Source organism: Streptomyces orinoci, assembly GCF_003121295.1.
GTDB lineage: Bacteria > Actinomycetota > Actinomycetes > Streptomycetales > Streptomycetaceae > Streptomyces > Streptomyces orinoci.
In genome coordinates, this window is sequence record NZ_PHNC01000015.1 from 57672 (window position 1) to 101588 (window position 43917).

Annotated in this window: 34 protein-coding genes and 9 pseudogenes (1 of these 43 cut by a window edge); 22 read left to right on the forward strand and 21 right to left on the reverse strand. The window is 68.6% G+C overall.

Going from position 1 to position 43917, the window contains the following annotated elements; all coding sequences use genetic code 11:
- The 3 genes and pseudogenes from CV755_RS12265 to CV755_RS36040 form a co-directional block, all read left to right on the forward strand.
- Window positions 1–285, forward strand: the 3' portion of a protein-coding gene (locus tag CV755_RS12265; RefSeq protein ID WP_241561153.1) for a DUF6882 domain-containing protein. 258 nt of this gene lie to the left of the window's left edge; the window shows 285 of its 543 coding nt (coding positions 259–543); the start codon falls outside the window, past its left edge; the stop codon is at window positions 283–285.
- 454 nt (window positions 286–739) lie between these two features.
- The gene (locus CV755_RS12270) at window positions 740–1525 is read left to right on the forward strand and encodes a hypothetical protein (RefSeq protein ID WP_109280255.1); all 786 of its coding nucleotides are present in this window, start codon (window positions 740–742) and stop codon (window positions 1523–1525) included.
- 42 nt (window positions 1526–1567) lie between these two features.
- Window positions 1568–1746 (forward strand): annotated as a pseudogene (locus tag CV755_RS36040) (IS5/IS1182 family transposase); the annotation flags it as partial.
- A gap of 33 nt (window positions 1747–1779) precedes the next feature.
- Here the strand turns inward: CV755_RS36040 and CV755_RS12275 are convergent.
- From CV755_RS12275 to CV755_RS12285, 3 genes and pseudogenes are all read right to left on the reverse strand, one after another.
- A complete protein-coding gene (locus CV755_RS12275) occupies window positions 1780–2628 on the reverse strand; it encodes a hypothetical protein (RefSeq protein WP_241561154.1) in 849 nt (282 codons plus the stop codon).
- Window positions 2629–3139: 511 nt separating this feature from the next.
- The gene (locus CV755_RS12280; protein WP_153068651.1) at window positions 3140–5815 is read right to left on the reverse strand and encodes an SGNH/GDSL hydrolase family protein; all 2676 of its coding nucleotides are present in this window, start codon (window positions 5813–5815) and stop codon (window positions 3140–3142) included.
- 86 nt (window positions 5816–5901) lie between these two features.
- Window positions 5902–6042, reverse strand: a pseudogene (locus tag CV755_RS12285) (IS5/IS1182 family transposase); the annotation flags it as partial.
- 642 nt (window positions 6043–6684) lie between these two features.
- Between CV755_RS12285 and CV755_RS12290 the strand changes: the two are divergent.
- Entirely contained in the window at window positions 6685–7326 is a 642-nt protein-coding gene (locus tag CV755_RS12290; protein ID WP_109280257.1) for a hypothetical protein, read from the forward strand.
- 356 nt (window positions 7327–7682) lie between these two features.
- Entirely contained in the window at window positions 7683–8213 is a 531-nt protein-coding gene (locus CV755_RS34195) for an SMI1/KNR4 family protein (protein ID WP_153068652.1), read from the forward strand.
- Window positions 8214–8364: 151 nt separating this feature from the next.
- On the opposite strand, the gene CV755_RS36045 is transcribed toward CV755_RS34195, so the two are convergent.
- On the reverse strand, window positions 8365–8883 hold the full coding sequence (locus CV755_RS36045; RefSeq protein WP_241561155.1) for a hypothetical protein: 519 nt from the start codon (window positions 8881–8883) through the stop codon (window positions 8365–8367).
- A 602-nt stretch (window positions 8884–9485) separates the two neighbouring features.
- On the opposite strand from CV755_RS36045, the gene CV755_RS12310 reads away from it, so the two are divergent.
- A complete protein-coding gene (locus CV755_RS12310; RefSeq protein ID WP_109280259.1) occupies window positions 9486–9896 on the forward strand; it encodes a hypothetical protein in 411 nt (136 codons plus the stop codon).
- Between the two features lie 58 nt (window positions 9897–9954).
- Here CV755_RS12310 and CV755_RS12315 read toward each other — a convergent pair whose 3' ends face one another.
- Window positions 9955–11133 (reverse strand): hypothetical protein, encoded by a 1179-nt coding sequence (locus tag CV755_RS12315; RefSeq protein WP_109280260.1) that lies wholly within the window; start codon window positions 11131–11133, stop codon window positions 9955–9957.
- 410 nt (window positions 11134–11543) lie between these two features.
- On the opposite strand from CV755_RS12315, the pseudogene CV755_RS36050 reads away from it, so the two are divergent.
- A pseudogene (locus tag CV755_RS36050) lies at window positions 11544–11819 on the forward strand (cbb3-type cytochrome c oxidase subunit I); the annotation flags it as partial.
- Window positions 11820–11889: 70 nt separating this feature from the next.
- A complete protein-coding gene (locus tag CV755_RS36055) occupies window positions 11890–12033 on the forward strand; it encodes a hypothetical protein (RefSeq protein ID WP_241561162.1) in 144 nt (47 codons plus the stop codon).
- Here CV755_RS36055 and CV755_RS12325 read toward each other — a convergent pair.
- The 5 genes from CV755_RS12325 to CV755_RS12345 form a co-directional block, all read right to left on the reverse strand.
- Window positions 12020–12463: a DUF5958 family protein gene (locus tag CV755_RS12325; RefSeq protein ID WP_241561161.1), complete on the reverse strand. Its 444-nt coding sequence runs from the start codon at window positions 12461–12463 to the stop codon at window positions 12020–12022. The two genes, CV755_RS36055 and CV755_RS12325, sit on opposite strands and share 14 nt — an antisense overlap.
- 104 nt (window positions 12464–12567) lie before the next feature.
- A complete protein-coding gene (locus tag CV755_RS12330; RefSeq protein ID WP_109280261.1) occupies window positions 12568–13608 on the reverse strand; it encodes a vWA domain-containing protein in 1041 nt (346 codons plus the stop codon).
- Window positions 13609–13860: 252 nt separating this feature from the next.
- Window positions 13861–15063, reverse strand: coding sequence for a low temperature requirement protein A (locus CV755_RS12335; protein WP_206608421.1), 1203 nt, complete (start codon window positions 15061–15063; stop codon window positions 13861–13863).
- Between the two features lie 9 nt (window positions 15064–15072).
- The gene (locus CV755_RS12340; RefSeq protein WP_161968670.1) at window positions 15073–15531 is read right to left on the reverse strand and encodes a nuclear transport factor 2 family protein; all 459 of its coding nucleotides are present in this window, start codon (window positions 15529–15531) and stop codon (window positions 15073–15075) included.
- A 367-nt stretch (window positions 15532–15898) separates the two neighbouring features.
- The gene (locus CV755_RS12345; protein ID WP_241561156.1) at window positions 15899–17845 is read right to left on the reverse strand and encodes an ABC transporter ATP-binding protein; all 1947 of its coding nucleotides are present in this window, start codon (window positions 17843–17845) and stop codon (window positions 15899–15901) included.
- Window positions 17846–19039: 1194 nt separating this feature from the next.
- Between CV755_RS12345 and CV755_RS34200 the strand changes: the two genes are divergently transcribed.
- The 4 genes and pseudogenes from CV755_RS34200 (at window position 19040) to CV755_RS36060 (ending at window position 21846) form a co-directional block, all read left to right on the forward strand.
- On the forward strand, window positions 19040–19237 hold the full coding sequence (locus tag CV755_RS34200) for a hypothetical protein (RefSeq protein ID WP_153068653.1): 198 nt from the start codon (window positions 19040–19042) through the stop codon (window positions 19235–19237).
- 256 nt (window positions 19238–19493) lie between these two features.
- A pseudogene (locus CV755_RS12350) lies at window positions 19494–20286 on the forward strand (IS110 family transposase); the annotation flags it as partial.
- 215 nt (window positions 20287–20501) lie between these two features.
- Window positions 20502–21020: a hypothetical protein gene (locus CV755_RS12355; RefSeq protein ID WP_109280264.1), complete on the forward strand. Its 519-nt coding sequence runs from the start codon at window positions 20502–20504 to the stop codon at window positions 21018–21020.
- A 308-nt stretch (window positions 21021–21328) separates the two neighbouring features.
- A pseudogene (locus tag CV755_RS36060) lies at window positions 21329–21846 on the forward strand (amidinotransferase).
- Window positions 21847–21877: 31 nt separating this feature from the next.
- On the opposite strand, the gene CV755_RS12365 reads toward CV755_RS36060, so the two are convergent.
- A complete protein-coding gene (locus tag CV755_RS12365) occupies window positions 21878–22429 on the reverse strand; it encodes a hypothetical protein (RefSeq protein WP_109280265.1) in 552 nt (183 codons plus the stop codon).
- 89 nt (window positions 22430–22518) lie between these two features.
- Window positions 22519–26871 carry a golvesin C-terminal-like domain-containing protein gene (locus CV755_RS12370; protein WP_153068654.1) on the reverse strand — a complete coding sequence of 1451 codons (4353 nt, stop codon included), beginning with the start codon at window positions 26869–26871 and terminating at the stop codon, window positions 22519–22521.
- Window positions 26872–27932: 1061 nt separating this feature from the next.
- On the opposite strand from CV755_RS12370, the gene CV755_RS34920 reads away from it, so the two are divergent.
- Window positions 27933–28268, forward strand: coding sequence for a hypothetical protein (locus tag CV755_RS34920; protein WP_162605214.1), 336 nt, complete (start codon window positions 27933–27935; stop codon window positions 28266–28268).
- On the opposite strand, the gene CV755_RS12375 is transcribed toward CV755_RS34920, so the two are convergent.
- On the reverse strand, window positions 28199–28927 hold the full coding sequence (locus tag CV755_RS12375) for a DUF2867 domain-containing protein (protein ID WP_241561157.1): 729 nt from the start codon (window positions 28925–28927) through the stop codon (window positions 28199–28201). The two genes, CV755_RS34920 and CV755_RS12375, sit on opposite strands and share 70 nt — an antisense overlap.
- Between CV755_RS12375 and CV755_RS36915 the strand changes: the two are divergent.
- From CV755_RS36915 to CV755_RS35395, 4 genes and pseudogenes are all read left to right on the forward strand, one after another.
- Window positions 28877–29308, forward strand: a pseudogene (locus tag CV755_RS36915) (NADPH-dependent FMN reductase); the annotation flags it as partial. The gene CV755_RS12375 and the pseudogene CV755_RS36915 overlap by 51 nt on opposite strands.
- A 286-nt stretch (window positions 29309–29594) precedes the next feature.
- Window positions 29595–29981 (forward strand): GNAT family N-acetyltransferase, encoded by a 387-nt coding sequence (locus CV755_RS36920; RefSeq protein ID WP_338323647.1) that lies wholly within the window; start codon window positions 29595–29597, stop codon window positions 29979–29981.
- Window positions 29982–30728: 747 nt separating this feature from the next.
- Window positions 30729–31271 (forward strand): annotated as a pseudogene (locus CV755_RS36065) (pentapeptide repeat-containing protein); the annotation flags it as partial.
- A gap of 115 nt (window positions 31272–31386) precedes the next feature.
- Window positions 31387–32397, forward strand: a complete 1011-nt coding sequence (locus CV755_RS35395; protein WP_277751805.1) for a pentapeptide repeat-containing protein — start codon at window positions 31387–31389, stop codon at window positions 32395–32397.
- Between the two features lie 37 nt (window positions 32398–32434).
- Here the strand turns inward: CV755_RS35395 and CV755_RS12405 are convergent, their stop codons facing one another.
- The gene (locus CV755_RS12405; protein WP_109280267.1) at window positions 32435–33292 is read right to left on the reverse strand and encodes an immunity 49 family protein; all 858 of its coding nucleotides are present in this window, start codon (window positions 33290–33292) and stop codon (window positions 32435–32437) included.
- Window positions 33293–33556: 264 nt separating this feature from the next.
- Between CV755_RS12405 and CV755_RS37165 the strand changes: the two genes are divergently transcribed.
- On the forward strand, window positions 33557–33793 hold the full coding sequence (locus CV755_RS37165) for a DUF7691 family protein (RefSeq protein WP_422070540.1): 237 nt from the start codon (window positions 33557–33559) through the stop codon (window positions 33791–33793).
- A gap of 157 nt (window positions 33794–33950) precedes the next feature.
- Here the strand turns inward: CV755_RS37165 and CV755_RS12415 are convergent, their stop codons facing one another.
- Together CV755_RS12415 and CV755_RS12420 are read right to left on the reverse strand one after the other, a co-directional pair.
- Window positions 33951–34382: a nucleoside deaminase gene (locus CV755_RS12415; protein ID WP_109280269.1), complete on the reverse strand. Its 432-nt coding sequence runs from the start codon at window positions 34380–34382 to the stop codon at window positions 33951–33953.
- Window positions 34379–35185, reverse strand: coding sequence for an LLM class flavin-dependent oxidoreductase (locus CV755_RS12420; protein WP_109280270.1), 807 nt, complete (start codon window positions 35183–35185; stop codon window positions 34379–34381). The genes CV755_RS12415 and CV755_RS12420 overlap by 4 nt, the downstream gene beginning before the upstream one ends.
- A 93-nt stretch (window positions 35186–35278) precedes the next feature.
- Here CV755_RS12420 and CV755_RS12425 point away from each other — a divergent pair, with 93 nt between their 5' ends.
- Window positions 35279–35734, forward strand: coding sequence for an Lrp/AsnC family transcriptional regulator (locus CV755_RS12425; protein WP_109280271.1), 456 nt, complete (start codon window positions 35279–35281; stop codon window positions 35732–35734).
- 343 nt (window positions 35735–36077) lie between these two features.
- Here CV755_RS12425 and CV755_RS34205 read toward each other — a convergent pair whose 3' ends face one another.
- The gene (locus tag CV755_RS34205; protein WP_153068655.1) at window positions 36078–36296 is read right to left on the reverse strand and encodes an SbtR family transcriptional regulator; all 219 of its coding nucleotides are present in this window, start codon (window positions 36294–36296) and stop codon (window positions 36078–36080) included.
- Between the two features lie 495 nt (window positions 36297–36791).
- Here CV755_RS34205 and CV755_RS12435 point away from each other — a divergent pair.
- Window positions 36792–37072: pseudogene (locus CV755_RS12435) on the forward strand (IS5/IS1182 family transposase); the annotation flags it as partial.
- 8 nt (window positions 37073–37080) lie between these two features.
- Here CV755_RS12435 and CV755_RS12440 read toward each other — a convergent pair.
- Complete coding sequence (locus tag CV755_RS12440) at window positions 37081–37464, reverse strand: winged helix-turn-helix transcriptional regulator (protein WP_109280273.1); 384 nt, start codon at window positions 37462–37464, stop codon at window positions 37081–37083.
- 94 nt (window positions 37465–37558) lie between these two features.
- On the opposite strand from CV755_RS12440, the gene CV755_RS12445 reads away from it, so the two are divergent.
- Window positions 37559–38203 carry an NADPH-dependent F420 reductase gene (locus CV755_RS12445; RefSeq protein ID WP_109280274.1) on the forward strand — a complete coding sequence of 215 codons (645 nt, stop codon included), beginning with the start codon at window positions 37559–37561 and terminating at the stop codon, window positions 38201–38203.
- 77 nt (window positions 38204–38280) lie between these two features.
- Here the strand turns inward: CV755_RS12445 and CV755_RS12450 are convergent, their stop codons facing one another.
- On the reverse strand, window positions 38281–39291 hold the full coding sequence (locus CV755_RS12450) for an ArsR/SmtB family transcription factor (RefSeq protein WP_241561158.1): 1011 nt from the start codon (window positions 39289–39291) through the stop codon (window positions 38281–38283).
- Between the two features lie 55 nt (window positions 39292–39346).
- Here CV755_RS12450 and CV755_RS12455 point away from each other — a divergent pair, with 55 nt between their 5' ends.
- The gene (locus CV755_RS12455) at window positions 39347–40654 is read left to right on the forward strand and encodes an MFS transporter (RefSeq protein ID WP_109280275.1); all 1308 of its coding nucleotides are present in this window, start codon (window positions 39347–39349) and stop codon (window positions 40652–40654) included.
- Between the two features lie 33 nt (window positions 40655–40687).
- Here the strand turns inward: CV755_RS12455 and CV755_RS12460 are convergent, their stop codons facing one another.
- Both CV755_RS12460 and CV755_RS12470 read right to left on the reverse strand, forming a co-directional pair.
- Window positions 40688–41620, reverse strand: coding sequence for a Tat pathway signal protein (locus tag CV755_RS12460; RefSeq protein WP_109280276.1), 933 nt, complete (start codon window positions 41618–41620; stop codon window positions 40688–40690).
- A 1154-nt stretch (window positions 41621–42774) separates the two neighbouring features.
- Window positions 42775–43315 (reverse strand): annotated as a pseudogene (locus CV755_RS12470) (phenolic acid decarboxylase).
- Between the last annotated feature and the right edge of the window lie 602 nt (window positions 43316–43917).

The window sequence follows — 43917 nt, forward strand, 5'->3', positions numbered from 1 at the left end:
CAATGGGCATGGGCCAATGCGACCATCCTGCCTGAGATGAGCCGCGACTCCCGCGCCGTCAGCGACTGGGCTGAAGCCAACGGCCACCCCGGTCTCGCTAAGCCGACGATCGAAGCCGACGAGCAAATGGCAGGCGTCATCGCGGCCTTGTCGGTCCGGATCACCAAAGCCACGGGCTTCTATCGCGGGACCGGCGCCAAGGCGGTCGCCATCATCACGTTCGGGCCGGTCACGCTGACCACGCAGGACGGCAGCACATCGACGTTCAAAATCAATATCGACTGACGGGTTAAAGAATCCGGGAGAGGGCCGTCAGATCTTGGGCGGGACGAGGACGGCTGGCAGGCGCCCGAGCAGGAGTGGAACGCGAGCGTAGAGGCGGAACAGGGGGCACCGCGGCCTGAGCCCGGCCCTCGCGGCGCAGTCACTGGTGCGCGGGGCTCTATGGAATATGCGGCTCGGCCGCGTGCACGCGCCCGGCCCTGTACAGCCCGCACCTGGAATCGCCCCCCGCGCCCAATGCGCCCCAATTGCCTGACCCCGCCGGTATGGTCACCGCATGCGTCCTGCCCGAATACCCCTGACCGCTCTGGCCGTTGGCGCCCTTGCCCTGGGCTGCGGCCGCGCCGCGAACCCCGCACCGTACGATGACGACGGCGAATCCTTCTACGTCCAAGCCGTGAATGAGGCGGTGCCTCGCGGTGGTGACATCGAGTTCCATGCAAATATCCCGAGCGGGATGGGCAAGCCTCGCCAGGTCGTCTTCAAGACACCGGCGCTGCCCCATGAGTATCCGGTCGGCCGGAAGGATTTCGGCTCGTCCAAGGACGACGACACAAGCGTGGACGTGCTGGCGCATCTGCCATGCACCATCAGGCCCGGCTCCTATCCGGTGACCATCCGGACCAGCGGCCTCAAACGGCAGGCCACCCCAGGCCAGTTCACGGTGACCTCCGATATCGCACCCCGCTGCAAGGACCGGACGGGCTCGGACACCGAACGCCTCGCCTCCGGCGCGTCCGTGGAACTTTCCCGGACGCCGCCCCAGGATCCGCAGCGCGGCGCCGAGGTGGCCTTCACCGTCAAAGCCGATGTACCCACCCAGTGGCACAACGACAGCCTCGTCCTGCGCTCACCCGCCTTCGTCAGACCGGTGCGCCGCGGGATGCGCGACTTCCAGCTCGAACCCGCCGGGAGCGCGTTCTGGGCACAGGTGAACTGCGATACCAGGCCAGGCACTTACCCCGTGGAGGTGGTACGCGGCGACGGCCACGGCAATCCCCTGGCCGCGACCGCATTCACGGTGCCGGAGCGGATGGACCAGGTCCAACGCCAATCCTGCGCCGGGCCGCAGCGAAACCACGCCATCGGCGAACACCCCAGTGAATACGAACCGACCGTCGATCCCGCCCCGCGCAAAGGCCACGGCCCGGGTACCGCTGCCATGACCGGCATCGCAAGCGCCGCCCTGCTCGCCGCGGCGGGCGGCGCCTTTCTGGTCTTCAGGCGCCGCCGCCGCGGGTGACTAGGACACCGTCTTTTGGCGGCCGCATGGCGTTAAGCCGGCATGGCGAGGCTTGCCGAGTACCTGATTCCGGACGGTCTATGGGAGTGGTTCCGCCGAGTTGTGCCGCCGACGGTCGTGCAGCGGCCGCAGGGTGGTGGCCGTCGGCGTCCGGCGATCGGGAGGTGTTGGCGGCGACCGTATTCATCGCTATGTCCGGCTGCACCTGCGCCGGCTTCCCCCGGTCTTGGAGCCCATTGGAGGAACGGCCGGCCTCAGCGAACGGCGGCCGGGGCCATGAGGGCACCCGACACCCGGGTTTGATCCTGAGAGGCAAGGGCGAACGTGTTGGCAGGGTTGCGGTAGGAGTGCGCGCCGTCGTCCACACGGACACCGTTTGCCACCGTCCAGTTGGACGGCCCTGTCGGGCCCTGGTCTTCCAGAAGGGCGGTTGCGAGTTCATCGGGGGACTCGGCGAGGGTGAGTGCGCTGAGGGCAGCCGCAAGGCGATGCACCCCGCTGCCGGAAATAGCGGCGTCTCCCAAGGCTGGAAACAGCAGCAGAAGCCTGCTGTGGGAGTGGGGGGTACTGCCGCCGGGCAGGCCGTTGTCGGCCGCGGCCAGCAACTCCGGCCAGGCCAGCCCAGGCCCCATGAAGTGCCCGTCGTCCCTGGCCAGCAGAAGAGCCTCTTCCCAACAGGGATGGTGGAGGAAGTATTCAACGCCAGGGTCGTCCGTGTGCAGGCGGTATACGACGTGCAGGCGATGCCCGGCGGCCAGCGGTACGGTGAAGACGGGCCACTCCATCCGCTCCGTCAGCTCATGGTGGAACGCCTCGGCTGCCTCGTAGTCTGCCCCGAAGAGCAACCGTGCCGTGTCCTCGCTCCGGGCGCACGACGACAGATGACCAGCCCAGAAGAGCGGCTCTTCCAGCAGTTCCGGCCGGTGGGCAAGGGGACGGCCATCGTATTGGGGGATCTCAATCACGGGGACCATCATGCCGCCCGGCCAGCCCGCGGCCAGCACGAGTTGACGCTGGACCGAGCGCCGCAGTGATGCCGCTGGCGATGCCGGAAACCGCTGTAAGAAGACGTTGCCTTTCCGGTCTTGATAGATGCGCTTCAAACGGAAGTCTCGGCGAGTCGCCGAACATGTCGCAGGAGACAAGCACTGCGTGCCCGATCCCTGCGACGCTGTCGTACACGAGCAGCTGAACGAGGGCCCCCGGTGTCGATGCCAACGGGTATGGCGTCGTGCCGCTGGGGGCGGTCGAGGAACTCGGGCACCAGCCGCGCCGCACAGGGCAGCCACAGGTCGGCGTCGGGGCGCATCGGGTTCCGGTGCGCCCCGAGTGGCAACTTCAGTGCCAGGCACCGGTGATCGGCGGCCAGATCGGCGATCCATTCGTCGCACAGTGTGGCGTCCATCACCAGCCCGTGCAGCAGCATCAGGACAGGGCTGTCGCCAGAAGCCTTCCTCCGCCTCGCCTGCCGCCCCATCACCCTCAGAAAGATCAACTCATTCTGTCAGACGCTGTAAGACGGGCCGATGGGGGCTCTCCCCAGGGACCCCCGAGTTCCAGTGGGCTCCGCCTGACGTGCGGTGGGCGCCGGCCATGCCCACCGCCGTCATTTGCTCAGGCGTCGCCCACTCTGGGCTGCCTTGGTGCGGCGCTCAGCAGGCGGTTGATGCCGCCCGGCCGTTCCTTGGCCGCCGGGCCTCCGCCGACCTTTGTGGCCGGCGCGCCCGCGGGCAGTCCTTGGCCGGCCGCGCTGGTGGAGCAGATGCCGAGCAGATAGGTGTGCCCGGCCTGCAGGTTCGCCAGGTGGGCCGTGCGGCCGGTGACATGCATGACCTGCATCCAGCTCCCGGGTACGGAGCTGTCCGCGTAGAGGACGTCATAACCGTTGACGGTGTCGCTGTAGTCACCGGTCGGTGCATCCCAGCTCAGGTCGATGGAGTTCGGGCCGGAGCTCACCGCGATGTTCCTCGGCGGGTTGGGCAGCTTGGAGTTGGCGACCGCCGAGGCCGACGGTGAGGGAGCGCTGGCAGCGATATCCCCTCGTGCGGTCTGCACCATGAACTCGTAAGTGTGCCCATTTTGAAGCCAGTTGACGAGATGGCTGTCCGCCGCGATGGTGTACGGCGTCTTGACCCACTCCCCGTTGGCGGTGACATCACGCTGCCAGAACACATAGCCGCCGGCCCCGTAGACGTGTTCCCAGGAGACATCGATCCCGCCGTCCGTGGTCCTCGCGGTGACCCACGACGGCGGCGAGAGCGACTTGCGGATATCGGTGGTGGGGAGCGGCATGCTCAGCTTGCCGACCCCTACGGACTTGAGCGCCTCCGCGAACTGGGCGGCGATGCGGAACTCGCCGCGTTCATTGGGGTGCAGCCCGTCGTAGCTGTCGACGGCCGCGTCGTACGCCCTGGCGATGTCGACCAGCCGGACCGGCGACCGCGCAGTGTCCAGCGAGGACAGCAGCGAGCCAAGGCCGTTGTCGTAGTCGCTGATGAGTCCGGGCAGGTCCGGCCGGTTGCCCAGCGGGGTTCGCTGCACGACGTTGGCCACCAGGATGGTGATGTCCGGATTGGCCCGGCGCGCCTCGCTGATGATGGTGCTCATGTCCTTGCCGAGACCACTGGGACCGGAGACAAACCACCCGAGGTCGTTGAAGCCGAGTTCGAGGAGCAGGTAGTCCGGGTGGTAGGCGTTGACCGTGTCATAGGCGGTCGATTTCGCCTGGGCGGCTTGCCAGCCCCATTGGGCGTCGTGGTTGCTGTTGAAGAGCATGCGCCCGTGATATCCACCGTCGAAGACGGGGCCACGACTGGTGGATTCCTTACGGGGAATGGTGGTGGTGCCGATATGCGGACCGACGAAGTCGACGCCGAGGCCCTGCCGCCTGAGGTGGTCCCACAGCCGGTAGCGCCAGGTGTAGTCGTCCTCCATGCCCTGGCTGATCGAGTCGCCCATCACCATGAGGTGTTTGCTGCCGGGGGCCGGGCTGTCCCCGCACTGTGAGGCCCGCTCGTCGCCGGTCATGGGGCGCGCCTTCCAGGTCGTCACCCCGGCGTCGTCGGGAATCGGCCCCGTGCCCTTGAAGTCCGTCACATACCAGATGTAATGACCCCAGTGCTTGGAGCCGTAGTGCAGTTCGTACTCACCGCCGGCGGATTGGAGCGCGGTCGAGTGGTACACCATGCCGACCTGGCCGGCGGGCACGGTGAGATCGGTCTCGTTGGTGACCGTCTTCTGCCATGCCCACTCATGGGAATAGGTCGTTTTGAACGAGACCTCGAACTTCTCCAGGAAGTCCATACCGGCGGTGACACTGATCTCGGTGGAGACGGAGTTCGACCCCGACTGGGTGTCGCTCCAGGTGAGTTTCTGGATCTGGTCCTTGCTGCTGCAGTTGAAGGCGCGGGTGACCTCGTGCTGCCCGGTGTAGCTGGTGGTGCGGTCATTGGCCGGGTGGAAGTCACAGCTGTCGGTGGCCTTGCCGCAGTCCTGGAGGAGCTGGGCGTTGGTCGGCACTTCGGCATAGCTGTACTGGACCGACCTGGTCCGGTCGTTCATGGCATCGCCGATGTAGTCGTGCGCTCCGACGTCCCAGCCGACCGAATCCCCCTTCGAGTTGGGCTCGGAGAAGTGCTTCTCCTGGCAGGTGCCGAAGGTTTTGAAGGAGGTGATGGTGTTGTCCCAGCCGCTGGGAAACTCACCGTAGTAGTGCTTCGAGTTGCTCTCGGTGCACCCGGAATCATCGTAGATGGTGAGGCTTTCGCCACCGAAGTCCCGGTCCTTGTACTCGGTGGAGAGAATCACCGAATTGTTGGCGGTCACCGACGCCCGGTCCATCTCCGCCAGGAACGCGGCGTCGGTGACCGCCGCATGGGCGTTGATCGGGGCGTCCTTGATCCGACCCGCCGAGACGGCGGTGATCGCCTCGCGATAGGTCTTGTAGCAACGGAGCCCGGCCCCCGATATATGGGCCGTGCATGCCGCACCGCCGCGCGGTGGCTTCCGCGCGGCGACGGGTGCCGACGCGGTCGTCGCACAGGGCGTGCCGTCGATCGATGTCGCCTGGCCCGCCTGGCCGTTGGGCCGCGCCGTGGCCGGTGACGGCTGCCCCGTACATACGACGCTGCCCCTGGCAGACCCCTTCGCGGCCTGGTGAATTGTCGCGGAAGCGGGGGCGGGCAGCGCTGCGCCGCCGACGATGAGTGCCCCGGTCAGGGCGGCAACGAATAGCCGTCTGCTACGGGGGCCGGGCAACCGCCGTAAACCGGGACTTCTGCTGCATGCCATGAACTGATCCTTTGGGAGAGTCGACGCAATGAAATTGCCTGTGGCATGCAGTCTGTCGGTTTCAACACGGGGGTGGAAGAGGAGATTTACAGCCCCTGACAGAATGAGTTGATCTGCCTGAGGGTGATGAGGCGGCAGGCGAAGCGGAGGAAGGCTTCGTGGGCGTCGGCTTGTCGTTCCCAGCGGATGCGGAGGCGTTTGAAGCCGTGGAGCCAGGCCAGGGTTCGACGGGGCCCTGCTGGAGCGGGAGGTCAGGGGCCTGGCCATCGTCCAGCAGGCTGGAGCCAGGGTCTGCCGGGTCGCCGGGCGCCTGGGCGGGGTGCTGTTCGCCGAGCCCGTTGATGGGCCGACGTTGGGCGACCTGCTGGCCAAGAACCTGCAACAGAGCGGCGAGTTGATGAACCCGCGCGGTGGTCGAGCTCGCCGGGCGCCAGCGGCCCCATGTCGCCCGTGCCGTTGATGAGGTGGCCATCATCTGACCCCTTGCCAACAGGCCGTCAAGTGGATGCGCGCGCTACCCAGGCCAGCACTATCGGGCCGCCGAGCTGGGCGCGAGCTCGGATGCGCCAGGCGCACCGTGTGGAAAATCAAGGCAGGCAACAAACCTGGCCGTGGCGGCCGCAGCGGCCAGCCATCCGCCCGTGCCTCCCTCGATTGGTGAGCCGGAAGAGCCTTCGGAGGGGAAACCATCGATCCGGGCGAGTTCAAAGGGGCCGACGAGACCGGGTACCCACGGCGTCCGGCCTGCGGCTGCTGAGCACTCCGTTCGCCAAGCGTCGCGGGAGGATCCGCCCGGCTGCCCTCGGGTGAGTGGCTGTGGGGCCATTAATGCCGGCTACCTGGCCGGGGGCTCCGCTTATGCTCGGCCTGTGCAGCCGCTTTCCCACAGCAGTAATCCATTGATCACGGCGTTCCCAGCGGAGCTCGCAAGCGATGCCGAGGCAGTCCTGGCGGTGATCCCTGACTCTCGGCTTCAGCCGCATGCCTCGTTCTCAGTTGTTGTAGAAGGCCAGCAGGTCTTGGTCCCCGGACGCCTCTGCAACGACGAACCGCCAACTGACGTGGTGGCGTCGCTTTCGTCGCGCCAACGGCAGCTGCTGCACTGCCTGTACTCAAGGCACTGCGACGGGGTGGTCAGACAGCGCCATCTGGAGGAGGTCGTTGGTTCCACGGATCCCTGGGTCGTCCCCTTCGTCGTGCAGCTGGCCGGCGAGTACGTCTTGGAAATCCTGGTCGTCATCTGCGATGAGCTCCGTGATCTCGCCACGCCCGGCACCTGCGGCAACCTCGCTTACGGGCAGTTCATCGTGGACAACCCGGCCTACTTCGCGAGCATTCAACGGCGGGTCGTGAGCTACTGGAACTGCTACTACCGCGGGAGCTACGCGAGCTTTCGGGGCTACCCTGGGTGCACTCTTCTTGACCTCCTACGGTCTGCTGCCTCCGACAGAGCAGGGCATTCCTGGCCCAGCCTCGCTCCAGCCGCCACCAGGGTGGACGGTTACTGCTAGGCCCCGGCCGGGCAAGGCCGCCTGGCCGGTCAAGCCGGATCGGCGAGGGGCCGTCTCGACTCTCGCCGGCTCTTGCCCGGCAGCCGGCCTGGCGCCCGATCAGTGCCTGGGCCTTGGGCGAACGGCTCCGCAAGCCCGGCATCCGACTCCCGGCGACCCGCTCAACTGCCCCATTCCAGCTCGCTACCGGGTTGTCCGCCGCGATCCTCGCCCGCGCCTCGGCATCCGTATCAACGTTGCCGGCCGTCAAGTGGCAGCCAGCCGCCGCGGGAGACCAGGCGCCTATGCACCAAAGATCAGCCGCCGCTCAGCTCCGCTCACCAACGCCATCGCTCACGACACAGAACAGGGCACCGATGCCTGCCCCGAACCTCTCAACCAACTGGCTCACCACCTGGCAACGAGAGATCAACGCCATGCTTGAGCAGACCCTCGCCCGCTTCGAGACCGTCTACGGCTACCCGCCCGGTGGCAACAAGGTTGTCGTCGCCGACCAGCAAAGCCGGGCTGCGGCCGCGCGGCTGCAAGGCGCCGCCGTCCCCGCTGCCCTGGTCGCCTTCTACTCCTCGATCGCCGAATTGCAACTGCCCGACATCGATCACGGATACTTCATCCACTCGCCTGACCTGGTGCTCGACCACCTGACCGAATATGGACGGGTTCGCCTCACCGACCACCGCACCGGCATCGTTTTCGGCAGCGACGGCGGCGGCATCCTCTTCGCTCTTGATCAGACCGAGCAGGTTCACCGATCCACTACAGCGTCATGGTCCGACGACTTCGAGCCGGCAGCCCCGTCCCTGACCCAGTTCCTCGAACAGCTCCACCGGGCCGTCGCCGACTTCACGGACGACACCAAGCCTCACCCGGCTACCGAAAACATCTGACCGACCACGCTCATGGCCGTCGTCCATGAGGCATTGCGGGAGTTGCCGTACCCGGCTCCACCGTTGAAGCGTCCAGCCGTCCAGGCATTCGATGTCGTCGGGTGAGGCGAGGGGCTTGGCCAGCGGTCGGGTGTTCTCCTCGAAAATCTCCTCAGCGCGGCGGTAGGAGAGCCGGGCCCGGCCGGTCTCCGGGCACACGTCGGGCGTCGGTGTTCCGGCCGGGGCCTTGCGGTCGGTGAGGAACAGCGGGCTGTGGGTGCGGCGGGTGATGAGGCGAGGCAGCAGCTGGGGCGGTGCCGGACTGCCAGTGAATCCACTCGGTCGCGCGGCCCTTGGCGGTGACCCTCCCGCGCTTTTCCTGCGGGTAGAGGTCTTCCCTCATTGAGCACAGCAACTCGTCGGCCCGGGCGACGGACTTGTAGAGCATCTTCCACTGCGTCTTCTCCCGCAGTGCGACGTCGAGGCGCCAGAGAGCGGTGGTCTGGTTTTCCACGAGAGCCTTGGTACGGTCGGGCGGTGCCGGCCGCCGCTCGATGCCGACCGTGGGATCGTGCTCGATCCAGCCCTGGCGCTGCCACCAGCCGATCGCCTTGCGGGCGATGGACAGCTCCCGGTTGACGGTGCCGGCGTCCGTCTCGTCCGCCCGCGTCGCCGCCAGCTCGGCGAGCACCTCCGGCAGCGCGGGGTCGTCGATCGCAGTGACGGGGAAGACGCGCGGCTTCGTGCCTCGGTGGGCGGTCCGGTTGGCGCCGGTGCGCCGACGAGCATTCAGCCCCAGGTCGTCAACGAGTTCCGGTAGATCCGGGCGGAGGACTTCGCGATGCCCGCGCCGGTGAGGTACCGCTCGACCGTCGTGGTGTACGACGACGGCGGGGTGGACAGGGGCACGACCCGAGTGTGCGGCAACCGAAGTGCGCCTCCGCTCCCGCCTTCGGTCGCCGGTTCGATCGTCACGCTGCCCCATCCTTCCGGCACTGCCGCAGTAAATCCGGCATTTACTGCGGCAGTTGCGAACGCGTCTCCGGGATCGAGCATCCGCCCCGAACGCGGTTCTGCTGTGCGGACTTGAAGGGACGGTCAGTGTCCGACGCCGGGCAGGCCCGGCGCCAGCATGCTTACCTGGGTCATGCCCCCAGGTCCTCCGTCACGGGCAAGCACTCGGCGAGCAGGGCGACGACGCCGCGCGAGGTTGGGCCCGCACCCTTTAGCGGACGTACCTGCCACTACCCTGAATCCACATCCCGTGCCCGCGTCCCATGGGGGAGCACAGCCGTGTTCAAGACGAAGCAGGCTTTCCTGCTCCTTTCCGTCGCCGTGCTGCCGTGGCTGCTCGCCTGTCTGCTGACCCTGGGCTGGGCCTGGCTGGGCGGTGGCCGCGATGTTGTGACGCAGAATGCGCGGACCCTCTTCCTCAGCCGCCAGGCCCTCGTCCCGCTACTCCAACTCCTCGGATCCGCCGGGCTGATCGCGGTATTCGGACGCAGGTACCGGCTGCGGGCCGCTCAATGGCCGCTGGCCGGCGGCCTCTTCGCGTCGCTGGCCTTTCTCCTGGTGGCGGTGGTCAGTTCGACCTGGGGTGATGGTTTCGCCTTCGGACTGATGGCCCTCTGGTCCCTGCTGTCGGGGTACGTGGCCCTGGTCTTTGTCTTCGGTGCTTACGCCTGGCGCAGGATGTTCCATTGAAAAATTGAATTAGGCGCCTCCGGGGCCGGACCCGGAGGCGCCTAATTCACGGTGCGATCTAGCTGAACTTGCCGTAGTAGCCGGTCAGATCGGCCTCCGGGCAGGTGGCGGAGCCGATCAGGCAGAGCGCGTTGGCGTAGGAGCGGGTGTAGACATTGGTGACCCGCCCGCCGTCGTAAATGTAGATGTAGTGGTTCGGCATCAGCCGGTGGGTGCCCGAGCGGATCTCCCAGTTTCCGCTCGTGGTCAGGTGCATCTGGATGGCACCGTCAATGGCGCCCTTGACGCCGCCCAGCCCGTTGCAGAAGGGGTTGGTGGCGTGCGTGACCAGGCGCACATCCACATAGTTGGAGCCGGAACCCATCTTCTTCGCCACCATGTACTTGTCGGTGGCGGTCTTGGTGGCGACCAGCCTTCCGGTCTTCTTCACATACACATGGCTCGGGTGGACGTTCTTGTAGCCGTCCACGGAACCACGCCGCCAGTTGATGACCGCATTGAGAGACGTGCGGTAATTGGGGTTCCGCCAGTCGAAGCTGGAGTGTCCGTCACCGGCGAACTGGAACCCCCGCCCATAGTCACATCCGGCGAGCGGCGCGTCGATCCGGCTCTGCGGTATGAAGGTGTTCCAGGTGACGGTGGTGGTGCCGGCGACGCTCGCCGCGCCCGCCCGCGCAAGGGCGTTTTTGCGCATGGCGGCAATGTCGGACTCGCCCTTGCCGGGCGCCGGCACGGTGACCCGCATGCCCCAGGTGTGGGCCTTGGAGTGGTCCCCGGCCAGCTCCGGGACGATGCGGTACTGGTAGGTCGCGCCCCGGGCGATGGCCGTGTCGCGGAAGCCGGACACGCCGGGCGCCAGGGTCGCGATGGCCCGGTCGTCGCGGACCACCGTGTACCGGGCGCCCTTGGCGTACGCCTTCCAGGAAATGTCGACGAAGGACGGGTTCGCCGCGGTGATGATCCCCTCGTCGGCCATGGAACTGTCCACGACCGCCGTCTGCCCGGACGGGGAGGTCCGGACGCCGAACCCCTGCGTCTTCAGGGCCTTGGCCCCGGCAGTGTCCGCGCTGAGGCCGGTGATGTCACGGTAGCCGGCCGCGGCGAGGCCGAACGACGGCTTGGGACCAGGGTTGTGGTCGGAAGGCGCGGCCGAGGCGTTGGTGATGGTGCCCGCCACCAGAACGGCCGGAAGCGCGGCCAGAGTCAGCAGGCGAGGTATGGAACGGAACGTGGACATGCGAAAATTGACCCCCGTTTGTCTGATTGCTGCCGATACGGCTCCGCGGCATCTTGAGCCACTCGCGGAACGAGGATGACCTTAGCCGGAATCGGGCTCGAACGACATGGGTCAATGGAGCGGTTGTTCCCCCTGGCCGCAGGCCGGAGAGCCAGGACGAAGCGGCACCTCCGCACCCCGGAGACGAGCGGCCGGGCAACTGAACCGCATGGACGGCCGAAGGCTCCGGTGCCGGCGATTTGGGCCAGGCCCACGGATGGCGGCAGAGGGGCGGTCGAGCCGCGGTGGCCCGGTATCAATGGTGCCCGGTCGCGGTGGCCGGCTGCCGGAATGCGCAAACCCGGCGTTCATGGATTAGGTTGTGCCGGGAAGGGCGTGAACGGGTGGTTGCTCAGACAGGGCAGGCGCCGCTGACGGCAGAGCCGCAGACGCCGGAGCCCCGCGGCATCGGCTCGGTGATCGTGGACTGGATCACCACCACCGACCACAAGAAGATCGGCACCGTGTACATGGTGACGTCCTTCGGCTTCTTCGCCCTCGGCGGGCTGCTGGCCCTGGCGATGCGGGCCGAACTCGCCCGGCCGGGCCTGCAGATCATGTCGACCGAGCAGTTCAACCAGGCGTTCACCATGCATGGCGTGATCATGCTGCTGATGTTCGCCATCGCGCTGCTCGCCGGGTTCGCCTGCCGGCGCCGGTGTCGTCTCCTGCTACGTCGAAGACCGGCTGTCGGCGGCGTGCCGCGACTGGCAGCGGGTGCAACTGCGCTGCCTGGAACTGCGGGCCGAGTACGTCGCCCGATACCAGGCCCTGCGGCGACGCCTGCTCTGCACGACCATCGCGGCCGCACTGGCACTGGCCACCGCCCTCTGGCTCCTCGAAGCGCTCACTCTCCGCTGAGCCGGTACATGGACTCGCGGCCATCGCGCGAGGCGGTGGCCGTTCCCCGTTCCCCGCCGGAAGCCAGCCGGTGCCATTGATGGCCGCATCCATTGGCGCAGTACCGAGCCCGGCGCCGTGCGTCCGCAATACTCAAGACCGCGACCAGCAGCCGGAAGGCCTTGGTACGCTCATGGACGGGCTCCAACCCGGCGATCTTTCCCAGCTGATGCCCGATCCCTCCGCGCATGATCAGTACGGCCGGGGTGTGCGTCGGCCGGATCCCGGACCGGCGGATGGCCTCCGGGCCGTCATCGCTGACGGCCCGCGCCTGCACACAGAACTGGGCGAGTTCCCGCAGCGCAAGGGACTGTTCGTCATCTGCAAGACCCTCGAACCAGTCCAGGCCCTCCGAAAGCGGACGCAAACCCTGCGCCAGCTCATTCAACATCCTCGCGCGTTCTCGCATCAGCCCCGCCTCCATGGTCGCCCGGACCGGCAGCCCAACTCGCCGCGTTCCCGGAGCCGGACCCGGAAAGCGAGTCACGCAAAATATCAGCGCATCAGCAGCAGCCGTGTGTGCGGTACCAGTTTCCGGTTAACGCTGGTGCTCTGCACAAAGATGGTGAAGTCGTCGTTGTGGTCCGGCCGGACGCGGACTTCCGCGTCCGGCAGGCCGAGCAGGCTTCGGGCCTGAGGCCCCGTATAGATGCGGTCCGTCTTCCTTTCCAGCACCGCTATCTGCTTCCGGGCCTGGATCTTCTCCGACTTGCTCAGCTGGTAGAACGCACCGCCGGTGCGGTAGGTGTGCCCGGATTCGATGACCCACTCGCGGATCGCCACTGCACGGGCCACCGGTATCAGCTCGTACTCCGACGGATCCACCGGGCTGAGCCCGGCCGCCCTGATGGTGTCCTTGTTGACCGCCTCCGCACCCGTGGAGAACACCGTGCGGGAACCTCGGATGCCCTGGGAGCGGCCGATCATGAACTTCTCGGTCGCCTGCTGGATGACGTGCCCGGCCTCCTCCAGCCCCTGAGTGCTTGTGGCATCCCAGACGGCGATATTGTCCTTCGGGAAACCGCATCGCATGGCCTCGCGCTTGCCCATCTGATCCGGCACAAGGACGGCCAGCGTCCAGTTGTCCTCCTGGGACTCGATCAACTTGCTGACGGCCTCGACCATTTCACGCGGATCCCCGGTAGGAGAGTCCGGGCAGCGATGACTCGCGTTCTCCTGCCCATCGGTCAGAACGAACGTCAGGAAACTGTGATCGCCGTACAGTTGGGCCGTCTGCGCCATCTCCCGTTGCGACTTCAGCGTTGCCGCCAGCAGGGCCGTCATGCCACCGGCCCGGTACAGCTGCTCCAGGGACGGCATGCGCAGCACGTCCTTGTCATAGATGACGCACTCCGCCTGGTCGGCGAAGACGTACACCGTCACCCTGGTCTCCTGGTCCAACTCCGCCGATCGGCGGGCGAGATAAGCAATCTGCTGGTCGGCGACTTCGACGACCTTGCGGCTCAGATGCGCCATGGATGAGCTGGCATCCAGCACCAGAGCAACGTGATTGATGTAGTTCTGCTTTCCGGGCATGACCGTTCCCCCTCGTTCCGGCTCGATGCTTCAACCCTCTCACCCACCACTGACAATCGGTCTTGCCTCCCGAGCCTCCGGGCCAGAGCCGGAGATCTCTGGCCGGCGTTCACCGAGTGAGGCGGACGGTAACGCCGTACTCCCCGCAGTGAGGCAAGACCCCCGGTCAGAGCCGCGTCACCTTGGCATCCAATGACGGCCAGGGGAGTCCGGGGGAGGGGATGGGCACCCCTCACCAACAACCCCCCATGCTCACTGTGCCGTTCGGTCTTCGACGATCAGCATGGCGACCAGGACGAGGACCAGACCGAGGAACTGGGCCAAGGCATTGGCCCAGGTGCCCAGCGGAACCGTGCCCAGTACCGCCGCGGCGGCCGCGATCCGGTGGCGCCGGGGCCGGATGCCCAGACTCGCACGGAAGGCGACGTTTCCCGCCAGGAACAGCGCCACGCCTCCGGCCAGTGCCACCGCCGGTGCCGGTGGCAGATGGTGGGCCAGCTGACCGATGGATTTCTTCACCCCGGCGGCCAGGATCGCCACGCCCAGCAGCATGGGGATGAAGCTGTAGTAGTAGGCCGTCAGCCCCATCCGGAACCGGTCGGCGCCGCTGGCGCGATGCAGGGCGGCCTCGGCCGCCGCCTCGTCGCGGACGAAGTACGTCCACCACAGTGCGGCGGCCAGCGCCAGCGCCAGGGCGGCGTCGGTGAGCAGCGACCAGTCCAGTGGTGTGGCCGACGCACCGGCGCCGATGGCGACCACCGACTCGCCGAAGGCGATGAGCAGCAGCAGGCCGTGACGTTCCACGAAGTGCGCCGGTTCCAGAGCACCGAGGTTCTCGCTGACGCGGGCCCGGCCTCCCGTGTAGTCGCCGGTGATGCGGTGGGAGATCAGCGGAGTGACGTTCTGCAGTACGACCGCTGCCAGCCACAGCCCGTCGGCGGCCGGGCCCCCTCCCGCCCACCCGGCGACGGTGACACAGCCGGCCGCCGCCGTATTGGTCAACGCGAAGCTCAGTACGTACTGCCGGTGGATCAGCGCGTACAGCACGCTGTGCACCACGTTGACGGACAAGAACCCCAGCCCGAACGCCACACCGTCCGGACCGAAGACATTCGGCACGGCCAGGGCGCAGGTGAGGAAGCCGCACATGGCGGCAACCAGCAGCACCCGCCGAGCCGTTGTCTCCGGCGGCACCTGGTTGGTCAGGTAGGCGTAGCCGCCGTACATCCAGAACAGCACCGCGAAGATCAGCAGGACTCGTCCGGCCCGGGCCCACGACAGGTCGTCAACGAGCAGCACGGTCAGCTGGGTGATGGTGAAGACGAAGACCAGGTCGAAGAAGCACTCCAGGGTGGACACCCGGCGGGCCGCCACCATCCCCGTACCCCACGCCGGATCACCGGCGGTGGGTGTGGCGGCCGGCCGCTCCTCCGGAACGTATGACTGCTCGGACACGTGGGCCCGTCAGTCCAGGGTGTGGCTGCGCACGGCCTCGTCGCCGCGGCTGTGCAGCGCGGTGAAGGTGAGGCCGGAGGCCTGCCAGCCGTCGGCGGTCCGCCGGAACGGGATCTCGTAGGTGCCCCACACTTCCCACATCCCGCCGCCCAGGTCGGCGCTGAGGACGTTGTAGGCGTAGCCCTTCACATGGACGTCGGCCCGGTCGCCTTCGATGCGTACCCGGTAGTGGCTGACGAGGTGAAAGCTCTGCTTCTTGGCATGCAGCCCCACCCGCCAGCCGTCAACCAGCTGCACATTGGTGATCTGCGCCGGCTCACCCCCGGCCAGGCTGGTGAAGTCAACCCGCACCTCAGGGGTGAACAGCCGCTCAACGGCGTCCCAGTCCTTGGCATCGACCGTGTCGAAGATGGCGTCAACGGCCTCGATGACGGCGATTCGGTCGGCCGGTATGGACAGCTCACTCATGCGAACTCCTATGTCAGGCGGGTGACTTCCGCCCCTCTTCATACCTCATGCTTGGTCACTCATGACACGGATTCGATCAAGGTATGTGCGCAGGGCGTCAGTTGCGGTCATGACGCCCTCGCTTCTACGCAGACGGTTCCGGGATCCAGGACCAGTACGTTCATCGACAGCCGACGGCTGCAGGCGGACAGGGCAGCCCCTCGCGTGGAGTGCGCCGGATATGGCCCGCTCCCGGAATGGGCGGGAGGCGGTGGGCGGCCAGTGTGGCGTCTTCCCGGCCTTGGCCGCGAGGGGGCGGGCCGGGGTGCGTGAACGCGTGCGAGCGGGTGTGCGTGGCGCGGAGGCCGTGGGGCCTGGTGGCTGCCGTTTATACCGTCTCTTCCTTGCGGGGTCCGGGCAGGGGCGGGTTGTACTGGGCGGCCTGGAGTTGGTACAGCTCCCGGTAGCGGCCTTTGTCGAGGGCCATCAGTTCGGTGTGGGTGCCGGATTCCACGAGCCGGCCGTCGTGGAGCACGTGGATCAGGTCTGCGGTGGCGGTGGCGGCGAGCCGGTGGGTGATGAGCAGGACGGTGGTGGTGCCGTCGTCGGTGAACGACCGCAGGGAGTCGAACATGTCGATTTCGGCCTTGGGGTCGAGGGCGGCGGTGGGTTCGTCCACGATCAGCAGGTCCCGCCGGCGGTAGACGGCTCGTGCGATTCCGATGCGCTGCCATTGGCCGCCTGACAGGCGTACGCCCCGCTCGAAGCCTTTGAGCGCGATGGAGTCCCAGGCGTGCGGCAGTTCTTCCACCACCTGGCGGATTCCGGCCTGCTCGGCGGCTGCCTCGATTTTTTCCTGGTGCATGGGGCGGGCGGGGTCGCCGATGTGGATGTTGGCGCGTACGGTCATCGGCCAGCTGCCGACGTCCTGGGGGAGCAGGGCGACCTTGTCGAAGACGCTGTTGCGGTCGGCGTCATGGATCTCGACCCGGTTGTGGAAGACCTTGCCGCTGGTCGGCAGGTAGAGGCCGGCCACCAGATGGGCCAGTGTGGTCTTGCCGGAGCCGTTCTCCCCGACCAGGGCGACGACTTTGCCCTGGGGGATGGTCAGGGAGACGCCGCGCAGGGCGTCGCGGGTGGCCCCCGGGTAGCGGAAGGTCACGTCCGCGAGGACGACATCGACGCCCGCACCCTTGACTGTGGCGCCGTTGTCGGGGATGGCGTGGCGGGCGCCGAGCTTGATGGAGTTGTCCATGTCCGTCAGATACAGCGATTCCTCGCACATGTGGTTGAGCTGGGTGACGATCTGGTTGAGGTATCCGGTGGCGTTGCGGATGGCGAGAACGGCCGTTCCGGCGGCGGCCAGAGGCATGCCGCCGCTGGTGAGCAGCCACCACAGCAGTGCGTAGGCGGTGATGCGGGCGGTGCCGGACATGGCCGCTGCGGTGAGTTCCGTTTTCGCTTCGGCGCCGGCCAGGCGGGCCTTTTCCGCTGCCGCAGTGCGGCCCATGTCCTCCTGGGCGCGGATGAGCAGCCGGCCGGCGCCGTGGACACGCAGTTCCGGGGTGGCGTCGGCGCGGGTGATCGGGTAGAGCAGCACATCGGTGGCGCGGCGGTGGTCGATCCAGGCGTGCTGGGAGGCGTAGGCGCGGCGCATCACCACCACCGCGCCCCACCAGCGGGGTGCGGCGATCAGGGCGAGGGCGGCCGGTAGCAGCGGGTGGAGGCAGGCCAGGACCGTGGCGGCGGCTGCCAGGCTCATCAATCCGCTGATGATCCATACCGAGTTGGACAGCATGCGCCGTACGGAGTCGGTGCCGTACTGGCCGAGGGCGAGCTGGCGGTGGATGTCCTTGTCCTCCATGGCGGCCATCTCCACGCGCGTCATCATGGTGTAGTACGCGGTCCGGCAGGAGAGTTCGATCTTCGGGTAGAGGCGGCCTTCGACCTTGACGATCAGGCATCCCAGCAGCACGGAGCCGGCTGAGGAGGCGCCGCCGGCCAGGAGCGCCGGCAGCGACTCGCGCAGCTTTTCCGGTGTCGGGCCGCTGGCGAAGAGGTGCACCAGGACCTGGTTGGTGGCCACCAGCAGGAAGGCGGACATGGCGCCGGAGACCAGTTGGGCCGCCGCCAGCACCACCAGGGCCCGGGGGTCCTCGCGCCAGGCGGTGCGGCCGATCATCGCGAGCATGGCCGGGAACTGGCGGGCCATGGCCCAAAAGCTCATCCGCAGCAGCGGGTTCTCGTACTGAGCCCATGCCTTGTCATGCCGCAGTGCGCCGGAGAACAGCAACTTCTCGCTCTGCGACAGGGGAGCATGCGCCTTCTTCGTCACCGGGGTTCTCCCTTCACCGGTCCTGGGCGGGTTCATGATGCCCCCCAACCGCCTGCCGTGGGTGGTGTGTTGGCCAGAGGGGCGGTGGGCGGTGATCGGGGCTGTGCCCCCCGACGGCTACGGTCAACGGCGGCGGGCAGGGTGTGGCAGGTTCTCGGGTTGTACGCGGGCGGTGCGCGTGTCCGCGGCGTCTACGGTCTGCTGCCGCATCCGTCTGTCATCGATGATGGTCGGCCGGCCATGGCGGGGTTGCTGTGACGGGGAGGGTTCCGGTGGTTGAAGGGCTGTATCCCGGACGGGGGTGGGCCGTGGTTCCTGGGGTGCGGGGGAGTATTGACCGGGTGTGTAAGGGCTTTGGGCCTGCTGTGGACCGTTGTGGAGCCGGAGTCGTAGGGCGAGGGTGTGCTGGTTTGTGGCCTGGTTTTTGGTAGTGGGCACTGGGCTGCGGCGAGCGCCCGGTAGGCCCCCGCCCCGCGGGGCTGTTTTCGCATGGGTTTCAAAGGCATTCCCGCGCTGTGGCGTCTTGGCTTCGAAGGCAACTCGCGGTGAAGCCTGTTCATGGCTGCCTTTTCGTCAGGGAACGTCACCGTATGAGCTGCCCGTGCCGTGATCAGTCCATACACGCGTCCCTACGCGTCTGCGGTGCATGGGAGCGCGGCAAGGTGCAGTCAGCACGGCAGCCACCACCACGGCCCTTGACCATTCCAGCAACCCCAGACCTCGATAGACCCTCAAACCGCCCGGCTCCGCCCCCGCCCGATGACTGGCCTGGTATCAGCTGCCGTCGCTGGCGAATCCGGGCCCTGCTACTGGAAGTTGGGCACGGTGTGCCGCCAACTGCCCTGCAGGGTTTCCTTTTACGTCGCTCACCTGGGAGGGGGCACAGCCTCACGGCAGGCATTTCATGTGCGATCACCCGGAGACCGTCAGTGCCCAGGAGTTTGCCGCCCCGGTCGCCGCCATCAGCGCGCTCTGCGTCTGCTGTCGCGGGGAATGGCCCAGGCCAGGGGCCAAGGGCTCCGGGAGAGGCCTTTCACGGGCGGGGCAGGGCCGATCCGTGAACTGCTGACGACATTCCCGGAGCGTGCCCACGCGCCCGTACGGGCGCTGCGGGGAACTGAGCCTGCGCGTGGTGGGCCGGCCTCGTGTGCACCTGGCAGGCCGGGACCCCCTCCTGGTGGGATCAACTGGCCGGTGAGCTCGGCGAACCGGGCGCAGCATGCACGCACCAACCGGCAAGTCACGCCCTCCTCATCCCGGGGGGCCGGTCACCTTGCCGATCTGGTGACGTTTACGGCGCAGTCAGGCGGCGTCGTCTGGTTGGGCCGAACCAAGACCGGCGACGTGGCCGCGATCGTCGTCACCAGTGGCATGGCCGGCGCCAAAGCGTGACATAGCTGCTGCCTCGCCCGGCCAGCGCGGGGACAGCCCCATGCTCATCCCACTCATGCAGGCCCTGCGCCTTGCCCGGACCGGTGCCGGACGCCTGCGCACCCGCCCGGAGCGGGCCCGCGGTGACACGACGTACTCCAGCCCTGCCAACCAACCGCGCGTACCTGCGGCAACGCGGTATCAAGGCGACGATCCCGGAGCCGGACGACCAGAAGGCCCACCGCCTTCGACGTGCATGGCCGGCGGCCGTCCCGGCCAGCCGGCCTCGATCGGCGCCCTGCCGCTGACCGTGGCCCGGGACGCGGGCTGCCATGCCGCCTACCTGCTCGGACTGGCCATGCGGCGGATCGCGATCTCTACCCGGCGAGGCCAATACAGACGCCCGCGACAGCCCGCGTCATCCCAGACGCCGCCCGCACTATGCCCCACACCCTGCGCGCCCTCGACCTCGCCGACGAGACCGCCGCCCAGCTCACGATGCTCGTCGGCTTCGACCAGGACCTGGCCGGTGGGCCACCCGCACCGGCAACAGGCTGCCGGGGCCTGCTCCCCGGTTCCCCCTCCCTTGAACGCGTTCTGGGCCCTCGCCTGGACCACGAGGCCGTGACCTTGCTGCTGGATCGGTTCGGTTTTCCGCAGGCCCTGCGCAAGGCCGGACGACGTCAGCTGGTGAACCTCCTGCGGCCCAAAGGCCCGTGCATGGCCGGACGCCTGGTGGACGACATCTCCGACGCGTTCGACGAGCAGGCAGTCGTCACCCCCCGGCACCAGCACGCTCGACGTGATCGTGCCGTCGCTGGCGCGGTCGCTGGCCGCTGTCCACGAGCAACGCCGGGCCCTGGAAGCCAAGATCGGCGAACTGCTGGACCGCCGCCCGTCTCACCTCTTATGCCTGCCTTGCCCCGGCGGCGAAGTCCTCCGGGCCCTCCATGCGCGGCGAACACGCATCACGGACCGGAGACCGGCAGCCCCAACGGGCCGTGTTCCTCTCCGCTTTCGCCGCCCTGCACGACCGCGCCTCGCGCACCTGCGACGGCCGATGCCGGGCGACGGCATCTTCTGCGGGCCCCGCCTGCCCGGGACAGCCGTCGCATGGCCGGCTCAGGCTTGACGAAGGACATGGAGGCGGCCCCGCGCTGACTCCAAAACGGAAGCAATGGCTTCGCCATATCTTCTGGGCCGTGACCGGAAGGGAAGCTTCCTTGCGCACAGTTGATCTAGTGTCCTTCGTGTTCACCGATCATTCGCAGCACGGGGGATTCCTATGTTGACCACCAAGAAGCGTGTGCTGTCTGCTTTTTCCGCGGTTGCCGCACTCGGCGCGCTCGGCCTGGCGGCGCCGCAGGCGCAGGCAGCCGAGACGATCCACTTCAGCCCGAAGGCGAGTGCCGCCACCCGCGCGATTGCCAAGGCGGACATCAAGGCCGTGGCTCGTACCAGCAACGTCTGCGGCTCGGGCTGGAACCTCTACAACGCCGAGCAGCTGCCCGACAACCGTCGTTTTGGCACTCTGTTCACCTACATCAGGGACTCGGGCGGCGGCAGTGACACGCCCACCTGCGCAATCTTCGACAACAACACGGGCTCGAAGAAGTACATGAAGGTCAAGCTCTGCTCCAACTACACGGACACCCCGTGTAAGTCGGACGAGGGCTGGTTCAGCGAGTACGCGGGCCCCGTCTACCAGGACAGGGGCGGCTGCGGTGACGTCTACGCCATCATGAAGGACTCGGCGGGCCATGTGCTCGTCGATGCCAGGCGGACCGCGACCTCCTGCGACTGACGCAGTGGGACGGCAGCGGGCCTGCACCGGGGGTCGCAGGCCCGCTCTGCCGTTTCACCAACTCTCCTGCCAGGCTCCGCCCTGGTCAGCTGATGAAGGACTGGGGGCCGAAGCGGCCCCGTAGCACGAAACCGGCCAGGACGATAGAGACCGGATCCACCACCATGAGCTTGGTCTCGTGACACCGGATTCATGTGGCCGCCGCGCCAGCACCGTCCCCGACGCCCGCTGCCCGGCAGCGGTCACGCGGGGCGGTTCGGGCGGGTGGAGTCCTGGCGGCGAAGATCAGCTGCTCGATTAACCCCTGGATGGGTCAGGACAAGCCCGTCGGCCTGCTGTTCGCCCTGGCGCAGTGGGAGGGTCTCCGCGACCGCTACCGCGTCCACACGGTTGAGGAGCTCGAACCTGTCCCGAACTGCCGGACATGGTCTACGCGGCCAATGGCGCCACGGTTCGTCGGCGGCCGGGTTCTCGGCGCCCGCTTCGCTCGCCCCGGGCGCGTGGCCGATGCTGCCGGTGCACCTGAAGTGGTTTTGGGTCCACGGGTACGCCCGAGGTGCACAAGCCGGAGCACATCGACGAGGGCGACTTCGCCCGGGCCGTGCTGAAGGCGGCTCCTCCCCGACGCACTGATCGCGGTCGGGGAAGACGCGGCAGCACCCGGCCTCAACGCGGTCAGCGACGGCCGCCATGTGCTGCTGCCCCAGGCCGCGGTGGGGCTCTTCGAGCCGCTGCACAAGCGGGGCTCCGAGCCGGTCGGCATGGATCTGGGCGAGCTGCTGAAGGGGGCGGCAGTGCGAAGTGCTGGACGCAGGAGCTGCGTTGACAGCAGGGGCCGCTGCCACGCGGTGGCCCCATCAGTGCCGGCCGCATTCGTCCCGGGGGGCGAGGAACGTCATGGCGCACACCGCGATCGCGGCAGCCAGGCAGGCCCATCCGATCAGGCTCACCAGGCGCTCGGCAGCGCCTCCGGTCATGGAGTACCGGGTCCCGATGGCGGCGATCAGGCACAGTGGCAGGGACGCGATCAGCGCACCCCACCACTTGTCCCGGGCCAGAGCCCAGGTGCCCCACAGGCTCACCAGGCCGAGAAAGCCGAAGGCGAGGACGAGGAGGATCCCGAACAACCATCCGTAGTAGACGGATCCGACGACCAGGCAACCGAACAGGGAGGTGGAGACACACGCCGTGATCGCCGCATAACGCAGGCGGTTGCGCCGGGAGAGTATCCAGCTCCCCATCAGGCCCGCGAACGCGGCCGGAAGAATTCCGATGGTGGAGGCGAGCGCCACCTGCCCCGTGGGCAGGCCGGCCGGCAGGGTCACCGCGAGCGGGAACAGCAACGGCACAACGGCCGCGGTCAGGCCACGGGCGGAGAAATAGGACAGGACCATGCTGAGCTGGGACACCCCGGCTCCTCTCCATAGTCGCGCGAGGGCCGCTGCCCCGCGCCGAACGCGGGACAGCGGCCTTGTGCTCGTTGTGCCAAGTCAGCCGATCAGGGCGTGTACGTCCTGTCGTAGAACTGCTTGTTGTCACAGTACTGGCCGAACTTCGGCCGCTCGTTGGGGTCCGCGAGCAAGGGGATGGCCGTGATGTTCCACGGGTTTCCGCCACTGCCACGGGCCGCGGTGTCGCACTTGTCGTACGCGTTGGGCCCGCCGTCCGGCAGACCTGAGAACTTGCGGAAGTCGCCCTTGCGGACCGGCCCGGAGGACGGGTTGCCCGCGTTGTCGATCGCCTTGCCGTCCTCGAAGAGGTAGAGGTCCGGCATATAGCTTTGGTAGACGAGCCCATCCGACGGGTTGGAGTCGGAGTTGGATGCCGTCTGGGTCGACTTCAGCTTGCCGTTCGCGCAGAAGGCGAGGCTCACGTTCTGCCAGATGGGCGGGGCAGCGTTGAACAGCGATCCGTCGACACCGAGCGAACCGCCGAGAGCGTTCGGAGGGTTGAAGAACATGCTCTTGATGTCACCCGCCAGGGTGGCGACTTCCTGGGGCATATGCCCGGAGTCGGCCGCCGCCTTCACCGCTTTGCTCCATGCGGCCGCCGAGTCCTGGACACTCTTCTGCGCGACCAACGGCCGGTAGCCGATGGTGCCACCGCTGATCGAACGCGTCTCGAGGCAGTCTCCCCCGGGGGTGATCCGGGGTCCGGTCACATTGGGGATGTATGCCTGGCCGGGCGTGCTGCCATTGGCGAGACCGTCCACGTGCGTGCGGTTTCCGCTGTATACGTTGGCGTCCATCTCGTCGTAGGCCAGGTTCGGCGGCGCGATGCCGTAATCCTGCTGGAGCGCCTTCATAAACGTGAGCATGAAGCCCGGCAGATGGGTGCTGCCGGTCCGGGCTCGCACCGAGACGTCCTCGGAGCCGGGCACGACCTTTCCGTCGTCACCTATCAGGTATGCGGCGTCGATATGCGTCTTGATTTTGTGCTTGGTGTCGTCGGTGAAGGAGTTGTCCGGGTCGATGGTGTCGCCCGGCCGCGGCACGGCGTAGCCCATCCACTCGGCCTCCGAGTGGCCGGCCGGGTGGTTGGTGGGCGAGTCGCCGGCGGCGACCACTTCGTCGTACCAGTCCTTCGCCGCCGCGTAGGTGTTGTGACCGACACAGGAAGGGCCCGGCGGACCGGTCGGGCACTCACCGACGTCCGTGATACCGCGGGTGTAGCTGTTGTTTCCCGTCCAGTCGGGACCGCCATGGCTGCGCTCGACGGCCCAGTTCTTCAGCGTGGTCATGGTCCGCAACGGCGTCTTGAAGAACCACGGGGTGTCAGTGCCGAGGTCCTGGTTCTCGTCGAAGATCGCCACTGCGTCGAATGTGTGGTGCTCGTACTTGCCGTTCACCGGCACGAAGGCAAGCGCGTCGTATGCGACGTCCAGGTCACCGGAGGTGGAGTCGCTGGTGACGTTGGAGAGGGAGACCTTGGCGTTGGAACCGAGCTGGAAGTAGCCGACGGTCACCCAGTCGTTGTTGGCCTTCGACTGGTCGATGATCTTCTCACGGACCTTGCCGTTCGCGGTCGTGACCTCGTAGTGCGCGCTCTTGGTGGTGTGCGAGGGGTACGGGATGAACGCCTGGATCTTGTAGACATGATCGCTGAGCTTGGGCGTCCAGGTGCCGTTGGTCGTCAGGTAGTTGTCCCAGTCGTTGGGCTGACGCGCGTGGGAGAACCAGTAGTGGCCGCCGAAACCGCCACCTATCTGGTGGAGGTCCTCCTTGGCCTCGTAGTGGTTCTCGTCGTCCTTGCCGAACTGCCAGGAGAACGAACCGTTGCTGGACCAGTTGCGGGAGGCGCAGCGGTTCTGCGGTGCGTCGTCGGGTTCGTCGTCCACAAGGACGGTGCCGTTGGGCAGCGCGCCGGAGTCGCAGGGGCCGAGCTTCGGGTGAGCGTCACCCGGCTCTCCACGGAGCGTCTTGTAGGTGAGGTACTCGTTGCCGCACTGCCGGCCCTGGGAGGAGGGGTCCATGGGGTTCGGCGCGGCGCCGCAGTTCTGCCAGGTGGTGTCGTGGTGGAACCAGTGGGTGTTGTAGCAGGCGACGGTGTGGCACACCGGGGGATTGACCGGGTCGCAGCCGTTGCTGCTGTCGCAGAACGTGCCGAGCGGCGGCTTGATCGCGGCCGAGCGGAACGAGGGCGTCCGCCACCATGCGGCCGAGAATCCGTGCGTATTGCCCTTGTTGATGTTGCCGTTGTCGTCCCACGAGTGGCCGGCGTCGATGGGATACGCGCCCCAGCCCATCACCTTCTCCTCGTAGGACCAGTTCTGCGGCTTGGCGGCATCCGCGTAGTGGTTGTTGTCGAGGAACGGGTTGCGGTCGGCAGGGTACTTGGGGTTGGCAGGGTTGTTGGCCCACCCCAGCCCCCAGGCGTCCGGCAGATCCGGGTTGCTGCCCTGCACATTGAGGCCCGCGTTGTAGTCCCAGACGGCGGCGAACCAGTTCTCCGGATGGGACGGGTCATCGTCGTTCAGCTTGATCTGCGTGCTACCGCTGTGCAGTTCGTTCCACTTGTCCTGGAGGATTCGCACGGAGTAGGCGATGCCGGTGGCGTAGTCCACGGCGACGGCGCGCTGCTGGTCCGGCGGCAGGAGCACCTCGTGCTCCTTGGGGTGCCCGGCGATGCGCATGCCGTCGGTGGCCTGACCGATGCCGTAACCACAGTCGGCATGATCCCAGTTGATCTTCCAGATGCGCTTGGGGTCATAGCCGGTCTGGCTGGGGTAGATGGAAGTGCCGTAGAAGTTGCCGATCAGCGGGTTGCCGTATTCGCCCGGCTCGGCGTGCGAGCTGGCCTGCCACAGGTTGGACTCCTGGGCCAGGATGCCCAGCAGGACCTGTGCCGGGACCCGGCCGCCCTTGCCGGTCACGAGGTCGTGCGGCGGGAACATGCCCTGCGGCGTCCAGGATGCCAGGCCCGAGTTGTGCCAGTTGGAGGGCCGGTTGGCGTATCCGGAGGTCAACTGGCCACGGATGGCCATATCGGCCGCCCACTCCACCTGGTTGGGGGTGGGCTGGTAGACCTGCGTGTTGACGTCATTGCGCGCAACGGAGCAGTAACGGTCGTCATCAACGGGGTTGGTGGAGGGGTCGCCTGACGCGTCGGCCGCCTTGGCCCCGGACACGGCCAGCGCCTTCTTGACGGTGCTCTTGCCGCCCGCGATGAACGGCAGCAGCGGGGACGGCTTACCACCCGTGCTGGCCTGCGCCGGGGTCTGCTCCGTCGCGACGGCGAAGGCCAAGTCCTTCTTGGTATTGGTCGCCGTGGCCTTGATCTCCACCGGCTCCGCGACGGAAGTCCTGGCGCGCTCCAAGGGGTTGGCGACCTTGTCCGCGAGGTGGTGCGGGGTGGCCTGGGCGATGGCCAGCTTGCCGTCCGTGGACAGCTCCGCCTGCGCCGGCGCCTGCGTCACCCGGCGCACCGTCGAGGGCATTTCCTCGTCGGACTCCTTCGACTGCCCGGTGACGAACACCTTGCCGTACGCACCCTGCGCCAGGCCGACCTGGCCGAGCTTCCCGGAGGCCAGCGTCTTGACCTTCTTGCCCTCCAGGTGCTGGACGTTGACCTTGCCGCCCTTGGCCGGCTCCAGGAACGCCACGTTCCCGTCGGCGTCCGGGTGCAGCCGCATCGCCGTACCGTGGGTCGCGGTCACCACATCGGCTTTGCCGGAAGGATTCACCTTGATCAGGTGCGACCCGGCAGCGGCGATCACATCCCGGCCCACCGGAACCGCCGACGTCGCCTGACCATCGACCGTACCCGTGGAGACGATCTTGCCGGTGGCGGCGTCAATGGTCTGCAGCTGCGTCTGCTCGCTCTTGCCATCGGTGTTGGCCTGCGTGACCACTGCCGTCTCCCCCGCACCGCAACCGGGGTTGAAGTACGCGAGGCTTGCGTTCAGCGGCAGCTTGGTCACCTTGCCGGATCCCAGATCCACCACCGCCGTGAACGCACCACGGTCAAACAGATACTCACGGTTGGTGAATGCCCTCGGGGCATACACCACCACGGCACGCTTGCCCGAACCGGTCACACAGGCGTTGCCGATCCACTGATCGGTCTCCAGCCCCGGCTCCGACAGCGTCGCCGCTGTCCGCCACGTATAACCGGCGTTGGCATCGGCCACCAGCACATGGAAACCCGTGGCATCACCAGCAGTCGTCCACGCCCGGTCGTTCGACTTCTTCCAGCCCTTGCCCAGGGCCTTGCCCCGGTCCTTGGGCGCCACCATATTGGGTCCGCCCGGGCCGGGCGCCGGGGTCCGGACGCCGGCGGCGCCCGCCTGCCCGGCCCAGGCCATGGTGCCCTGCAACAGCCCGGCGACCGTGGCCACGGCAGCCGCCGTCACCACAGTCACCCGCGCTCTGCGGGCTCGCTTGCGAAGTCTCAAGGAGATCTCCGAGTTTCGTAGGACCACACGCCGCTGACTACGGCGTGTGATGGTCCGTCAAGGCGATGTCGGAGACAGCGAGTCGCCCACGACGGTCCGGTAAGGAGGTCAGCCCATCGGTCGGATTCCATGCGCGAGCGCGGCGCTCACTGCCATGGAAGACCTCAAAAAATGCATGGCAAACCCCTCCCCGTTGCTGGTCCGTTCGTTACGAACCAGCAGGTATGCCAACAGCATTGGGCTGATCGTGAGGGACCCTATGCACCCTTCCTGAACCCCGGCAAGCAAGTTGATCAAGTCCCCCGGCAGCCAACTTGACCTTTTGTGGGACTACTTGGCGATCCATTTGGTCAGCGAGCCCGCAAAAGCGGACGAGTTACTCGCACCGACGGTGCGGAATCAACGCAACCGGTATTGAGTGCTCCATATGTGCTCGATTCGTTAATAAAAAGCCCAGGGCATGCAGAAGCGGACCGCCGGATTCACCGACGGTCCGCTGTCAGGCCTGTCGCGACTCCCCGCTACCAGGCGTTGCCCCGGTCCGTGTCCCGCGCCTCGCGGTAGAGCTGGTCATGACGCTTCGTGACCGGTTCCCTGCCGGCCCCCGCTCGGGGGTGCACAGCTCCAACAGGACCAGGCTCTTGTGCAGTTGCCGCCGCGGTGTACTGCACTCCTGCACTCTGGCAGGCAGCCGGCGACGAAGCGGAAAGGCCTACGGCGCGGGCCGTAGGAATCCCCCTCGTCACGAGGGGAGGAAGCAGGAGAAGACCCCTCCGCCTGGGGGATGGTCAACGGCGACGGGGCAGCCCTCAGTGCTCCGGTTGCAGTTCGCTATTGCCGCTGGTCAGAGGCTTGTTTTCGAGTGTATCCAGCTGACTCGCCGTTGTTCTTGATCAGGACTGGGGTGTGGGCTGGCCGGCAGGACTCCTGATTCGCAGTCCCCGCCGTCGCTGCCGGTGCCGACGCTCCCGGTGGGAGCCGAGAGATCGGTGGTGGCCTCCGGGGCGCGGGAGCGGGCCTTGACGCGGTCTGTGGTGGTGCGCCGTCTTCTCGCGCTGGATGAGGCAGGGACGCTTCAGACGGTGCATGTCCGGATCGCTGCCCAGATGGCGGGGGTCAATGTGCGGACGATGTGGCGTTGGCTGGCGGTGGCGAAGGAGTCGGGCCGGGTGGGGACCCGCACCGCGGCGGGCTGGGTTCGCGTTCACGGATGCGTTGTGGGCCCGGCTGGGGGAGTTGGGCGGGAACGTGAAGGCGTTGCACGCTGGATGACCGAGCACGCCGATCAGGTGCTTTCCTCTCTGGGCCGGGACCGGCTGCCGTCGTTGACGACGCTGCATGAGGCGGTGCACTGACAAATCCGTTGATGATCACTAGGAGGAGTGCTACTCCGACGCTCTCGCGGAGGCCGAACAGGCCTGGGCCGACGACGCGTTCGCCCTGGAAGCGCGGCACGACGACCAGCGCGAAGACCCTCTGCTGATCGCCCTCGGCAACGCCCGCGAGGCCGCGACATGTACAGCCGACCGAAGCGTCCGTTGGCCTTGACCAGGACGGTCATCCGCAGCTCGTGGTCGCCGGTGCTGCCTGGGGCCCAGCCGAGGTGCATGACTGTGTGTACGGTCTTGTTCGCCAGTTCCCGAGCGGATTCGTCGCGGAGCTCGTAGACGGCTTTGAGGGGCATGGCGTCTTCGTCCCATCCGCGCGGAGCGTCGCGGAGGTCCGCGGGCAGGCGGTCGCGAAACGAGGCAACCCGTGACCCGATACTCTCGGACGGGGCGTCCCAACCCAGCAACGCGCCGAACCTCCATCGTGCCGCGAACAGGAGCCTTGCCAGTGCGGGCTGGTTCCTGATGCCGCCGGCAGCGCGGATGGCCTCGGCCACCACAGGGAAGTCGTCGGGGCCGGCTCCGGGTGTGCGAAAGCGCCAGACATCCTCTACCGAGAAGTCCTCGGTGATTTCGTGGATGCGCCAGGGTTGCTCAGTGAAGGCGGCGGTGGCGAGTCGTGCCATGGCGCCCGCAGCACTCGGCGTGCGGTCCGGTGGGTCAGGACGGGCGCGAGCGGCACCCGGCGTGCGTTGCTCGGAGCGCTCGCGCCCCGCGCCGCGGAACTCGGCGTCGAGCTGGTGCCCGTGGCCCTCGGCGACCTCGCCCTGCCGTTCCTCGACAAGGAGGAGCACCCGTCGGCCGGCGCGTACCGGCACGAGCACACCCGGCGCTGGAGTGCGATCGCGGACGCCGCGGACGGCTTCATCGTGGTGACCCCGGAGTGCAACCACGGGATGCCGGCGGTGCTGATGAACGCGCTCGACCACCTCTACCGGGAGTGGGCCTGGAAACCGGTCGGCTTCGTCAGCTACGGCAACACCTCCGCCGGTACCCGGGCCGTCCAGCACGCGAGGCAGGTCATGGCCACGCTGCGCATGGTCCCGCTCGGCGCCACGGTCGCGATACGCCTCGGCGACTCGGGGGAGGACGGCCGGGTCCGCCCCGCCCCGGCACTCACCTCGGCGGCTCACGGGATCCCCGACGAGCTGGCCCGGGTGGCCCACGCCCTGCGCCGCCTGCACGAGGCCGGCCAGCCCGGAACGCCGCCCGGCCCCCGCGACCGGCTCGTACCTGCGGCCCCTGACCCCGGAGGACGCGCCCGAGGCCACTGTGCTGCAGCGCTGCTGCTGGGTGGACGAGACCCTCGCCAACGACACCCTGGACGTCCCCGCCCTGCACGAGTCGCCGCAGCAGGTCCGCGACTGGCTCGCCGCCTGGCACACCACCGGACTCCGGCGCAACGGCCGCTTCCCGGGCATGGTCCGGGCCCGGCGCGTGGGCACCGACTGGCACGTCGGCCGTCTTTGCGTCGCCGCCGACCTGCGCGGCCAGGGCCTGGGCCGCTGGCTGCTCCGCACAGCCGAATCCGCCGCCGCCCCGGACTGCACCAGCGCCGTCCTGTTCACCGGCGCCCGCACCACGGCCAACCTCGCGCTCTACGGGAGCGAGGGCTACCGGCCCGTCCCCCACGACGAACCCGAAGGCGTCACCCGCCTCGTCAAGACCCTCCGGCCCTGATCCCGTCCCTCAGTCGTCCCCGCCCTTCTCCCGCCGAGGCGGCGCAGTGAGTGCAGCCGTGCCGGGCGTGGCCGCTTCGGTGGTGCTCAATCAGCCCGTTCGGAATCAGGTCCCGGGACCAGCCGATCGCACACCACGCAGCCCAAGGACGAACGGGATGCGCCTCCCCCTACGATCGGTGAATGACCACCGGGGATCGGCCGTGTCCGCAGTGTGCGAAGCCGCCGAGGAGCAGCTACGGGACGGGCAGCTCCCGTCCCGGCCGAGCCTTCGTGCTGCGAGGCGGCCTCCAGCACCCCCCGGTACGCGCCCACCGCCATGTGGTGGGCGCAGCGGTGGCCGACCGGATCGTTCAAGCTGTAAGGAGTTCCTGTGTCGTTTCTGATGCGCGCGCCGAGAGAGTGCGCCTCATGGACCTGGGATCTCGAAGGCGTTCGTGAGGCGGGCCTGGAGTCGGTGCTGGCGGTCGCGGCGCAGATGTCCGGTGTGCTGCGCAGGCACGGCCTGCTGGAACCGGGCGCCCTCGAATGGCACTGGTTCCAGGTCGGCAAGGGCGGTCTCGGCATCCACAGCCGGCTCAGCCTCGTGTCGCGTTCGCTGGAGGAGCCGACGCTGGCGGAGGAGATGCGGGCCTGCCGGCCGGCCGGCCATGCGCAGGCGGAGATGGGCGCGATCACCGTGTTCGGGGACGGCGAGTGGATCGACGTGGGCGGCCGCCGCCGCAGGGAGTACCGGCTGGTGGAACTCATGGTGTCGCCCGGCAACCTGGGTCCGTACGCAGAGCTGTCCGTCCACCACGACGTCTGGGGCAAGTACGACTTCCACGGCCGGCCGCATCCGGCCGTCCATGCGAACAACGCGCCCCGGCTCGCGGCCGCGCTCCAGGAGCTTAACGGGCTGCTCGGCGTCGAGGCCGAACCCGGCGAACGGACCTACTTCGGTGTGGCCGAGGGGTACGGTCTCGAGGCCCCGGAGCTGATCGACGGGGTCGGGCCGGACCTCACCGACGGAATCGGGGAGATCGTGACGTCCGGCATCCCCGACACGTGGTGTCCCAAGAGCCTGCCCCGGGACCGGAAGGCGGCCGACCGGCTCGGCGCCTGGGCGGCGGCCCCGGGCCACGAGGCGCTGGAGGCCGTCGACCTCGACCTGCGCGGGGCCGACCTGTCGGGCGGGGACTTCACCGGAGCGTGGTTCACCGACGCCGTACTCACGGGCCTCTCGCTGGCCGGCGCCGAGCTCTGGCGCGCCCACCTGGAGAAGGCGGACCTGGACTTCGCGAACCTCGCCGGCGCCAGCCTGGTGAAGGCCACGCTGGACCAGGCCACGCTGCGCTCCGCCTGCCTGGACGACGCCGACCTGATCTCGGCCTCCCTGGCAGAGGTCAACGCCGCCCCGCGCGACGTTGCGCCGCGCCGACCTCACCAACGCCACCCTCCTCCAGGCCGACCTGCGCGGCGCCGACCTCTCCGGCGCCACCACGGCGAACACCTCGTTCACCGTCCTCGTCGACGATCGCACCGTGCTCCGCGGCCTGACCGGCACCCTCTTCGGCCCCGTCACCATCGTCACCGGCGGCACCGAGCAGGAACTCGACGGCCTCGCCCTCCAGCGCTGGCTCGCCAAGCGCGGCGCCGAGGTCGAGGTCCTCAGCGGCTTCATCTACTACGCCCGGTTCGACGAATCGAGTACGAGCTCCCGGGAGAATCCCTACGGGATCGTGCGCCGCAGCACAGTCGACGGCATCGACGTCGACGAGGCCTTCACCCGCAACCTGCGCTGGGAGTCCACCGAGTACCTGCGCCTCTACTACCTCGGGCACAACGACGATGACCACGCCGAGATCATCAGGGCCGAGGCCGACGCCTTCATCAAGCGCGTCACGCGGACCCTGACGACACCGCAGGCCCGGGCAGTGGTCGAGCGCCTCACCGCCGTCGACTGGCGGGACGACGACATTGCCTTCACCCATGCCACGTCGCGCTCGCGCCTGTTCCGCGAGCACCTGCGCCGCTCGGCACTCTGGACGAAGGTCTACCAGCCCGCCGGTGAGTGGCCCGTCGTCGACCTGGCCGCGGCCGTCGCCCCCACGGTCCAGGTGGACGCGGAACTCGCCGCACGGCTCGATGCGTTCCTGGAGGCCAACCTCGCAGACGTGCGGGCGAAGGCGCTGTGCCGCGCCGCGCTGGACTGGGCCACCCTGCTCGACACGACAACGGTCTCGCTGCCCGAACTCCCCGACCCCTATGAGCCGCTGCTCCTGATGCTGGAGCGAGGCGGCTGGTGCGGCCTGGTCGTCGAAAACCGGGTCGCCGACTTCGCGGCCGTGCGCGTTCCCTTCGGGACATGGCAAGACCACCTGAGCACGGAACCGATCATCCAGTTCGGCCGGTCCGGGCTCGGCACCAGCGACTGAGCACTGCTTCCCCGGGCGCACACCCGGCGCCGGGTGTCTACGCCGGGAACTCGCCCAGCCAGCCGCCGGAGAGAAGGTACTTCGGGATGTAGGGCGACTCCACGTCGACCGGGAACTCCCGGTCGAACGCCAGGCACGCCATTGCGAGCGGCCCCAGCGCGAGCGCACCGTCCGGCTTGGCAGCCCATTCCTCCGCCGACCAGTACGACTTGTGGAGGTCGAGCGCCTCGCCGAGGGCCGGGGCGAACTCCTCCTCACGCTCCCGCACGACCAGGTAGAAGAGGTGGATCGGCGGGTACATCAGCCCGTCCAGCACGCCGGGCGGGGTCACGGCGGCGGCCTCGGGGCTCGCGTCCGCGATCGTGGCGATGAGCTTGTCGACCAAGCCGGGCCGACGCAGCTGGTAGGTCTGCTGGACGTCGATCCAGTGGTAGACGTACTCGTCGTACACACCGTCCGGGGAGCGCAGCCGGTCCAGCGGGATCTCGCACAGCTGCGTCATCCGCTCCCGTTCACGGCAGACGAGGGCCAGCCAGAAGGCGGACAGCCAGTGGTCTGCGTCTGCGTACGGCTGCGGGCCGACCGCCGGGACGGCGCGGGGCCGGCCATTGATGAAGCACTCGACCGTGCCCTCGCTCGCGCCGGTCACGGCGAACAGCGCCGAGCCGAGCTGCATCGCCGTAACCGCAGCCTTCCAGGTCTCCAGCCGGGCCCCCTCCGGGTCGGCCGCGCAGTGGGCCTGGAGCGCGAGGAGGGCGGTGCTGAACGCAAAGTCGATCATGCTGGAGGACTCTTCGAGCCCGTCGACGCGTCGGTTCACCCGCTCGCTCAGCCGGGCGGCGAACGCCTGCCCATCCGGCCGGGGCTGAAGGTGGCGGGCAACGGTCACAGTCACAGGAGGGTCCCCTCGGTCATGTCGATTCGTCAGCAGCAGTACCGCGCCGGCCTTCCCTGGAAGCACGCGCGGACGGGCGGGCTCGTGCCCTCAGAGGTGCACGACCTGCCCGGAAGTGTCCTGCCAGCCCCAGTTGACGGGGGCGTACTGCTTCTTGAGCGCGAGGCGCCCGGAGCCGTAGGCCCTGAGAGCTGCTTCGACGGCGGCCGGCAGGGTCTCAAGGTCCTGCGGCACCGGGACGCGCAGCTGCAGGCGCTGCTTGCGATGGAGGAGGATCTGGCCAGCCGGGGTGCATTCCATCAGCTCGAAATTCCCGTTCCTCATCCCGTGGACGGCCCGCACATCGGGATGCTCCCCCTGGCAAAGGCCCGGCCCGCCGCCGACACCTACCGGGCGGTTCATCGACAGGAGCTTCCAGCCATCGGGACCGTGATGGCCCTGGCGCCCGCCGGCCCAGGCCGCACGCTGTCCACCGCCTGCCGGGGGTGGCCGCCGACCTGAGCGATGCGGTCCTGTTCGGCGGCGCAATGTCCACGCCGCAGACGCGCGTGAAGATCGCCGGGGTTCCCCGCGCACTCACGGCGGACGGCTGGCGGCGGCCCTGGTGGTGGCCTGCATCGCCGTCGCCCGGTGGCGCTGACCCGTTCGCGCCCTTTGGTCAGGCGTAGTAGGCGTCGATCGGCGCCCGGGCCTCCTCGAACAGGTCCGGGCCGTCCTGCGCGACCACCGGCCAGTCCCCGGCGGCCGGGTGCAGCTCCACCAGCTGCTCGGTCGCCAGCGCGTACACCACCCGGCCGAGACCGGAGCGGACCAGGGCGCCGGCGCACATGCCGCACGGCTGGCAGCTGGTGTACATGGTGGTGCGGGCGGCCGTCGCCGGGTCGAGCTCGCGGGCGGCCCAGCGGGCGAGCTTCAGCTCGGGGTGGGCGGTGATGTCGTTGTCGCGGCGCACCGTGTTGTGGTCCTCGGCCAGCACGGTGCCGTCGGGCCCGGCGAGCAGCGAGCCGAACGGCGCGTCGCCGAGGGTGACGGCGCGGGTGGCCAGGCCGATGGCGCGGCGCAGCAGGGCCTGGTCGGCGGTGGTGATCACGGTCGGGTCCTCCAGTGGGCGGCGACAGCGGCGAGGTCCCGCCAGGCCGGCTGCGGCCGGCGGGTCTCCTCGGGGTCGCCGTGGTAGGGGTCGAAGACGACGGAGTCCGCGCCGAGCGCCCGCAGTTGCTCGAGGTCGGCGAGGACCTGCTCCAGCGTGCCGACCCCGGCGGGCCGGTCGGGGTCGGTAATCGGCGCATCGGTCAGCCGCAGCGCGATCCGGGGCGCGAAACCGGGCAGCCGGTGCTCCGCCAGCACGCCGCTCATCGCACCGAGCGTCAGCCGCAGCGGATGCCAGGCGTCGCCGAACTCGGCGGCGCGCCGCAGTGCCGCCGCGCTGCTGCCGCCGATCCAGACCGGGATCCGCTCGTACCCGGTGGGCAGCGCCTCGCGCAGCACGCCCAGATACTCGTCGGTGAGCCGCCCGCGTGCGCCGAACGGCACGCCGAGCGCGTCGTACTCCCGCCGGGCCCAGCCGACGCCCACCCCGAGGACGAACCGGCCGCCGCTCAGCTGCTGCAGGTTGGCGGCCATCCGGGCCACCGCCAGCGGGTGCCGGTACGGCAGCACCAGGACGGTGGTGCCCAGCCGCACCCGGGTGGTCAGGCCGGCCAGCCAAGAGAGCGTGGTGAAGGGTTCGTAGAACGGCTCAGGGTAGCGCTCGGCCACATCCGGCGTGATCACCAGGTGGTCGGAGACCATCAGCAGGTCGAATCCGAGCCCCTCGGTGACCCGCGCCCAGTCGCGCAGTACGCCCGGATCGGTGCCGGGTCCGAAGTTCGGTACGTTCACGCCCAGTTGCATGGTTTGAGGCTATCCCGGTGATCACGGCCAGAGGAACATGATCTTCCCGGCATGAGCGTCGTTCCGCCGTGGATCTGCCGGTAGTCTCGCGTCATGACCGTGAATATTGCGACCCTCGACGATACCGACTGGGCCATCATCGCCCAGTTGCAGCAGGAGGCCCGGATCTCGTTGAGCGAGCTGGGCCGGCGGGTGAGCCTCAGCGCCTCGGCCACCACCGAGCGGGTGCGCGCGCTGGAGTCGCTGGGCGTGATCACCGGCTATTACGCGTCGGTGGACCTGGCGAAGGTCGGTTACCCAGTGCTGGCACTGGTGCGGCTGAAGTACCCCGGAAACCGCCACCAGCCGCTGCACCGGCTGCTCGCCGAGCGGCGCGAGATCCTGGAGTGCCTGCGCACCACCGGCGACGACTGCTACACCCTCAAGGTGGCGGCGACGTCGATGGAGCACCTGGAGGTGCTGATGGACGAGCTGGCCGGCCTGGGCAGCACCACCACCAGCGTGGTGTACCGGCAGACGCTCCCGTTCCGGGGTCCGCAGCGGCCATGAGCCGCCGTCAGGCGCCGGATGGCCTTCGCATGCTGCGGCCGGCGTACGGGGTCGAACCGATCAGGCGATCCGTCAGTTCGCCGTAGCGGCGGACGATCGCAGCGAGACAATCAACACTGCCACCAGCGAGAGCGCCCCATTACGTCCTCACGCCAGCTCCATGACCTGCGACTTCAGGTTGGAAACAGCTCATGGGGATGGCGGCCGGGGAAATGTGACTCGTGTAGCGCCAGGAGCCCGAGCTGTTGGTCAGACCTCAAGTCGGACGCGGGCTCAGCCCATCCATCACCGGGCGGAAGAGATGTTCCCGGCGCTCGGCAAGCGTCGGGGCCTGGCCGGCGATTCAGCTGAGGGTGTTGGCCAGTGCGAACAGGTCCATGGGCGCCACGTCCGGCCGGATCCTCCCTGTTCCCTGGGCCGCCTCGAGCAGCCGGCCACCGGCCCGGCGTATCGCCAGGCAGCCGTGGTGCAGTGGCGATTGTGGGTCGTTCAGCGTGGCCATCAGGGTTGCCGGCAGGCCCTGGTAGGCACCGGCGCCGAGTGAACTCGTAGAGCCATTCACCCAGTGCCTGCTCGGGCGGCGCCGTGGCGGCGAGTGCGTCCGCCCGTTCGAGGAGGTGACCCGTCCCGACCCCGGCCCGGCCGGGTGCTGGTGCGTGTCCACGTGGCTGGTGTCAACCCGCCGGACTGGTACGCGCGACGAGGCTTCGAGAGAACGGCGGGTACCTGGTTCACGATGACGTGCGCAGACACGTGTCCCTTCTTGAGCGCGAAATCGTCCAGGCCCAGGGCCCGCGGCGCGACCCCGACGCGCCGGTAGATGGGTCTTCGCATTCCGTCCTGCGCGCTTTTGGGCCGGGAGGCGGGGGGCAGGGCGGCGATGCGGAGGTGAGCCTATTCGGGGTGCCATGACGCAGCCATGACGACCAGTGGGGGGTCGGCGGACGAGCCGATGAGTCGGGGGCTGGCGAGCCCGGGGACCGGTCCCGCGTGCCCAGGGGCAACCGGTCCCAGACACAAGGAGCGGGACACCAGGCATTGAAATGAGGAGGTGGGTGATGGCGGAGAAACCTGGGGCCGCGTTGGGAACCGGGACAGGCTTTCGGGCCGCCGATATGCAGGGGCGGGTGTTGGTCCGAAGGCGCCGATCCAGGCCAACCAGCGGTGGCACATCGAGCGCACCCACGCCTGGCAGAACGCCTTCCACCGGCTCGCCCGCTGCGACGAAGCCGAACTGCGGTCATCAACGCCTACTTTGACCTCGCCGACACCACCACCACCATCACCACCATCGTCCGTAGCCTGATCCGCCCGGCGTGGACGACCCACCGCCCATGAGCACACTCTTATCTGACCGCCGCTCGGTTGCTGATGCCGGTGCTGTGGTGCTCTTGGGCGGCAAGGATCTGATCGGCGTGATCGATCGCCCACTGGCCGAGGGCGGCCAGTGGTCCGTCAGAGAGGCTGCTGCCCAACTCGGACAGCTCGTACGCCACGGCGCGGTCGCCCGGCGTGCTGATCCGTACGATCAGGCCGTTGGCGTGCAGCCGGCGCAGAGTCTGGGTGAGGACCTTGTCGCTGACGCCGGCGATCACGCCCAGAAGGTCGATTCGGCGGCGCCTGCCCGCCCGCAGCGACATCAGCACCACCGGGTCCCAGGTGTGGGCTATCAGCTCGGCGGCCAGGCGCACCGCACAGTCGGCGGCGAAGGGTTCGCAGTGGTCGTTCACGCGTCTCTTCCTACCGGATGCGGGCCTACCGATCGGTAGGCCCAAGGTCCCTACCGTAACGAGGTGTCAGGCGTTCGAGGATTGGGAGAGCAACGTGCGAATCGGAATTCTGGGCACCGGCGTGATGGCCACGGCACTGGCGGAGGCGTGGGTGCGACGTGGACACCACGCCCTCGTCGGAGGCCGTTCACGCGACAAGGCCCGGGCGATCGCCGAGCGGCTCGGCGACGCGGTCGAGGCGGTCGCCCCTGCGCAGGTGGCCAAGGCGAGCGACGCCGTGGTGGTCGCGGTGGCGTGGGAGGGGATCGACCATGTGCTCGCTCTCGCCGGAGCCGACGAGGGGTCACTGGCCGGCAAGGCCGTGATCGACTGCACCAACGCAGTGGACTACGCCGACGGCCTGCTCAAGCTGCCCACCGGGTCGGCGGTAGAACACATCGCCAAGCGGGCTGTGGGCTGCCACGTGGTCAAGGCGCTGCACCTCTTCGCGGGGACGAGCTGGCTGGCGCCGACGCAGACAGGACAGCCAAAGCGAACCGTGGCGATGTGCGGCGACGACGCTGCGGCGCTCGACATCGCCGCCGAGCTGATCCACGACCTCGGTGGCGTGCCCGCCGTGATAGGCGGGCTCGAGCACGCGCGGCAGCTTGAAGATGTGGCAGGGTTCGTCATGCGGCTGGTCGCCGCGGGCCACAACCCCGTCACCGCCGTGCCCGTCGTCGACCGGTCACAGGACTGACGACAGCGCTTAGTCTAAGAGTCGGCGACCCGGTCTGCGGCGGCGTCCCGTAAGGGGCGCCGCCGCAGCCGTGTCCGCTACCATTCGCCGCGTCCGCCGACCAGCCCCTCTCCCACCCGCGTCCGCGCGTAGAGCACCACCCGCCCGGTCCGGTGCGCGCTCACCAGACCCGCCGCGCGCAGGGCCGTCAGATGCTGGGAAACGCCGCCGGGCGACAGGCCGGTACGGCGGGCCAGTTCGGTGGTGGAGGCGGGAGTGCCCAGTTCGGCGAGGAGCCGGGCGCGGCTGCGGCCGAGGACACCGGCCAGGGCGTCGGAGCAGGGCTGGTCCCGGCGCTGCCACAGGGTGCCGATACCACGGGGCGCGTAGCGCAGGGTCGGCTGCCACTCCTCGCTGCCGAGTGTGGAGAAGACGCGGGGCCAGACAAAGGCCGAGGGGACGAGCAGCAGTCCACGACCGTCCAGACGACGGGTGCCGTGTATACAGCGGCCGGTCAGCCGCAAGGTGTCGGTATCCCAGGAGAGTTGGGGGTCCAGGTCCTCGAAGAGCAGTGCGGCACCGCCTTCCGCGAAGCGTCTGGCCCGGTGCAGGGTGTCGCCCTCCGACAGGGACAGTACGCGTGGCCAGTACGGGGCGAGGGCCACCTCCCAGTACGCGGCAGTCACCTCGGCCAGCCGGGCCAGGCCGCGTTCCCCTTCCTCGCGCAGCGCGGCAACCGCCGGCTGGGCCTCGGCGATCGTCGTGGTCAGTTCCTGCGGCGGTGTGGCGCGCAGCACCGCCAGTTCCACTTCGAGCGAGGGCTGGGGAGTGGTGGGCGGCGGCACCAGAAAGCCCGGAACGCCGCCCGGCACGGGGAGCAGCCGGGCCAGCGGCGAGAGGTCCAGCCCGGCGGCGGCGATCCGGGGACGCACCTGCTCGGCCCAGCAGTTGTGGGTGCCCTGGGCGTCCGCTCCCTTCAACACACGTGCGCCGGCCACCACTTCCCACAACGGGGACACGGCGAACCGGGTACGGGCCACGTCCTCCGCCGAGAACTCCACCGCCAGCGGACCGCCCCGCCCAGGAGACCGCTGCTTGTGCATCACCATTCAGCACAGGCTAAATCATTGGGTAAGGGCGCCGGCGTTCGGCAGCGTGCCGGTCATGTCCTGCGAAAACCCTTGGCGGAGCCCTGACTTCCGCACCCTCTTCACGGCCACCGTGCTCAGCCAGCTGGGCACCAATGCCGGCTATGTCGCCGTACCGCTGATCGCGGTGTCCACGCTCGACGCGAGCCCCGGCCAGGTCGGGCTGCTGGCCACCCTGAGCACCGCCGCCTTCCTGCTGGTCGGCCTACCCGCCGGGGCCTGGGTGGACCGGATGCGACAGCGCCGGCTGCTGATAGCCGCGGACCTGACGCGGGCCGTCCTCTTCGCCTCGGTGCCGGTGGCCTCGGCACTGGGCGTGCTGTCCCTTGGGCAGCTGTTCGTGGTGGTCCTGCTGGCCGGCTGTGCCACCGTGTTCTTCGATGTGGGCTCGCAGAGTGTGCTGCCCCAACTGGTCGGCCGGGACGGGCTGATCCGGGCGAACTCGGCCGTGGTGACCCTTCAGGCGGCGGGCAATGTGACCGGCCGGGGCGCGGGCGGTGCACTGGTACAACTGCTCACGGCGCCGACCGCCGTCGCCGGTACGGCAGTTCTCCACCTGGCGTCGGCGCTGCGGCTCATCGGCATCCGGCATGACCCGCTGCCCGGCCCCGGCCCGCGCGCCGGGCAGCGGCCGGTACGCCTGAGCACCCAGATCGCCGAGGGGCTCCGACATGTACTGGGCAGCAGCGAACTGCGCGCCCTAGCGTTCTCCGCCTCCCTCACCAACCTCGGTTCGCAGATCATCAACACCCTGCTCCCGGTCTTGTTCGCCCGGGAACTCGGGCTGCCCGCAGGCGCGCTGGGCCTCTACTGGGCCGTCGGTGGCGTCGGCATGTTCCTCGGCGCCCGGTGCGCCGCCCCCTGGGCCCGGCGCTGGGGATACGGGCATGCGCTGGGGCTGGCCGGTCTCCTGGTGGCACCGGCGGCGCTGGTCATTCCGCTTGTCGACCGCGGCCCCTGGCTCTGGCTTGCCGGGGCGGGCTGGCTACTGGCCACACTCAGGACGGGCGTCAACAATGTGCTGGGTGTCACCCTTCGTCAGCGGCTGACCCCCGGTCCGCTCCTGGGCCGCATGAACGCGACCTTCCGTTTCATGCTCACCGGCGCGCTCGCCGTGGGCTCCGCCGTGGCCGGTCTGCTCGGTGAGTTCGTCGGAGTGCGTATGGCGCTCTGGACGGGCGCCTGTTGTCTGGCGCTCTCCTTCCTGCCCGTCGTCCTCTCCCCGGTCCGCACCCGGCGGGAGCTGCCGGCGCAGGCGGTTGTGCGCACGGCCGTGGCCACGGCGGAGGGCCGGGCGGACGGCCGTGGTGCGCCGGGGCGGTAGGGCGCTGGTCGTGTCCCTTATGGGGGGCCTTTATCAGACACCGATCACCGGGAAGGAGCGTGCGGGCAGGCGCACGCCCGCCTGCTTGAGGGCCTCAACGGTGCTTTCCAGGTCGCTCAGATGCGCTTCCAGCGCATCGGCCTCCGCGTTCCCCGGGCGGGCCCGCAGGGCCAGGCTTGTCACCGACTGCCGGATGCGCGGCATGGGGCCGCTCCATGGCGGGTCAAAGCTCCACGGTACGGGGCCGGTTCGTCCATGGGCGGTCAGCCAGTCGCCGATCCGTGCGTCCACCCAGCCGTGGAGTTTCCAGAAGACCGGGTTGACATGGGACGAGTAGAAGTCGGCGAGCCAGTTGTAAGCGGGGTGGTCCCATCGGGGATCGACGTCAAAGGGGTCGCCGTCCGGGCGGTACGCCGGCATCGGAGCCGCCCAGCGCAGATGCATCCGGTTGTGGATGGTGAACTCGATGCTCGCTCCCAGGCGTCCGAGTGTCATACCGCGCAGCGCGGAGGGATCGGTGAACTCGGCCTGCCAGCGCCGGATTTGATGGAATGACGCCGCGCTCTTGGCGCTGTTCACGGCCTCGGTGGTGCCCGGGTCATCCGGAATGCCGAAGGGCGGCGGGACCGGGTATGCACTGTCTCCGGGCGCCGGGACGCTCTGCCATCCCTCCACGCGGGGATAACGGGGGTCCCCCAACTGGGCAAGGATCGCATTGACATCAGCGATTATCTGCCGGTGCATAGAGAGGAAGTCCTCACCCGACCCGTTGTCGAGCTCGGGTCGGGGAGAATCCCCGCCCGTGAGGGCCGGCCGGGGCGGGTCCCAGCCATGGTCGCGGAACACCTGCCGCTGGTCGGGGGAGAAATTGGCCCACTCGTTGCGTGCGGTGTGCCACAGCATGTGATGCATACGCATCGCCCGGGCGGCCATGGCGTCGGTCACCGGTCGGGGCAGATAGGTCATGGCGCGCTCCTGGGGTGTTGTGCTTCGCACCCGTGCTTCCCCATCGGCCGGCGCGTCAACGGCCTGTGCTTCCGCACTCCCCGGTCGGATCCCGAGCGCCGGGCGGCTGCTGTACTCCTACGCTGCCCGACTGGCCTTCGCCAAGTGGCGCAAATCCCCTGCGCCGCCTGCCCAGGAGCGCGGCAAGCCCGGCTCAGCGAAGCCCCCAAGCGGCTGGCTAAGCATCCGGACGCCCGCGCCGGAGCCCTGCACCGCATGAACCTTCTCGACTACACCCCGCCCCCCGCCGAACCCCGCCCCGCAGCCGACACGGCGAGCACCCCCGGAGCGGCCTGGTATACGGCACTTGGCGCCGCGCCAAGTGGACGGAGAGAACACGCATCGGAATCCGGGACGAAAACGGCAATCTCGTCGGACCGGTCTGCAAGGAAGGCGCGATCGAGGGCGTGACCTATACCCGCGGCTCCGTGTTCCGCCCCCGCACCCGCGTATGCCCCGACCTTCCGCTACGCCCCGACACCCGCACGGTGTATTAGCTGCGCCACACAGACGTGCATGTCGGCGGGTGGGGTTGTCGTGGGTGTCGAGGTGTTGTGCCGGGGGGTTGGTGGGGTTGTCGTGGCCGGTGGGTGGTTTGTTGTTGTCTCTTGGCTTGTGCTGGCTGGTGTCGAGGTTGTGTTGTTGGTCACGGGTTGGGTTGTTGAAGTTGTCCGGTCTTGGTGGGGGGGTGTTGTGCGGGTCGGGCGTGACTGCCGGTGTCGTGTGCCGGGGTGTTGGTGGTTGCTGGTGGTTCGTCGTGTTCAGTCCGTTTGGCATGGTCTGAGCGGTGGGCTGAGTGCGGGGTGTGCCGGGCTCCGCTGGAGCGGTGGTGGTCTGTTCTGCGGGCGGTGGCCGGAGGGACTGCTCAGGTTCCGGGGTGCTGTTGGGGGTGCCGGGTATGGCTGCCGTCACTGCTGTGTTGGTGGCCGGTTCCGCTTGTCCGCTCGTGGCCGGGTGGCGGGGAGTTGTCCGGCTGCGCATGTGACAGGGGTTGTCGCACTGGTTGGTCAGTGCCCATCGGTGGCCTGGGGTGGTTCGTTCGTCATGCCGGTGGGGGTGATCCGGCTGTGATCTTGGGGTCCGGTGCCAGGTTGCTCGCTGTCCCGGGGTGGTCCTTAGTTGGTGCGGTCGGACCAGCCGGAGGGGAGGTCGCCGGGGGCGACGGAGATGATCTCGTCATTGTCCTGGCCGGCGTTTTCGAAGAGGGTGATCTTGGCGAACTCGGGGACGACGTACAGCGGGTAGGTGGGGCCGGCGTCCCGGTGGGCGTGCATCTGGTCGAGGTGGTCGTTCTGGAACAGCACGGTGCGTTCGCCATGGGTCTTGACCCAGTCGGGGAAGAAGATGACCCCGTGCAGGACGCGCTCGCCGGGGATGATGTTGACCACGACCGATGTGCCGGTCGGTTCGTTCCAGGAGACCTTGTAGACGCCCCGGGTGAGCATGACCAGGTCGACCTCCTGGTCCTTGACCCAGCGGCCGCCGACATGGCCGCTGTGGATGCGGTAGTCGATGGTGTGGTCGTTCTTCACGTACATCTCGTACTGCCAGCCGTTGGCGTAGGTGTAGATGAGGCGGTGGCCGACGATGCCGGACAGGTCCTGCGGGGGGAACGGGGTTGGCGACGGTGGTCCGGTGCGTGGCGTCGGAGGTCATCTGCGGTGCCCTTCTGCTCGGTCGCCGGTTCGACGGCGCAGTTCATTTTTGCAACAAAACTATTTTGTCACAAAATGAACTGTCGGGCAAAATGACTTCATGGACACCGCATCCGAGCTCAGCCGGCTGCTCGGGCCGCTACGCCGGGCCGTGCTCCGGGCGACCCGCAGCCGCCGAGGGGCTTCCCGACCTGCCCCGAGGCCCAGATCGAGCTCCTGCGCGCACTCGCCGCCGACGACCGCTCAGCCGCAAGCCGCCGCCCGCCGGATCGGCGTCGCAACCTCCACGGTCAGCAACCTCCGTCAAAAGCATGAAGGCAGCGGGCCTGGTGAACCGCGAGCCCGCACCGGGCGACCAGCGCGCGGCCGTCCTCACCGCCTCCCCCGCCGCCCTCGAACTGCTCGACCGCTACGACCGCACCAGTTCGGCCGCATTGGCCCCACGCCATCGGCGAGTTGCCCGCGAACGACCGCGACACCCTCACCGCCTCGCTCCCCGTCCTCGCCCGGCTCCTCACCGCACTGGAATCACACACACCAAAGCCCTGACTCCTGCGGGCCGCCGGCACCGTCGCCGTGCCGGCACGGTCCCCGCCTCGGGTA

What these genes read in the sequence shown, in the direction of transcription:
- CV755_RS12270 (WP_109280255.1), top strand. Translation starts at nt 740, where the DNA reads ATGGGCAAGCCTCGCCAGGTCGTCTTCAAGACACCGGCGCTGCCCCAT.
- CV755_RS12280 (WP_153068651.1), bottom strand. Translation starts at nt 5,815, where the DNA reads ATGGCATGCAGCAGAAGTCCCGGTTTACGGCGGTTGCCCGGCCCCCGT.
- CV755_RS34195 (WP_153068652.1), top strand. Translation starts at nt 7,683, where the DNA reads ATGCCTGCCCCGAACCTCTCAACCAACTGGCTCACCACCTGGCAACGA.
- CV755_RS12315 (WP_109280260.1), bottom strand. Translation starts at nt 11,133, where the DNA reads ATGTCCACGTTCCGTTCCATACCTCGCCTGCTGACTCTGGCCGCGCTT.
- CV755_RS12325 (WP_241561161.1), bottom strand. Translation starts at nt 12,463, where the DNA reads ATGTTGAATGAGCTGGCGCAGGGTTTGCGTCCGCTTTCGGAGGGCCTG.
- CV755_RS12330 (WP_109280261.1), bottom strand. Translation starts at nt 13,608, where the DNA reads ATGCCCGGAAAGCAGAACTACATCAATCACGTTGCTCTGGTGCTGGAT.
- CV755_RS12340 (WP_161968670.1), bottom strand. Translation starts at nt 15,531, where the DNA reads ATGAGTGAGCTGTCCATACCGGCCGACCGAATCGCCGTCATCGAGGCC.
- CV755_RS12355 (WP_109280264.1), top strand. Translation starts at nt 20,502, where the DNA reads ATGTTGACCACCAAGAAGCGTGTGCTGTCTGCTTTTTCCGCGGTTGCC.
- CV755_RS12375 (WP_241561157.1), bottom strand. Translation starts at nt 28,927, where the DNA reads ATGGCACGACTCGCCACCGCCGCCTTCACTGAGCAACCCTGGCGCATC.
- CV755_RS37165 (WP_422070540.1), top strand. Translation starts at nt 33,557, where the DNA reads ATGGAGGAGGATCTGGCCAGCCGGGGTGCATTCCATCAGCTCGAAATT.
- CV755_RS12420 (WP_109280270.1), bottom strand. Translation starts at nt 35,185, where the DNA reads ATGCAACTGGGCGTGAACGTACCGAACTTCGGACCCGGCACCGATCCG.
- CV755_RS12425 (WP_109280271.1), top strand. Translation starts at nt 35,279, where the DNA reads ATGACCGTGAATATTGCGACCCTCGACGATACCGACTGGGCCATCATC.
- CV755_RS12450 (WP_241561158.1), bottom strand. Translation starts at nt 39,291, where the DNA reads ATGGTGATGCACAAGCAGCGGTCTCCTGGGCGGGGCGGTCCGCTGGCG.
- CV755_RS12455 (WP_109280275.1), top strand. Translation starts at nt 39,347, where the DNA reads ATGTCCTGCGAAAACCCTTGGCGGAGCCCTGACTTCCGCACCCTCTTC.
- CV755_RS12460 (WP_109280276.1), bottom strand. Translation starts at nt 41,620, where the DNA reads ATGACCTATCTGCCCCGACCGGTGACCGACGCCATGGCCGCCCGGGCG.